The 57,671-nt window shown below is 64.6% G+C and carries 41 protein-coding genes and 2 pseudogenes (2 of these 43 cut by a window edge); 18 read left to right on the top strand and 25 right to left on the bottom strand.

The annotated features are described in order from the left end of the window. The 3 genes from LJ760_RS11940 to LJ760_RS11930 form a co-directional block, all read right to left on the bottom strand. A protein-coding gene (locus LJ760_RS11940; RefSeq protein WP_227923229.1) for a hypothetical protein crosses the window boundary here: on the bottom strand, positions 1 to 1,106 show its 5' portion. The gene continues 1,327 nt to the left of window position 1, outside the view; only the first 1,106 of its 2,433 coding nucleotides appear in the window; it begins with the start codon at positions 1,104 to 1,106; its stop codon lies off the left edge, out of view. Between the two features lie 8 nt (positions 1,107 to 1,114). Next, positions 1,115 to 2,470 carry a DNA cytosine methyltransferase gene (locus LJ760_RS11935; RefSeq protein ID WP_227923293.1) on the bottom strand — a complete coding sequence of 452 codons (1,356 nt, stop codon included), beginning with the start codon at positions 2,468 to 2,470 and terminating at the stop codon, positions 1,115 to 1,117. Between the two features lie 73 nt (positions 2,471 to 2,543). Beyond that, on the bottom strand, positions 2,544 to 2,981 hold the full coding sequence (locus tag LJ760_RS11930) for a very short patch repair endonuclease (protein ID WP_227923227.1): 438 nt from the start codon (positions 2,979 to 2,981) through the stop codon (positions 2,544 to 2,546). A gap of 72 nt (positions 2,982 to 3,053) precedes the next feature. Between LJ760_RS11930 and LJ760_RS11925 the strand changes: the two are divergent. Beyond that, positions 3,054 to 4,307, top strand: a pseudogene (locus LJ760_RS11925) (DEAD/DEAH box helicase); the annotation flags it as partial. 351 nt (positions 4,308 to 4,658) lie between these two features. Then, positions 4,659 to 5,564: pseudogene (locus LJ760_RS11920) on the top strand (RNA polymerase sigma factor); the annotation flags it as partial. A gap of 324 nt (positions 5,565 to 5,888) precedes the next feature. On the opposite strand, the gene LJ760_RS11915 reads toward LJ760_RS11920, so the two are convergent. Further along, positions 5,889 to 12,734, bottom strand: a complete 6,846-nt coding sequence (locus LJ760_RS11915; RefSeq protein WP_227923226.1) for a DUF4011 domain-containing protein — start codon at positions 12,732 to 12,734, stop codon at positions 5,889 to 5,891. A 507-nt stretch (positions 12,735 to 13,241) separates the two neighbouring features. Between LJ760_RS11915 and LJ760_RS11910 the strand changes: the two genes are divergently transcribed. From LJ760_RS11910 to LJ760_RS17585, 7 genes are all read left to right on the top strand, one after another. Continuing rightward, positions 13,242 to 13,952, top strand: coding sequence for a ribonuclease HI (locus tag LJ760_RS11910; RefSeq protein ID WP_227923225.1), 711 nt, complete (start codon positions 13,242 to 13,244; stop codon positions 13,950 to 13,952). A gap of 37 nt (positions 13,953 to 13,989) precedes the next feature. Then, positions 13,990 to 15,285 (top strand): sigma factor-like helix-turn-helix DNA-binding protein, encoded by a 1,296-nt coding sequence (locus LJ760_RS11905; RefSeq protein ID WP_227923223.1) that lies wholly within the window; start codon positions 13,990 to 13,992, stop codon positions 15,283 to 15,285. A gap of 81 nt (positions 15,286 to 15,366) precedes the next feature. Beyond that, a complete protein-coding gene (locus LJ760_RS11900; protein ID WP_227923221.1) occupies positions 15,367 to 18,231 on the top strand; it encodes a PD-(D/E)XK nuclease family protein in 2,865 nt (954 codons plus the stop codon). After that, positions 18,228 to 21,542, top strand: coding sequence for a UvrD-helicase domain-containing protein (locus LJ760_RS11895; RefSeq protein WP_227923219.1), 3,315 nt, complete (start codon positions 18,228 to 18,230; stop codon positions 21,540 to 21,542). Before LJ760_RS11900 ends, LJ760_RS11895 begins: the two co-directional genes overlap by 4 nt. After that, on the top strand, positions 21,535 to 22,035 hold the full coding sequence (locus tag LJ760_RS11890) for a hypothetical protein (protein ID WP_227923217.1): 501 nt from the start codon (positions 21,535 to 21,537) through the stop codon (positions 22,033 to 22,035). The genes LJ760_RS11895 and LJ760_RS11890 overlap by 8 nt, the downstream gene beginning before the upstream one ends. A 57-nt stretch (positions 22,036 to 22,092) precedes the next feature. Further along, positions 22,093 to 22,743: a hypothetical protein gene (locus LJ760_RS11885; RefSeq protein ID WP_227923216.1), complete on the top strand. Its 651-nt coding sequence runs from the start codon at positions 22,093 to 22,095 to the stop codon at positions 22,741 to 22,743. Further along, entirely contained in the window at positions 22,740 to 23,186 is a 447-nt protein-coding gene (locus tag LJ760_RS17585; RefSeq protein WP_442860662.1) for a TY-Chap domain-containing protein, read from the top strand. Before LJ760_RS11885 ends, LJ760_RS17585 begins: the two co-directional genes overlap by 4 nt. On the opposite strand, the gene LJ760_RS17580 is transcribed toward LJ760_RS17585, so the two are convergent. Further along, positions 23,175 to 23,519: a TY-Chap2 family putative peptide chaperone gene (locus tag LJ760_RS17580; RefSeq protein WP_442860661.1), complete on the bottom strand. Its 345-nt coding sequence runs from the start codon at positions 23,517 to 23,519 to the stop codon at positions 23,175 to 23,177. The genes LJ760_RS17585 and LJ760_RS17580 overlap by 12 nt on opposite strands. A 240-nt stretch (positions 23,520 to 23,759) precedes the next feature. Further along, the gene (locus LJ760_RS11880) at positions 23,760 to 24,428 is read right to left on the bottom strand and encodes an NUDIX hydrolase (protein ID WP_227923215.1); all 669 of its coding nucleotides are present in this window, start codon (positions 24,426 to 24,428) and stop codon (positions 23,760 to 23,762) included. Positions 24,429 to 24,538: 110 nt separating this feature from the next. Between LJ760_RS11880 and LJ760_RS11875 the strand changes: the two genes are divergently transcribed. Together LJ760_RS11875 and LJ760_RS11870 are read left to right on the top strand one after the other, a co-directional pair. Continuing rightward, on the top strand, positions 24,539 to 26,023 hold the full coding sequence (locus LJ760_RS11875; RefSeq protein ID WP_227923214.1) for an ADP-ribosylglycohydrolase family protein: 1,485 nt from the start codon (positions 24,539 to 24,541) through the stop codon (positions 26,021 to 26,023). Positions 26,024 to 26,091: 68 nt separating this feature from the next. Continuing rightward, positions 26,092 to 27,651: an SIR2 family NAD-dependent protein deacylase gene (locus LJ760_RS11870; protein ID WP_227923213.1), complete on the top strand. Its 1,560-nt coding sequence runs from the start codon at positions 26,092 to 26,094 to the stop codon at positions 27,649 to 27,651. 30 nt (positions 27,652 to 27,681) lie between these two features. Here LJ760_RS11870 and LJ760_RS11865 read toward each other — a convergent pair whose 3' ends face one another. The 9 genes from LJ760_RS11865 to LJ760_RS11825 form a co-directional block, all read right to left on the bottom strand. Beyond that, complete coding sequence (locus LJ760_RS11865; RefSeq protein ID WP_227923210.1) at positions 27,682 to 28,020, bottom strand: hypothetical protein; 339 nt, start codon at positions 28,018 to 28,020, stop codon at positions 27,682 to 27,684. Next, positions 28,017 to 29,165 (bottom strand): ATP/GTP-binding protein, encoded by a 1,149-nt coding sequence (locus tag LJ760_RS11860; protein ID WP_227923208.1) that lies wholly within the window; start codon positions 29,163 to 29,165, stop codon positions 28,017 to 28,019. The genes LJ760_RS11865 and LJ760_RS11860 overlap by 4 nt, the downstream gene beginning before the upstream one ends. Before the next feature lie 159 nt (positions 29,166 to 29,324). Then, positions 29,325 to 29,696, bottom strand: a complete 372-nt coding sequence (locus LJ760_RS11855) for a hypothetical protein (protein WP_227923205.1) — start codon at positions 29,694 to 29,696, stop codon at positions 29,325 to 29,327. A gap of 169 nt (positions 29,697 to 29,865) precedes the next feature. Continuing rightward, complete coding sequence (locus LJ760_RS11850) at positions 29,866 to 31,035, bottom strand: SGNH/GDSL hydrolase family protein (RefSeq protein ID WP_227923203.1); 1,170 nt, start codon at positions 31,033 to 31,035, stop codon at positions 29,866 to 29,868. A gap of 115 nt (positions 31,036 to 31,150) precedes the next feature. Next, positions 31,151 to 32,167, bottom strand: a complete 1,017-nt coding sequence (locus LJ760_RS11845) for an ABC transporter substrate-binding protein (protein ID WP_227923201.1) — start codon at positions 32,165 to 32,167, stop codon at positions 31,151 to 31,153. Then, a complete protein-coding gene (locus tag LJ760_RS11840; RefSeq protein WP_227923193.1) occupies positions 32,164 to 33,030 on the bottom strand; it encodes an ABC transporter permease in 867 nt (288 codons plus the stop codon). The genes LJ760_RS11845 and LJ760_RS11840 overlap by 4 nt, the downstream gene beginning before the upstream one ends. Then, on the bottom strand, positions 33,030 to 33,824 hold the full coding sequence (locus tag LJ760_RS11835) for an ABC transporter ATP-binding protein (protein ID WP_227923191.1): 795 nt from the start codon (positions 33,822 to 33,824) through the stop codon (positions 33,030 to 33,032). Before LJ760_RS11835 ends, LJ760_RS11840 begins: the two co-directional genes overlap by 1 nt. 14 nt (positions 33,825 to 33,838) lie before the next feature. Continuing rightward, entirely contained in the window at positions 33,839 to 34,687 is an 849-nt protein-coding gene (locus tag LJ760_RS11830; protein WP_227923189.1) for an NAD-dependent epimerase/dehydratase family protein, read from the bottom strand. Continuing rightward, positions 34,684 to 35,943 (bottom strand): FAD-dependent oxidoreductase, encoded by a 1,260-nt coding sequence (locus LJ760_RS11825; RefSeq protein WP_227923186.1) that lies wholly within the window; start codon positions 35,941 to 35,943, stop codon positions 34,684 to 34,686. Before LJ760_RS11825 ends, LJ760_RS11830 begins: the two co-directional genes overlap by 4 nt. 149 nt (positions 35,944 to 36,092) lie before the next feature. Between LJ760_RS11825 and LJ760_RS11820 the strand changes: the two genes are divergently transcribed. Continuing rightward, positions 36,093 to 37,004, top strand: a complete 912-nt coding sequence (locus LJ760_RS11820) for a LysR family transcriptional regulator (RefSeq protein ID WP_227923181.1) — start codon at positions 36,093 to 36,095, stop codon at positions 37,002 to 37,004. Here the strand turns inward: LJ760_RS11820 and LJ760_RS11815 are convergent. The 3 genes from LJ760_RS11815 to LJ760_RS11805 all read right to left on the bottom strand — a co-directional run bounded on the left by LJ760_RS11815 (position 37,001) and on the right by LJ760_RS11805 (position 40,792). After that, a complete protein-coding gene (locus LJ760_RS11815; RefSeq protein WP_227923289.1) occupies positions 37,001 to 38,185 on the bottom strand; it encodes an ROK family transcriptional regulator in 1,185 nt (394 codons plus the stop codon). The two genes, LJ760_RS11820 and LJ760_RS11815, sit on opposite strands and share 4 nt — an antisense overlap. Before the next feature lie 79 nt (positions 38,186 to 38,264). Continuing rightward, positions 38,265 to 39,320, bottom strand: coding sequence for an ABC transporter permease (locus LJ760_RS11810; protein ID WP_442860660.1), 1,056 nt, complete (start codon positions 39,318 to 39,320; stop codon positions 38,265 to 38,267). Then, positions 39,317 to 40,792, bottom strand: a complete 1,476-nt coding sequence (locus tag LJ760_RS11805) for a sugar ABC transporter ATP-binding protein (RefSeq protein WP_227923285.1) — start codon at positions 40,790 to 40,792, stop codon at positions 39,317 to 39,319. The genes LJ760_RS11810 and LJ760_RS11805 overlap by 4 nt, the downstream gene beginning before the upstream one ends. A gap of 230 nt (positions 40,793 to 41,022) precedes the next feature. On the opposite strand from LJ760_RS11805, the gene LJ760_RS11800 reads away from it, so the two are divergent. From LJ760_RS11800 to LJ760_RS11790, 3 genes are all read left to right on the top strand, one after another. Further along, positions 41,023 to 42,063 carry a substrate-binding domain-containing protein gene (locus LJ760_RS11800; protein WP_227923180.1) on the top strand — a complete coding sequence of 347 codons (1,041 nt, stop codon included), beginning with the start codon at positions 41,023 to 41,025 and terminating at the stop codon, positions 42,061 to 42,063. 79 nt (positions 42,064 to 42,142) lie between these two features. Further along, positions 42,143 to 43,336, top strand: a complete 1,194-nt coding sequence (locus tag LJ760_RS11795; RefSeq protein ID WP_227923179.1) for a Gfo/Idh/MocA family protein — start codon at positions 42,143 to 42,145, stop codon at positions 43,334 to 43,336. 52 nt (positions 43,337 to 43,388) lie between these two features. Further along, positions 43,389 to 44,390, top strand: coding sequence for a sugar phosphate isomerase/epimerase family protein (locus LJ760_RS11790; protein ID WP_227923178.1), 1,002 nt, complete (start codon positions 43,389 to 43,391; stop codon positions 44,388 to 44,390). 75 nt (positions 44,391 to 44,465) lie between these two features. On the opposite strand, the gene mmsB is transcribed toward LJ760_RS11790, so the two are convergent. From mmsB to chvE, 3 genes are all read right to left on the bottom strand, one after another. Beyond that, on the bottom strand, positions 44,466 to 45,668 hold the full coding sequence (mmsB, locus tag LJ760_RS11785; RefSeq protein WP_442860659.1) for a multiple monosaccharide ABC transporter permease: 1,203 nt from the start codon (positions 45,666 to 45,668) through the stop codon (positions 44,466 to 44,468). Further along, positions 45,665 to 47,212, bottom strand: coding sequence for a multiple monosaccharide ABC transporter ATP-binding protein (mmsA, locus tag LJ760_RS11780; RefSeq protein WP_227923176.1), 1,548 nt, complete (start codon positions 47,210 to 47,212; stop codon positions 45,665 to 45,667). Before mmsA ends, mmsB begins: the two co-directional genes overlap by 4 nt. A gap of 102 nt (positions 47,213 to 47,314) precedes the next feature. Further along, the gene (gene chvE / locus LJ760_RS11775) at positions 47,315 to 48,430 is read right to left on the bottom strand and encodes a multiple monosaccharide ABC transporter substrate-binding protein (RefSeq protein WP_227923174.1); all 1,116 of its coding nucleotides are present in this window, start codon (positions 48,428 to 48,430) and stop codon (positions 47,315 to 47,317) included. 487 nt (positions 48,431 to 48,917) lie between these two features. Here chvE and LJ760_RS11770 point away from each other — a divergent pair, with 487 nt between their 5' ends. Then, complete coding sequence (locus LJ760_RS11770) at positions 48,918 to 51,572, top strand: M14 family metallopeptidase (RefSeq protein WP_227923173.1); 2,655 nt, start codon at positions 48,918 to 48,920, stop codon at positions 51,570 to 51,572. Between the two features lie 66 nt (positions 51,573 to 51,638). On the opposite strand, the gene LJ760_RS11765 is transcribed toward LJ760_RS11770, so the two are convergent. After that, on the bottom strand, positions 51,639 to 52,451 hold the full coding sequence (locus tag LJ760_RS11765) for a helix-turn-helix domain-containing protein (RefSeq protein ID WP_227923172.1): 813 nt from the start codon (positions 52,449 to 52,451) through the stop codon (positions 51,639 to 51,641). Between the two features lie 79 nt (positions 52,452 to 52,530). On the opposite strand from LJ760_RS11765, the gene LJ760_RS11760 reads away from it, so the two are divergent. Further along, positions 52,531 to 53,064 (top strand): VOC family protein, encoded by a 534-nt coding sequence (locus LJ760_RS11760; protein WP_227923170.1) that lies wholly within the window; start codon positions 52,531 to 52,533, stop codon positions 53,062 to 53,064. Positions 53,065 to 53,122: 58 nt separating this feature from the next. On the opposite strand, the gene LJ760_RS11755 is transcribed toward LJ760_RS11760, so the two are convergent. The 3 genes from LJ760_RS11755 to LJ760_RS11745 form a co-directional block, all read right to left on the bottom strand. Beyond that, positions 53,123 to 53,545: a VOC family protein gene (locus tag LJ760_RS11755; protein WP_227923168.1), complete on the bottom strand. Its 423-nt coding sequence runs from the start codon at positions 53,543 to 53,545 to the stop codon at positions 53,123 to 53,125. Between the two features lie 118 nt (positions 53,546 to 53,663). Then, positions 53,664 to 54,053, bottom strand: a complete 390-nt coding sequence (locus LJ760_RS11750) for a hypothetical protein (RefSeq protein ID WP_227923166.1) — start codon at positions 54,051 to 54,053, stop codon at positions 53,664 to 53,666. Between the two features lie 307 nt (positions 54,054 to 54,360). After that, entirely contained in the window at positions 54,361 to 57,024 is a 2,664-nt protein-coding gene (locus LJ760_RS11745; RefSeq protein ID WP_227923164.1) for a beta-glucosidase, read from the bottom strand. Between the two features lie 492 nt (positions 57,025 to 57,516). Between LJ760_RS11745 and LJ760_RS11740 the strand changes: the two genes are divergently transcribed. Beyond that, on the top strand, positions 57,517 to 57,671 hold the 5' portion of the coding sequence (locus tag LJ760_RS11740) for an FAD-binding oxidoreductase (RefSeq protein WP_227923161.1). It continues 1,240 nt past the right edge of the window; the window shows 155 of its 1,395 coding nt (coding positions 1-155); the start codon lies at positions 57,517 to 57,519; the stop codon falls past the right edge of the window.

The raw sequence follows: 57,671 nt of genomic DNA, 5'->3' as shown, positions 1-57,671 counted from the left end.
ATCGAGCAGGTATCCAGATAGACGGCAAGGATCTCCGCTCGAGGGGTGCCGCCTTCCGTTAGGGTGCCGGACTTTAAATAGTCCTTTGTGGCGTGGGCGGATATTCCCCATAGTCCGTCCTGGCTTTTTCCTCCGTGCAGCCACGCCACGAGGCATGCCCCTGCTTCGGCATCCGTGGAACCAGACAGCGGGTTCCCCGATTCTTCGACAAGGATTCCACGGTTTACGCACGCGAGAAGGTACTCCCCACCACGCGCAGCATTCGAGGCGTCCAAGACTAGCGAGCCCTGTTCCTGTCCGTGGTTCCGGATGGTTGCATCATTGATGACGACCAGCCGGTCGTCACCGGACGGACCGACTGCATATTCGTAGGTGCGATGGGCGAGACCGTCGTTGTGTGCGTTTACCTCACGCCATTCCGATACCACTGCTGCGGCCGCATGGGACTTCCCTGCGCCGGGTCCTCCGATGAGGAAGAGCATCCGGGGGAGACCACCGTTTCGGAGACCGTCGCTGAACCACTCTGTTGCCTCATCGACCCCTGCCGCCCGGGGTGCGGTAGGCCAGAAAGAATCAACGGAATCCGAAGGCCGCGCAGCGACGTCGGATCCTCCTGTCGACCTACTCCAAAGTTCTCGGAGCGCACCCCAGTAATCCACTGAATCCTGCATATTTCCCCCACTTTTTGCTGCATCTGTGGCAGTCTCGATTTCCAAAGAACCACGCGACACGTTTATCAGGACTAAACGGCCGGCATCCACGATGCTCGCAATGACCTCCCCACCTTCGCAATGCTCTCCAAGTCCGGTGACCCACAGGCGAGTATCGCCCCTCGTGGCAGACCGGTAGAAGTTTGCCTTGGTCTCGATCAGCTCGCCAGCAGGGTCGAGAAGCGTTGCTGTCACCGATACTTTGTGTTCAGGACCGTTTAGCTGCTTGCCGTAATTGTGGATGCCGTGTCGATGTAGGAATCCACGGTACTCCCACGTGGCATCGAGGATGGACTTTTCAAGGCCCGTCTTCGTTGGAGACAAGAGTGCATATTCGAGACCTAGTTCATCGAGACTGGCGAGGTTGGCACGCTCCACCTCGGTAAAATCCCCCATTGGTGCCATTAAGCAATAACCTCCGCTATTTTTCGTCCGACCGCATTAGACAACCACGGCGAGACGGCATTTCCAACCTGCGAATACTGGGGCACTTCAACCTTGCGACGCTGCGCACCGGTCGTTTCCTTACCGAGGAACTCAAAGGTATCGGGGAACCCCTGGAAACGGGCAAGCTCGCGTACCGTGAAGATCCGAGGCTTCTCGGGGTGGACGTAGTCGTCCGGGAGGGTAACCACCGTCCTGGCCGGCATGTCCCATCCCAGTACCTTCTGCGAGTGTTTCCTCGTGCCAAGCTCCATAACGAGGTCCACGAGTTCCTCAAGGTTATTCGCGAGCCGGGTGCCGTCCGGGGACTGGGCCGGCATTGTCGCTCCCGCTAGCTGGGTCTTCGCGTACAGCTGTGCATCTGAGAACGGGAGTGACGTCACCTTGGAGACAACCTTTTGGTCCAGGCCCTCTGCGCTCAGGTACTGGTAGAGGCGGAAACGCTGCATTGTCTTGGGCGCGTGCTTCCGAGTGACGTGGTTCAAGACCCGCCCCCGCCGTGGCAACCTGCAGATGTCCTCTTTGTGCTTGAGGTCGGCCAGGTATTCGCTGTTTCCATGATCGGGCTTGCCGTCCTGGAGATCGGCGACAGCATGGCGGACAGTGCGCAGGGACGTACGGGTGATTGTCGGTTGCGGAGCGAGGGGAGGCACCGTCCCTACCTCATCGGCGAACCCGGACCGCCAAAGGGTGCCCTCAGTTTCGATTCCCTTTGCTGCTGCGATGTCCGCACGAAGGCCGATAATCATGAGCCGGGGCCTGTGCTGGGGTGCGCCGTAGTGCATTGCGTTGACATGCACTCCCTGGACTTCGTATCCGGGTGCTGTTTCCCGGAGGGCCTGCTGCAACTGCACGAATGACGATTCGAGGTCTTCAGAGAATCGCTGGTTCATACCAACGACGTTCTCGATGACGACGGCTTTTGGCTGGACCTTTTCGACGAATTGGAGGTATTCCCAGGGCAGCTTGTTCCTTGCGTCTTCCGGGTTACGACGACCAGCGAGCGAGAAACCCTGGCAGGGAGGCCCGCCCACCACCAGATCGATCCCCTCAGCTGCAATTTCACTCATGACCTCTTCGTCGCTGAGGAGGGCAGAAAGCTCACGCACTACTACACGTGCTGAGGCTTGCTCCTTGACCGGTGAGTTGACATGGCGCATCCAGCCCGAAATATCCGAGGCGTCGCCCACCAGATTGTGGTAGAAGGTCCGGGCAGCCATATCGGATTTTTCGACGGCCAGTACCAGCTCGCCGCCCGCCTGTTCGATACCGAGGGACAGGCCGCCGCAGCCGGCAAAAAGGTCAATATATTTCATCACCGTCCCATTCTGCCGTACGGCACGGACAGAAGTCCAGGACGGGCCCACCGCGCTGTGGGCGGCGTGCTCCTTACCCGGCGCTCCGGTGTGCTTTGGCTGGTCCACCGAGATACTCCGTCACCGCGGCTGGAACTCCCTGCGACGCCTTGATGTCGCACTCCCACACCACGAGGCTTTCCCATCCCAAAAGGTCCAGTTGGGCTAGCTGCTGCTCGTCCCTGGCCTGGTTTTTCGCCCGCTTATCCCGCCAGAATTCGGTGTTGGTCTTGGGCAGGCGCGATCCCACTGGACAGTCATGGCCATGCCAGAAGCACCCATTTACGAAGACGACTTTCTTGCGGCTGGGAAACACGAGATCTGGTTTTCCCGGCAACTTCCGGTCGTGTAGCCGGTACCGGTGTCCCAGGGCGTGAAGGCCTTTGCGCAGGAGCAGCTCGGGTTTGGTGTTCTTTGACTTGATTTTGGCCATGTGGGCGCTGCGTTGCCCCGGGTCCATGAAGTCTGCCACAACCCCATTCTAGGAAGCAGGCGCTTTCGGCAGAACGAAAATGTCCGTGGTGAAGATTACAGTTGGGCTCAGATGTTTCTAGGGGGAATCATGTTTAACGGTCAGGCGCGGGGTGGGGAAGACACTCGCGGTCCAGCGACAAGTGGTTTGGTACGGTCATTACCGGGCAACGTACACGGCGTGCCTTATCGGCACGAGCTTCCTGCCTCAGTCGACTACCCGGGCCTGTATGCCTGGCAGCAGGAGGCGGTCGATGCCTGGAGAAGCCAGGCGCGCCGAGGCATAGTCGAAGCGGTAACGGGCGCGGGCAAGACCCGAGTGGGTGTCGCAGCTGCCTCTGATGCCCTGCGGAAGGGCTTCAAGGTGCTTGTGCTCGTGCCCACGACTGAACTCCAGAACCAATGGGTCCGAACCTTGAAAAAGACCCTTCCGGGCGTCAAGCAAGGCACCCTCGGGCACGGGCGGCAGGACTCCCTGGCAACAGTTGACGTTCTGGTGGCCATTGTCCATTCAGCTGCGACAAGGGAGCTCCTCGCCGGACACAAGGCGGGGCTCCTCATCGCCGACGAGTGCCATCGCTACGCGTCGCCGATGTTCGAGAATGCGCTGCAGGACGGGTTCGACTGGCGCCTGGGACTCACCGCTACGCACGGACGCACGGACGGCGCCCAGCTCGACCGGCTTGATCCGTTCTTTGGCGATGTGGTCTATTCCCTCTGGTATGACCGTGCCTTGCGTGATGAGGTGATTTCTCCCTTCATAGTGGCTCTGGTGGGCGTAGACCTTGCGCCCGCAGAAATGGCTGAGTACCAAAAGCACACGGAAGTGATGAATGACGCCGGCCGGTGGCTGGAACGGTATGAACGCATTATGCCTAGTCCTTTCGCGAAGTTCATAGCCGCGGTGGGCCGGCTCACCGAGACAAAGGAGGTGGGACTGGCTCCCACTCTGGCCCGCAAGTACATGACGGCGATGTCGACCAGGCTCGCACTCCTCGCGGAAACCGAAGCCAAGAACGCAGCGATGTCCCATCTGCGGGAGACCGCCGCAGCTTCAAGGGGAACCCTTATCTTCACCCAGAGCCAGGCGTCCGCCCGCGCAGCACAATCCATCTTCGATGGAACCGATTGCCGTGCATCCGCCCTGTATAGCGGAGTGGACGAGGCGGAGCGGGCTTTGAACATGGAGGAATCCGGCACCGGCATTTCCCAGGTGCTTGCAGCTCCTCGAATACTGGATGAAGGTATCGACGTCCCCGAAGCCGATCTGGGGATAATCGTCGCTGCCAACCGCAGCCAGCGACAGATGGTCCAGCGTCTGGGACACATCATTCGAAAAAAGGCCGACGGCCGCCATGCTCGTCTTGTCGTCTTGTACGCTAACAACACCGTCGAGGACCCCACCATCCGCGGGGACGAGCACCTTGGCCGCATCCTTCCCCACGCAAAGGAGCTCGAGTACTTCGACATCTCGCGCGACCTGGATCGGCTCATTGCATTCCTCGCATATCCCCTTTCCGAATCGCCTGCCGCCGAGTCGGGTCCCGAGGGGGCAGTTCCCGTCGGTCCGACAGTCGGTCAGGGTTTTCAGGGTGCCCCGGGAGATTCAGGGGTCCAGCCGGAAGTGCCGGAACCGGCCGTCGTCGTCGACCTGGATGAAGAATCCCCAGACGTCAATGTCGATCCGGTTCGCGACTATGTGCGGCAAATCGGGAAAACTCCCCTCCTGACGGAAAGCCAAGAGGTCGACCTCGCCCTGCGGATCGAAGCCGGTCTGTACGCCGAAGAGAAGCTCGCAGCCGATCCGAACATGGCCCCCAGGCTCAAGCGCGAGCTGCAGTGGGTTTCGCACGACGGCAGGCGCGCCAAGAACCACCTCATCGAGGCCAACCTGCGCCTCGTGGTGTCCTTGGCCAGACGCTACACAGGACGTGGTCTAGCGTTCTTGGACCTTATCCAAGAAGGAAATATTGGCCTTATACGAGCGGCTCACCGCTATGACTACGCTAAAGGCTTCAGGTTCTCGACATACGCCACGTGGTGGATCCGCCAGGCCATCACCCGCGCCATGGCGGACCAGGCGCGTACCATCCGCATCCCGGTTCACATGGTGGAAGCCATGAGCAAGCTAAGGGGAATCCGGCGCCAACTGGCACTGGACCTCGGGCGTGAACCTTTACCCGAGGAAACGGCCCTACGGGCAGATATGAGTGTTGAGAAGGTCGAGGAGCTGCAGTCTTACGGGCACGCTCCCCTTTCCCTGAATCTTCAGGTTCCGGGCCTCACTGAGGGCGATGACTCGCTCGCCGACATTATCTACGACCCCAGCGATCAGACTCCGCCAGAAGTCGTAAGTTTCACGTTGCTCCAGGAACAGCTTCATTCGGTGCTAGATACGCTGTCGGAGCGTGAAGCCGGTGTTGTTGCCATGAGGGTCGGCCTAACGGACGGCGAACCGAAGACACTCGATGCGATCGGCAAAGTTTACGGCGTTACACGAGAACGTATCCGCCAGATTGAGAAGAAAACGATGGCAAAACTTGCACATCCCTCCCGTTCGCAGGTTCTTCGGGACTACTACGACGGTCATGTGCCGTTGCCATCATCCAGGTTCATGCCCGAGTCCGGTCCCCTGACCCCACAGTTACTGGAGGACCCCCAGTTGGAGTTCGAAGTTGGTGAGCACGTTACGGTCATCGAGGGTCCCTTCGAGACCCTTCGCGGCGTGATCGCTCAAATCGAGCCCGACTCCGACCAGCTACTGGTCATGGTGACCATCTTCGAGCGAGAAACTCCTGTCACGCTTGGCTTCCAGCAGGTCTCGAAGATCGACGAGCCCCTTGGAGTTTTGTTCTAGTCCCAGCTAAGGCGCTGGGACTGAAATAGAGGTGGATACCTGATACTCGCCCTACCTTCGACTGGGATAACCCTTGTTTAGAAGCTTTTTGCCAACCGAGAGCTCGGTGCGCTGGACCTCCCCTGCTATGTCCAGCAGGGATCGTCCTTGAGTGTGCATAAGCGTAATACGCGCCATTTCTTCATCCGTATAAGGCTGGCCTTGCCGGTGGGCGCCGCGGCGGCTGGATAGATCGCCTGAGGGGGACAAGAGCTGCTCAACTAGGTATCTAGCCACCTCATCCGGGTCCTTGCCAGCGCGGTCCGCTATTCGTCCCACCGTCATGCCGTCCCTGCAGAGCGCGAGGATATTTTGCGCATCCGCCTGTATCCAGCCCTTGGGCAGCCGGTGATCCACCTCAGTCGGACTGCCTCCAAGCTGGTGCGCCTGAGGTGCTACAGGTGCCACACCGCTGCGACTGCCCGGCAGGAGTAAGCCGTTGCCCGTAATTCCCAGTTTCCTAGAATCCAGGGCGGCAACGAGCGCCTCATCCAATCGTTGCCCAATACCAGCTGTAACCCGCTTGCCTCCAAAAACCCGGACGGCCTGCCTCTTTAGCTCCTCCGGTGCGAGTCCGGCGGCATCCCGGCAGAGCTCAGCCATCGCATTGCCGATTTCCACCAGGCTGACGTGCTCTATCTTCCGCGGCTCAAATTCGTCGGCTTCCCGGTACGCTACCCACGTTGTCGGATCCAGCGACGTAGGCCAGACGAACTCGTCCCGGTCCACATGGAACTTCTTACGGTCGATCAGCTTCAAGACGGACGCTGCCCGCTGCCCGTTCACCTTGTTCAGGTCAAACTCGGCGCAGACCAGCTTCGCCAGCCGTGCCGTATGAACGGGCCCCTCGGCTTCGACAATCGCCTCGAGCACGGCACGTACGGTTTCGCGGGCGCGGGGAGATGAGCCGAGGTTGTCCAGGTATTCGATGCCGCCGGTTCCCCGGCAGGACCACGGGACGTACGGCTGAGCGTTCGACACCGGAGCAGCCGGAGGAATCGGGACAGCCTTGACCACAGCGGGCTCGGGCCGTGCCACGGGAACCGGCGCAACGACCGGCTCCCGCACCTCAACCTCGGGCTCCGCCAGCAGGTCTTCGCGACGGATTTCCTTCTCCAACCGGTCCAGCACCGCTGCCGTATCAGACAGCCACTCCGGCAGCCACACCCGCTGGACCGACGGCCACCGCAGCATCCGTGAAAGCACATCGGTGGGCAGCCCGTCCCGGTCCCCCACCGTGCCGCGGGCAGCCCAGACCGGCGAATCCAACAGCACCGCCATCAACGGGCGCTCCGGTTCCTCGGGCAGCGCCACGCTGATATCGACCTTGAAGTCGGACAGCCCGACGTCGGTGGAGACCACCAGCCCGCGCTCACGCAGGGCATCGGCGATCTGTTCCCGGTGACGGTCCACGGCGGGCTTCCGCCGGCCGTCGGACGGCAGGGCGTCGGTTCCACTGGCCGCGAGATCCAGGTAGCTGCGCAGGTGCTTGATGCCCAGCGACGAGGTCTCCTCCGCCCGCAGGTCGGACGGATCGAAGCTGGAGAACACGATGACCTGCCGCCGGGCACGCGTGACCGCTACGTTGAGCCGGCGTTCGCCGCCGCTGCGGTTCAGCGGACCGAAGTTCAGCGGCAGGTAGCCCCTCTCGTTTTTCGAGAAGCCGGTGGAGAACAGGATGGTGTCCCGCTCGTCGCCCTGTACGTTTTCCAGGTTCTTCACGAAGAGCCCGTCCGGCGCGTCCAGTGCTTCGGCAATCCGGGGGTCGTCGGCATCGCGCAGCAGCGACTCGATGTAGGCGCGTTGCTGCAGGTTGAAGGTCACCACGCCCACCGAGGGATACACCTGCGGCGAGGCGAGGAAGCGGCGGCGGATCTCCGCCACGACTGCCTCTGCCTCCACCGGGTTGGTCCTAAGCAGTTTGCCTTTGCCGGTCCGGTTGAAGTGCCCGCCGGTAACGCGGATGAAGTTCACGCCGTAGCCGTTCACGTCGGCGCTGGCGCTGCCGTGCACAGGTGCCGGGAAGGACGAGAGCTTGCTGTCGTAGTACTGCTGGTTGCTGAAGGCGATCAGTGATTCATCCTGGCTGCGGTAGTGCCAGGTCAGCCACTGCCGGGGAACCCGCGCCGATACGCATTCGGAGAGGATCGATTCCTCATCCGTCACCGTGTCCGCTGCGTCATCCTCTTCGTCGTCCCCGTCCAGGCTGGTTTCGGCGAAGGAGGTGGGCGGCATCTGCTTGCTGTCGCCGACGACGACGACGGAACGTCCGCGGCCCATCGCACCAACGGCGTCGGCCACCCGGATTTGGGACGCCTCGTCGAAGACCACCAGGTCGAACAGGTCTGACCGTGCAGGGAAGAAACGCGCCACGGAGTCGGGGCTGACCAGGACGCACGGCGTGATGCGGGTAATCAGCTCACCGAAATTCTCCAGCAGTGGACGGACCTTCATCCCGCGCTTGGAGCCCAGCTGGCGGTGCAGCTTGCCCATCTGTCCTGCTTCGGACTGCGGATTGAAGCTGCGCTGCGCTAACACTTCCGCGGGCACGGCGGCCTTCAGCTGTTGGCGGATGGCGGCGGAACGCGCGATGAAACGGTCAATCATCTTTTCGTGGCTGCGTGCCTCGAAGCGGTCCAACCCGGTCGCCGCCGAACGCTCGCTTTGGGCAGCGAGGGCAAGGCCGCGTTCGAACGCGCCGACGGCGTCGTCGGCAGGAATTGTCCCGGACTTGAGCTGCTCACGGGCAGCGCCCAGACCCGCAACGTTCAACGGCTCGAGTGCCTTGACGAAGTCCAGCCAGCGGGCCAGCGACGGCAGTCCGGGACGTTCGACGTCGCGGCCGCGGCTGGTCTGGTTCCAGCGGTCCACCAGAGTGGAACCGCCCAGCCACGCTTCGAGGTCCTCGTGCTCCACCCCCGCAGCTCTGAAAAGGTCAGCTGCAGCCTGCGAAAGATCGGTGGCAGTCTTCCCCACACTGTCGGGCACCTGCCCTGTCTTACGTAGGTAGGTGCGCAACACCTGCAGGAACGTCTGCTCCCCCGGCCTGCCGGTGACCTTGACAAGGTCAGACGCCCAACGGAGCCAATCCACCGAGTGATTCAGCATCTGCAGGCCTGCGTCGGTCAGCGGGTTCCAGGACTCTGGCAACCCAACACCCGGCACCGAAGCCGCCTCACCGGCCAGACCGCGCGTTGCGCTCTGGACGGTGAGCAGCGCTTCGGTGAGTGCAGGGATTTCCTTGGGTTTCACCACGATGCCGGGGCGGATGTAATCGGCCAATTGGTCGCGGACGGCGATCAGGCGTTTCTTCCGCCCGAAGAAACCGGATTCCGCCGCAGCAACTGCTTGGGCATGAAGATCTGCCATGGGAAGGTCCATGGCTTCGGGCACCACCTTGTCCAGCCCGGGATGGGCGGCACCTATAAAGGCCGAGACCTGGCTGCCCAGGCCCTCGATGGCGTTGTTCCACCGCCGGGAGGCCACTTCATCCAGCAGGTCCAGGTCTAGGGTGCCGGCGGACAGCACCTCCCGGAGCTTGGCGAGGTCGGCCACGGTGCGTGCCGATTCCACCACCCGGGCAAATTCGGGATCCGCCGTGGTCCGGTCAAGGGCGGCTTGGAACCGGCGGGCTGCGCCGTTCACGACCTCCGCCTTGGCTTTCGTAAGCGGGCGGGTGATAAACCCCCACGGCGTGCGGTCACCCGGAGCAGCTGGGTCGGCAACATCTGGAAGTTCGGCCAGCAGGCTTCGCAGCTGCTGCAACTGGTCAATGCTGGTCTTTTCGACAAAGGATTCCGGGACGGAGAGCGGCTCAGCTTCGTCCCCGACGGCGAGTTCCTTGGTCCGGGCACTGTAGAGCGAGAGCTCGGCGTTGTTTTCGTCGTGGAGGCGTGCGGCGTAGCGGACGAGTCCCCGCCGTGCCTTGTTCAGCTCGCTCACCGCGGCGTCCAGGCCTTGGCGGTCCGGATCGGCGTGGTGGTCCAGGGCGCGCCGGATCTGTTCCCGGACCGCGGCCGGTTTGCTCCCTTTGTCATGGAGGTCCAGCGCGAAGACACCCATGCCGACGTCGTCGAGCCGCTTCTGCACGACCTCCAGCGCTGCGCGCTTTTCGGCCACGAAGAGGACCCGTTTCCCGTCGGCCACGGCGCGGGTCAAAAGGTTGGTGATGGTCTGGGACTTGCCGGTGCCGGGAGGTCCTTCCAGGACGAAGGTCTTTCCTGCGACCGCTTCGGAGATGGCCTGCAGCTGGGATGAGTCTGCCGGGATGGGCACCCGTGCCGCGAGTTCGTCGAGGTCTTCGCCCGTTTCCGTGGTGGCCGGATCGGTGAACGGGTCAGTGGGCGTGCTGACCAGGTGGCGGACCAAGGGGTTCTTGGATAGTTCTTCCCAATGCTCGTCCAAATCCTTCCAGAGCCGGAATTTGGCGAACTGCAGGATGGACAGGTCCACGGTCGGTTCCACCCGGAACGGCAGTCCCTTGGCCTGGACGGCGGACCGCACTGCGCCGAGCGCAGCGTCCAGGTCGATGCCTGAGTGGTCCTCCTCCGGATCCGCGAGCCCGGGGATTTCCATCCCGTGTTCCATGCGGAGCTTTTCGAGCAGGCAGTAGTTCGGCGTCGAGCCGCCCGTTTCGTCCAGGACAACCTCGTAGGGACCCTGTTTCGACGTCGGGCGCAGTTGAACCGGCACCAGGACCAGCGGGGAACGGAGTTCCTTCCCGTCGAGGCTCCATACCAGCGACCCCAACGCCAGATACAGGTTGTTGGCACCGGTTTCCTCAATCAGGGTTCGGGCTTTATAGGCCAGGCTGCGCATCCGCGACTGGTAGCCGGCCTCGGTGACGTCGGCGAACACGGCGTGGCGCTTGACCAGCATGTCTGCCAGCTGTTCCTGCGGCAGGTCGCGGCCGTAGCGGACGCCTCGTTCGCGGTGCATGGCGGCGACGTCGTCGGAGGCGGCCAGCGTGATCGGGGTTCCGGCACTGATCAGGTCCTCGAACTGCCCGATCCAGCTGTCCGGTACCGCCAGCGGGAAGCGTGCGGTCTTGGTGAAATTGATCAGCCGGTTCCGCAGGCTGAGGTCAAGCAGCGCGTTCTTCCATTGGCTGATACGTGGGGGGAGCTGCTTGGCGTCGGCCCGGCTCTTGGATCCCCGTCCGCTGCCCTGGGGTACTGACGGCATTTCCGGACGCGGGGGCGTGTACTCGTAGACCTCAACTTTTCCGCCCGCGTTGGTGAGCCGGGCCGGGATGGGCCGGATGCCGGCGCTGCGGGCGCCGAAGATATCCACGACACCACGGACCTCGTCCATCTCTCCGGTCAGGTAGCGCTTGTACGCGGCGTCGTGCACCTCCTGCGGTCGGAAGGTTTCGCCGCCGTCCGTGACCATCGTGGATTCCAAGAGGCGGATGTTGCCCAGGTCCACTTCGTTGACCAGATAGGCCGCTTCTTCCAGTGCAGGAGTTTGGAAGTTGCGTTCATTTCGCCAGTAGCCAGCGAAAATGTGACCGTCCATCAACCACAGGTTTGCCTGCAACCCGGCGAACTCCAACGCCGCAGCCAGGATCACCGTGGTATCCATGCACGTGCCGAACTGGCCGTTGAGAACCTGCTCCGGGGTCCGGATCCTCTGGGCGTGCTGGCCCCACGACGGAGCAGGCTCGCTGTACCGGATGCCGCGGTTCTGGACCGCCCGGAAGATGGCCCAGGCAATCGCATCGGCGCGTTCGGAACCTGATTGGTAGCCGTTCAACGCACTGTTGCCGGTCTCTGCCTTCAGGAAGTCGGACGCTTCTGAGCACAGCTTCGCGATTTCCGGATGGTTGGGCTGGACGAAGGCCGCGAGGGATTCCAGCGCCAGCAGTCCGCGCCGCAGCTTCCAGTGCTGCGCTCCGAGCAGTTCAATATCCCGGCTGGCGGACGCCACGACGTCGTTATCCACCTTGAGCTCGGCACGGACGGTGCCCTGCTGGCGGTCTTCCAGCTGCAGCATGGCTGCGGGATCGCCCTGCAGATTGGGGCTGGACAGAGTAATGGAACCGCCTGCGGGGATATCCAGGTAATGTTCGCTGGTCCGGGATACAACGCCTATTTCGGCGGTGAGGCTGAGCTGCAGTACTGCCCCACGGATTTCGGGGCCGGGGTTCGCCACAACGAGACGGTTTATGACCTGCCCGCCGTTGTAGGACATGGCATAGCTAACCTCCGAGGCGGTCTCGAGGGTGATGGTGGTTCCCTGCGGAGCATGGACCGTTGGGGCCGGCCGCAGGGGCACTTCTTCTTTGTCCAAGGACAAGGGGACGAGGGTTGGCGCAGGCAGATCCTCTTTATCAAGGGACAAGGGGACCTGGACTGGGGTAGGAGCCACTGCACGGGGGCGCGGTGCGGCGGGGACCGGGGCGGGGCCAGCGGGGACCGGAGCCGCTGTGCTGGTGTCCCGGAAGTCTTTCAACAGCTGCTGGGCTTCCGCAGCCTGTTTGTCCAGCCGCATCCACCGCATCAATCGCAGGGACGTATCGATGGCCCGGGCCACATCGTCGTCGGAAAACGGCTCGTTGTGGGCCCAATTGTTTCGGACCTGCCGCAGTTCCTTGGCGTAGGCGCCGGCTTCCTGCGGGAGGGCAAACGGATAGCCCAGCGTCCCGAGGCGTTCAGTGAGTATGCGGAGCTGTGCCTGGACGTCATTGGCTTTATACGTCTTGAGTCCGCGGCCCGCCTGTTCATCCTTTCGGGACAGCAGCGACGGCCAGTCGACTCCGGGTGAAACTTCGGCCATCGCCCGTTCGATGTAGGGTTCCAGCCCCTTGGACAAGATTTCCAGGATTCGCCCGATGAACTCCCGGTTGGATAACGCCATGCCACTTCCCTACGCTTCGAGCGGCCCCTCCCCTGGCGCCGCTTTGCCAGAATATACCGCGGCTGGCTCGCTCCCGGGTTCATTCATACGCATATAAGACCGGTTGCTGTGCGCTCGAGGCGTTTCCGGTTCCTTTACACATTCAACGGGCTTCCCATGCCGCTAATGGAGTTACAAAAAGTTAGCTTCGCAAGTTACAAAAAATGTTCAGCTACCTCCGCTCAGAAAATGTCAGCGCCGGAACCTACTGTGATCCCTGTCGCAGCAATTCCGTCCCAGCATCAGGAGGCAGTTATGAGTTTTCCCGTACCTGTAGCACCGGCTCGGCCCTTCATTTCCGCCGCCGATACCGTTGCGGCCCGAAGCGGTATCTCTGTGCGTGTATCACCGAAGCACGGGTTGCAGGTCTGGGCTGTTGTCAGAACCCAAGGCAGCCAGGTCGCGGCAGTTCAGTCCGGGATTTGGAATCCTTCGTGTCCCGACGGACAGCGGAGTCTTTACGGCGCTGTGCGCCAGGCAGTGAACTACCAGCTCGAAGCGGGCACCCAGGAGATCTACTGCGACGACGAAAACGCTGCGACCAGCCTCCAGGCCCTGGGGGTGTCCGCCAGCTTCCAGTACCCTCCAGCCGTCGCCATCACTGCCCTGGACGAGGCAGTTGCCGTGGAAATCAACGGCCGGTTCGCACAACTGACCATCACCACCGATTCGTCGCGTGGAAAGTGCTTTCCCTGGCTCGGGCACGGCTGGGTACTGGACTTCGGCGGGGAAGCACGTGTGAAGCCGGGGCAGAAGGTCTCCGAAGGAGACAGCATCCTCGAAGGCGAGCTACGGTCAATCAGATTCGGCTTGCAGGCTGCCCGGGGTGTCTATTCATCGGCTTTGCAGGGCGGCACCGCCATCACTGTTCGGTCGGACAGCCAGCTGGCCCTCCGCATGCTCACGGAACCAGGTTTCGCACCGCCGTCGGCAAGCCGCTTTTGCCGCGAGGAAGTAGCTCGCATCCTTGGATACACCCGCGACGCCCAGGTGTGCTTCCTGTGGGTCAAAGGCCACAGCGGCGACCCGCACAACATGGCAGCCGACCGGTTGGCCGTGCTTGCCCGAAGGTCCCGCGAGGCCGATCTCAGCTTCGAAGCGGTACAGCGCCTCACAGCGTTGGCGCACCAAGATGTATTGAACGACATCCGGCGCTCCCGCATGGCACTGGCAGCCTGACCACATTTCTGATCAACGTCAAGCATTAGGGGATCCCATGACCCAGACATCACAGACATCTTCACCCAGTCCCTCGCGCCCTACCGCGCAGAAACGAGACGCGGCCATGGTGCAGAGGTACATCGAGGGGGAAACCCTCGAAGCCATCGGCGCCGACTATGGGGTTACGCGGGAGCGGGTCCGGCAAATCGTCAGCAAGGTGGGTGGCAGCATGGCGGCCGAGTCTCGCAAACGCCGGCTGGACAAACGGGAAGCGGAAATCAACGCCGCCGCCCAAGCCTTCATGGCATCGTACGGAGCCGTGGCGCGGACGGCCGCCGCGAGCGGATCGACCCGCACGGAGACCATCCTGAGACTGGCAATCCTTTTCCCGGAGATGGACAAGGACTTGGCAGAGTCGACCCTTCGGGATTCCAGTATCCGGTTTGATTCCCGGGCCCAGGACATATTCTCCAAAGCCGTTGTTGAAGCCGGTCTGTACTACCTTGTGGGCGCCGAGCTGGGTCTTGCTCCGGACCCGCATTTTGCAGCGGCTAACCTGGACCTCGACATGATGACGGAACTGGTCGCCGTCCTCCAGCAAGGAACAGCAGCAGAAGAAGACATCGCAACTATCCTCGGAATCATCGGCGCTGCCAAGCGCCACATCGCCAAGCATCCAGAAACGACGCTTACCGGATCGCGCTATGACGAACTACGCGACGAACTTGTCCCCGCCCTCGGTTGGGAATCCCGCCAGGGTGCGTCCCCCTGGCCGCCGACCCGGCAAACCGTCATGGGGAAGTACACGTATTGGAACGCCGCTTTGGAATCCATCGGGCTGGCAGCGAATCAGCGCGGCCGGACGCCAGGCTTGGTGAAGTTCACCGAAAAGCTTTACCAAAAGGCTATCCGTGACTTCGTGACGGACATGCAGTCGCGCAACCTGCACCCCAGCCATGGGCGCTATGCGGAATGGTGTGCAGACATGAATGCTGCAAACCACGAGTACCCCTCGCCCGCTGCCCTGCGCAATTTCTTCGGTTCCTGGACAGCAGCTCTCCGCTATATCCAAGAACATCCCGCAGCACCGGCAGAGAGCGCAGTCGCTGAAGATAAAGACAATGGCGCTACTCGAGACCCCGTGGCCAGCGGCAAGAAGGAAACGACTGTCGAAGCAGGGGTTGCAACGTGTCCGATTTGTTCACACGAGGCCTGGCCCATCGTCCGCGGCCTGTGGTGTCCGCCAAGTGATGGATCGAAGCCCAAGGTCTGGCCTGCGGGATGCGTGATCACTGACGGACCCCAGCCGCAATGGCGGTGCATGGACAGTTCCTGCGGCTGGGATTGGTAGTTGCAATAGCGGGGCCTGCCGGCAAGGACCCGTCAGCACCTGCTGGTAGGTTGAGTGCACTTAATAACAAGGGGGAGTTCATTGAGTACAGATTCATCCGGTGCTGATTCAGCACCGGGCCCAGGCGTTCGGACGCAGTCGTACACCCGCACGCCCGAAGCACTGCAGGCCCTAGCTGACGCCGTCGCAGGTGCCCAGGGCCGGCCGCTGCAGCCGGTCACGGTGATCGCACCCAGCCGCGCCTCCGCCCTGGACCTGTCCCACTATCTGGGCCGGGTCCTCAACGACGGCCGCGGCAGCGCAGCCGTCCGCACCACCACACTGGATGATCTAGCCGAGGAACTCGCGGCCGCAGCTGGTCGCCTGTCCAGCCGCGCGCCGCTTCCAGCTATGGTCCGTGAAGGCGCCGTCACCGCAGTGCTGGCCGAAGCGCCCGGGCTGTTTGCCGAAGTCGCCGACCAGCCGGCCACCGCGCGCGCGATCGCCTCGACCTCCGCAGCATTGGACGCAGCCTGCCCCGACGACGTGACCAGCCTGTCGCCGCTGGTGCGTGAGGTTGCCCGCGTGCACCGTGCCGCCGCTCGGATCCTGGGGAACAGCTGGTACACCAGCCATGACCTCTACTCCGCTGCCGCCGCCGCACTGCAGACACCGCAGATCCGCAAGCGCCTCGGTCCGGTGATCGGTTTCCAACTCGCCGAAGAGCAGGACCCGTCCGCCGCAGTCTTCCGTGCCGCGCTGGAACAGTACGCAGGCACCGTCTACCTCACTGCAGCATCCACCTCTGCCCCGGGTGAACAGATCCTGAGTGCCTCCGACGCCGACGACGAAGCACGCGCCGTCGTCCGCCTGGTCATCGAAAAGCTGGCAGCAGGCACTCCCGGCCACCGCATCGGCGTCTTCTATTCCGCCGCCGAGCCGTACCGCACCCTGCTGGCCCAACGCCTCGCCGAAGCAGGCATCACCTTCGTCGGCCCGTCAGCACACGGCCTGGCCGACACCGGTCTGGCCCGCGGGCTGATAAACCTCCTCAGCCTCAACCCGGCGAACCCCGATGTCCGGGTCCTCCTGGATGTCATGGCGCAAGGCGTCCTGCATTGGCAGGAGGAAAGCCTACCCAGCAGCGCCGTCTGCGAGCGCCTGCACGCCTCTCCCCCGGCTGAACAGGAGGACGCGGACGAGGACCACGAACCAACGGAAGCGGAACAGAAGCGGCAGCAGGACTACGCCCAGTTCACCGCGTTCATCGCGGTCCTGGGCGAACGCCTGTCTGGAGTTTTCGCTGCCCGGACCTGGACGGAGGTTGCGGACACTCTGGCGGACTTCGTCTCGGAATTCCTCGGGCCCCGGGCCGAGACGGAACGCCCCGAGCTCGGCAAGGCCCGCGAATCAGTCCGCGACGTGATCCGCGACCTCGAACTGCTGCACGGGATCGCCCCGGCGCCCACCGCCGCTGCGGTACGCGCCGCCGTCGCCCGCGGTATCGAGGCCCGTCGATTCTGGACCGGCAACAGCGGCACCGGAGTGGCCCTGGGATCGTACGACGACGGCGTAGGCCGCGACCTCGACGTCGTCTTCCTCACCGGGGCGGCGGACGGGCTCGCCCCCGCCCGTATCCGGGAAAACCCGCTGCTTCCCGACAGCACTGGCCATCTGCTCGCGGTGAAGCTGCCGACCGTCCACGAGCGGGCCGCCGCACGGAAGGACCAGTTCCTACGGCTGCTGGCCACCGGCGTCGAACGCACCATCCTGTTTCCCCGCGGCAACCTGCGCGCCGGCGGAACCCTGCAGCCCTCGCGCTGGCTCGCAGGGACAAAGGTCCGGCATCTGCCCTCCTTCGCGCACGGCCTGATGCACGGCTCCCCCACGGGCGTTGCCGCCACAGGGCAGGAATGGCGCGTCCGCCACCTCCTAGGCAGCGGCCCCCTGACAAGCGACCCGGTACTGGCCGCCGTGTCCGAAATTCGAGCCGACCGCCGGAACGGCACCTTCTCCCGCTTCAACGGCAACCTCACCGGAGTGTCCGGTTCCATCATCGATCCCCAGAAACCCATCTCCCCCACCAACCTCGAGGACTGGGTCATCAGCCCGCTGGCCTACTTCCTGCGCCGCGTCCTGAAGGCCGAATTGTTTGAGGACGTGACCCTCGAGGTCCAGATCAGCAACCTGCAGCGCGGCAACCTGATGCACCAGGTGCTCGAGGACTACGTCCGCGGCCTGACCGACGGCAGCCAGACGGTCTCCTCAGAGCGGCTGCTGGAAATCGCCGAAGCCGCGTTCGAGGCCACCACCAATCCGGCCTGGCTGCTGCACACCTGGGACCGGGACAAATCCCGGATCCGCACCGACCTGCAGAAGGTCCATGATTCGGATCAGCAGGCACGCGACGCCGGCTGGCAGCATCTGGCGGTGGAAGCCGAATTCGGCGCCGAGTCCGGTGAACCGCCGATGGAACTGGACCTGCCCAACGGCAACACCGTCCGGTTCCGGGGCAAGGTGGACCGCGTGGACCGGCATTCCAGCGGCCAGGTGCTCGTCATTGACTACAAGACCGGCAAGGCGGACAAGTATAAGAAGCTGACCCGCGAAGATCCCACCGCCGGTGGAACCCGGTTCCAGCTGCCCGTCTACGGCCTGTTCGCCCGGCGCTTCTCCGCGGACCCCGGGGCGGAGGTCCGGGCCGAATACCGGTTCATCACCGCCGACGGGAAGTACGAACGGGTCGGCTACGACGTGGGCCCCGACGTCGAAAGCCGGCTCCGCGAGGACGCCGGGCTGGTCATGGCGGCGCTGCAGGCCGGGGTTTTCCCGCCGCGGCCCGAATCGGACCGGTACACCAACCACACCACCCTGATGGGCGCCGCGGGTGTGCGGCACATCTGGGAGCGGCTCAAGGATGACCCCGCCCTCAGCGACTATTCCCGCTTCTTCCAGGAGGAAAAATGAGCCAGCCGAAGACCTCCCCCGCCAAACCGGCACTTAAGGACGACGACGATCGGCACCTCATCGGCACCGCCTTGGACACCACCGTTTTCGTCGAGGCAGGTGCCGGCAGCGGCAAGACCCACGCCCTGGTCGGACGCATCGCCGCCCTAGTGGACGGCGGCGTCGACATCGGCGGGATTGCAGCCATCACCTTCACCGAGAAGGCCGCCGGCGAACTCCGGGACCGGCTGCGCCGAGAACTGGCCAAGACCTACGGACTGGACGAGGTCCGGACCGAACGGCGGAACACGGCACTGGACCGACTGGACGCGGCACCCATCGGCACCATCCACTCCTTCGCCGCCCGGCTGATCAGCGAATATCCCATCGAGGCCGGAGTGCCGCCTCTGATCACCGTGGTGGACGAGCTCCGCTCCCAGATCGCCTTCGAACGCCGGTGGGAAGACGCCCAGCAGGCGCTGTTCACCGACCCGGAGGCCGACACCGCACTGCGCGTGCTGCTCGCCGTCGGCGTGACCCTGGACCAGCTGCGGAAGGTCGCCGCTGCCCTGGACGGCAACTGGGACCGGCTGCGGACCCACCCGCCGCAGCGGCAGAGCGTTCCGGTGCTCGACGTCGGGCCGCTGCTGCGCGCCGCCGAGCTCGTCCTCGAACGGAAGACGGACTGCACCGACCCCGCTGACAAGCTCATGAATCAGTTTCCTAAAGTGGAGTCTTGGCGGGCCCGGCTGCAGGAGGTCCGCGGGTCCGGGGATCTCGGCCGCATCATCGACGTGCTGAAGAGCCTGCCCGCAAAAGGCTATTCCGTTGGCAAACAGGGCAACTGGGGCGGCGATGTCAAAGGCGTCCAGCAGCAGTTCCTTGCCTTGGTTGAAGAACGGGATGCGCTTATCGCCGGACAGGTGTCCCCGGCCGTCAACACGGTCAGTGCGGTCTTGGCCGACGTCCTCCTCGCTGCGGCGAAGGTGCGGCAACGCAGTGGCGAGCTCGAGTACCACGACCTGCTCGTCCACGCCCGCGATCTGCTGGTGGGCGAGACGGAAGCCGATGCCCCCGCGCGCCTGCCCCTGCACGGGCGCTACACCCACCTCATGCTCGACGAATTCCAGGACACCGACCCTGTCCAGGCCGAGATCGCGGTCCGGTTGGCCGCGGACACCAGCTGCGGCACCGACGGCTGGGAAGACCTTCAAGTGGCACTGGGGCGCCTGTTTATGGTCGGTGATCCGAAGCAGTCCATCTACCGCTTCCGGCGGGCCGATATCGCCACGTTCCTCTCCGCCCGGGGTCGCGCCGTCACGGATCCAGGGTCCGAGGTGGCTACCCTGCAGACAAACTTCCGTTCGGGAACTGCGCTGCTTGACTGGATCAACACTGTCTTCGGCGAACTGATCGAAGGCAACGGGACAGTCCAGCCGGAATACGCCGACTTGGTGCCGGACCCTGCCCGGCCGGTATGGAACGACGACGACGGACCCGCCGTCGTCGTGCTCGGCCGCGACGGCGGTACTCCCGGCGGGAACGGAAAGGTGAGTGCGGCGGACCGGAACCGGCAGGAAGCGGCCGACGTCGCCGCCGCGGTCCGGCTGGCCACCGGCACCGGCGGAGTGCCGGCGTGGCAGCATCAACCCGGCAACAAGGAAGCGTTTGCCCGACGGCCGCTCGAGCTGCAGGACGTCTGCATCCTCCTGCCCACCCGCACTGCACTGCCCTATCTGGAGGACGCCCTCGACGCCGCCGGTATCGAATACCGGGCCGAAGCCTCCTCACTGGTCTACGCCACACAGGAAGTGACCGATCTGCTGCTGGCGCTGCGGACGCTGGCGAACACCGCCGATCAGGCGGCTTTGGTGCTGGCGCTGCGCTCGGCGCTGTTCGCCTGCGGCGACGACGACCTCTTCCGGTGGAAGCAGGCCGGTGGGGCATGGAACCTGTACGCACCGGCTCCCGAGGGACAGGAGGACTCCCCTGTCTGGAAAGCCCTGTGCTATCTGGCCACCCTGCACCGGGAACTGCCGCTGCTCTCCCCTGCGGAGCTGATCGAGCGGATCTCTGCGGACCGGCGGGTGCTGGAGGCGGCAACCGATACGCCGCGCTACCGCGACGTGTGGCGGCGGATCCGGTTCGTCATTGATCAGGCGCGTGCCTGGTCCGAGGCGACCCACGGCGGGCTGCGGGACTATCTGGTGTGGGCCGCGTCCCAGCAGGAAGAGAACGCCCGCGTCAAGGAGGCCATGGTCCCCGAGACTGATATGCAGGCCGTGCGGATCATGACCATCCATGCCTCCAAAGGCCTGGAATTCCCAATGGTGGTTCTGGCCGGCGCCGGATCCGCTCCGAAGGCCTCGTCTGCGCCCGCCCTGTGGGACGACGCCGGCAACGTTTTTGTCCGTTTCCTCAAGGGCATAGAGACGCACGGTTATGCCGACGCTGACGCGGTGGAGAAGGAGTTTGCGGAGGCCGAGCGCCGCCGACTGCTCTACGTTGCCTGCACCCGGGCCGAAAGCCATCTGGTGGTGTCTCATTACAACGGGTCCTCGAGCAGCCTCAGCGGTCTTTTGGAAGGGGTCAACGACGTCGAGCGAGCACCGAGTCTGGAGCTGCCGGAGGAACTCCTGCCTCTACCCAAAGCCCGGACCTCAGCGGATCCGGTGCAAGATTTTGGGGCTTGGCTGTCGTCGAGCACCGGCTGGGCCGCGGAATCGGCGCGGGTGTCCCGGACCTCGGTCACCGCACTCGCGAAGGGCAAAGGCACGGGGGTAACGACGGATTATGGGGTCGCCGAGGCCTTCTACGCTCCGGCGGGGGTTGAGGAAGTGCTTCCCAGGTACTCCGGTATCCCGGAGGAACACGGGCCGGTGTTCGGTACCGCGCTGCACCGTCTGCTGGAACTCACTGATCTGGAGCTGTCGCCGTCACTTCCCGGGCTGGCGGCCGACGTCGCCGCGGGTGCGGGGCTGCGCAACGCAACCGATCTGGAGGCGTCCGCCCGGTCAGCCCTGGAGAGTGCGCCTGTCCGGCGGGCTGCCGAACGCGAGCACTGGCTGGAGCTGCCGATCATGGTGCCGGAGACCGGACACACCGTGGAGGGCATCATCGACCTGATGTACCGGGAGGAGGACGGCAGCCTCGTGGTCGCCGACTTCAAGACCGATATCAGCGTCAGCGAGGACCAGCTGGCTGCCTATTGGCGACAGCTGGGCACCTACGCCAAGATGATCGGCCGGATCACCGGGGAAGAAGTCAGCGAACTCGTGTTGATTTTCTGCCGCGCCAGCGGTGCCGAGGTCCTGAGGAGGACGCGTGGCTAATGTGACTGCATTCAATGAATCGGATCTAAGAAGTCGGGGCTTCACCGGCTTCAAGGCGTTCGGCGACCTTGATCTGGGCGACGTGCCCCGAGAGCCCGGCGTCTACGCAGTGCTGCGGAGCGCGAACAGTGCGCATGAAGTGCTCGACACCAGCGTGGGCGGATGGTTCAAGGGCGCGGACCCGACGGATGATCCTGCCAAGCTGAAGGGCCGGTTGTGGGATGCACCGACGCTTTATATCGGCAAAGCCGATGCGGGTACGAGCAGCACCCGCGGCCTGCGGAAGCGGATCAGCGAGTTCGCTAAGTTCGGTCAGGGTCTACCGGTCGGCCATTGGGGCGGGCGGTACATATGGCAGCTCTCAAACTCTCGGGACCTCCGTATCGCTTGGCTTCCGGTTACTAATCGGTCCGCCAAGGTCGTCGAGGACGAGCTACTGGAGGAGTTCTTCGTGGCCTACGGCCAGCTACCCTTTGCGAATCTTCGGCGGTAAGTCCAAACTCCAGGCCGATCCCGGCCTCTTCGAACACCCCTATGAAAAGGAAATACCTTGTCTAAATCTGACATCTCCACACTGGTTGATTTCGTCCAGGCTGAGCTTCCACGCGACACCTGGAAACCTTGGCCCGGCGGCTGGCCGGAGCAGGTCGAAGCTGCCCTTATCGATGCTGTACTGAGTATCGCCGCTAAGTACGGAACACCGGAGAATGGTGTGCGCGGCGCGGTCTCCCGATACCGAAAGGCAGTAGGCACAGACCGACCGAATGATCTGGTGCGACTGGCCGGCCGTGATCCCGAGGAGCTGCAGGCTGTCCTCAATGACCAGAAGGTCAGCGGACGCACTAAGGCCTCTGCGATCGTTGAGGCCGCGAACAACCTGCTGGCAGCAGGCGTGAATTCGGCAGCCGATCTGGATCCTCGGAACCCGGCCCATAAAAAGGCCTACACCGATGTTCATGGGCTGGGGTGGGTGACCTGGGAGTATTTCGGAATGCTGCTGGGCAAGCCGGGCATCAAGGCGGACCGTTGGATTATTCGTTTCGTCAACCGGGCACTGTGCCGTGAAGCGCCAGCCGCGGAGGCCCGGTCACTTCTCATCGAGGCGGCCAGGGAACTCAACGCGACACCCACAGAACTCGATCACGCCATCTGGGCATACGAACGTGACTACCAGGAACCTGAACGAGGAGCGACCGCGTGAATGGGCTAACTTGGGACTCGGTGCACGAGACCATCCACCGGGATATTAAGTGCCTCGAAGACGGCGGTTTTGTTGCCATTGAATACAAGCAAGAGGTTGTGGATGCCGTCTTCCCCTATGCGCAGGTTGCGCGCGTGGGTAACCACTATTGGTGCGAGATATCCTCGAACACCTTTTTGCCCGGAGACAGGTGGCCCCTGCACGGAGACATTCTGCGTGCGGCGGGCTGGAACCCTCCGGATGATGACTGCCCAAATTGGTCCAGCGACTGGACCAATCCCAATGCCGCAACGGCTGCCGTCATTCATGGACTACGTTACGGGCGGGCTTGTACCAACCCTGGCGTAATGGAGTGGCACACGGCGACCTCTACACGGCAGGTGGGATTAGTGCACCGGTTTAGGGCATTATTCCGCCGAAAACCTCGGCTGTCAGCGTGGTGATTCGCCGTCCCAGCTCGTAGGGCTTCCTATCAGGCACGTGGGATCCAAGGGACCTTCTTTGCCCGGCGTAGCCGTCCAGGATTGGTCGTCTCCCAACGTCATTTCAATGATCGATGCCAGAACCCGGTAGCTCAGAGCTCGTCTGATTGTTTTCGGAGCTCTGTCAGGAAGGTCTATGCCAACGGATGTTTCGAGGGCAAGGGTAATTTGCCGCGCAATGGCCATTTCAAATGCCCTGTCCCATTTGATTTTATTGTGCCGACCCTCCTTGAAGGCGGCAAAGCCAAGTCCCCTGCGCCTGGTATTCCAGCCCCCCCGCCGATCAACGAGCATCAAAGCATCCGCGTGCGCGCTGTTGCCGCCGACCTCCGGGAGTCCTACAAGGAGCGAGGAGTTCCTTCAGATCGCTTGCGACCGCCACGAAAGCGCATCAATTTTTGCATAGCCGATGGTTCCATGTTCTGGGTATTGGACTACTGCCCCATTTATTCATTTTCGATTGCACCCCAGTTATGCGGCCACATAGGGACCCCGGCGCCGCATTGCTCAGCGTGAAACCGTTTGGCCGGAAAGCTAGGGTTCCCCCCGCCGCCACAACCGCGACGGCCGCCCGCGAGTGCCGTCGGACATCAGCCCGGTACCAATCAGTTTTGGTTCCATTTGCCGGCGGAAGGTGTCACGCATCAGCGGCTCCCCCGCCACCGTCTCGTGCACGGCGCGCAGCTCCTTCAGCGTAAAGGGCTCTTCCAGCAGCCCCCCGGGATCCGGCGTATTCAGGTACGCCGTGCGAAGCCACTGTACGGCCTTATCCACCATCTCCGCGTGCCCGTACGGAAGCTCGGCGAGCAGCTCCCGTTCCTCGGTGATCGAAGCTAGCCGGACGCCGCCGGACTCCAAAGCCGGCTCCAGCGCACGGAGTGGAACGGCGTCGACGTGCGCCACGGACAGGACCCAGCCCCGGTCATCACGCTGGGGATTGTCAAAGACGTGAAGTTGCTGAGGCACCCGCCCCTCCACTCCGGCCTTCTCCCGCAGGCTCCGCAGGACGGCCTGGGCCAGGGTCTCGCGTTCGTGAAGGAACGTCCCCGGCAAAGCCCACCCGGGCGAACCCTGGACCTGCCGGCTCACCAGGAGTACGCAGATACTCCCCCCGGCCACGGTCAGGACAGCGGTATCCACCGCCACCGAGGGCCGCGGATAGTTAAGCAGGGACGACGACGATTCAGATTGGTCTTTTGGCACAGCACTATTTATCTCAGTCTTGCGCAAAAGATGCAAGGCGTGCATACTGGAACCAGTTAGCGCAGAAATGCGCAAAAGAACGTTCACCCACTCGCCCTTATGGAGGCCCTATGAACCTGAACTCACAGCAGAACCACCGCGCCGCCGGTGTCCTCGTCGCCCTCGCCGTCGGAGATGCCCTCGGCGCCGGCTACGAATTCGGCGCACCCCTGCCCGACGGCACCGAGGTCACCATGAAGGGCGGCGGCCCCTTCGGGTTCGACCCGGCCGAATGGACCGACGACACCTCCATGGCCATCCCCATCGCCGAAGCATTCATCGACGTCGGAACCACACCGGAAGCGCTCACGTCCGTGGTCCGCGCATGGACCGCTTGGGCCCGTAACGCAAAGGACGTCGGCGCGCAGACCGGCAACGTCATCGCCCGCGCCCGCCGCATCGCCAGCGACGACGGCCGGACCGACGCGACCGCTGACGACTTCGCCCGCGCAGCCCAGGAGTTCCACACCCGCGCAGGCCGCAGCGCCGGCAACGGCTCCCTGATGCGCACCGCTCCCCTGGCCCTGGCTTATCTGGACCGGGAGCCGGCCGAACTCATGAAGGCGGCCGGGGTGCTCAGCGCGCTGACCCATGTCGAAGACGACGCCCAGGAAGCCTGCGGGCTGTGGTGCGTCGCCATCCGCGACGCCGTCCTGACCGGAAAACTGGAAATCCGCACCGGTCTGCCCCTGCTGCCGGTGGACCGCGCCGCAGTGTGGCGGGAGCGGATCGAAACCGCCGAACGCTCCCGGCCGCGCGACTTCACGAAGAACGGCTGGGTCGTGGAAGCACTCCAGGGCGCGTGGAGCGCCATCGCCACCACACGCACTACTTCCGGCCCCGACCATCTCCGGGCCGGACTGGAAGAGGCGGTCCGCGGCGGCCGGGACACCGACACGGTGGCCGCCATCGCCGGCTCCCTGCTAGGCGCTGCCTACGGCTACTCTGCCGTTCCGTTTGAATGGCGCCGCAACCTGCACGGCTGGCCGGGCCTGCGGGCGCACGATCTGATGACGCTCGGCGTCGAACTCGCCTCCGGTGCGGGGCATCGTACGCAGGAGTGGCCGCGGGCCGAGCACCACGATTACAGCTCGTGGAGCAGGACCGATGTCCTGGTCCAGCACCCAGACGACGACGGCGTCTGGCTCGGCGGCGTGGGAGCAGTAGCCAGAACTGCCGAACTGGGCATTGATGCAGTGGTTTCCTTGTGCCGGCTGGGAACGGCCGATGTGCCCGGCATCGCACAGGAGAACCACGCGACGTTCTGGCTCGTGGATTCGGCTGCCGCGGATTCCAATGCCTACGCCGGGTATGTACTGCAGGAGGCTGCCGCCGCCGTCGAACGTTTCCGCGCCGAGGGCAAGAAGGTGCTGCTGCATTGCGTGCGCGCCGAGTCCCGGACACCGACGGTTGCCGCACTCTACGGCGCCCGGGCCACCGGGGTGACTCCGCTCGAAGCGCTCGAACGCGTACGCCGCGTCCTCCCCAACGCCCACCCGAATCCGGCGTTCCGGGACCTGCTGGCCGCCGAGGCAGCGGGTCGACCCTCCGCATAATTCGAGCCGAACCGGTCCCTGGACCCACCAATACGTGGACCAGGGGCCGGGCATGGTAGGAATTCCTTATGGGGGAATCACACGTCTTCGTGACCAGAGGCAGCCTGACCAACTTCGCCTGCGATGCATGGCTGCTTCCGACCGATCGCACCTACAGCATTGCTGGGCACTGGCGGGAGGCACTCCCCGGACTGGAGGCAGTGATAGCCAGCAGCAGGGACGTCGGCTTCTCCCGCGGGGCTAAGCTCGCGCAGCCTCTCGATTCCTGGCCCTCCGACGAACCCATGCCGGTCCTCACTGCCGTGCCGTATTACGGCATTTCCTCGGTCGAGGATCTGGTTCCACCGTTGCGTGAATTCATTCGGGTCGCAGCGGAGCAGGTCGAACGACGACGGCGAGCTGCGGGCGACGATCCGTCCCGTCCCGTTCCCTTGCTGGCCATGCCACTGTTCGGCACCGGCGGCGGCGGAGCAGGACTGGTGCGAGGCGACGTGATTCAGCGGCTTCTCCAGGAGGCACGCCGTGCGGCGGCCGAGTCCGGCGTCGACGTCGCTCTTATCCTCACGAACGAAAAGGACTTCGCCTTCGCCCAGGAGCTGCGGAAGCGTCAGCCGGACTGGTGGAAACCCCTCGATCGGGAGCTGAAGGATCATGCTGCACGACTAGGTGCGCATGCCCGGGACGGCAAGCTCGTTCCTTTTATGGGCGCGGGCGTCAGCATGAGCGCCGGTGCCCCGAGCTGGGACGATCTTCTGGCGGCTCTGGCCAAGGCCGCACAGCTCTCACCCCCTGAGAGTATGTCGCTCAAAAAGCGCGGGCATCTGGACCAAGCCGGCATTTTGCGCTCTATCTATGAGGAACGCTCCGAAGCGGGCGGGCGGAGTTTCAATCAGGCCATTGCCGACCTGGTGGAGCTGAAACGCTACGGTTTGGCACCGGCCCTCCTTGCCAGTCTGGGCAGCCGGGAGGCGATCACCCTGAACTACGACGAACTCTTTGAATTCGCTTCGGCCGACGCCGGCGTCCCCCGGTCGGTCATTCCTGACGGCGGTGGGGAGAACGACGACTGGCTGCTGAAGCTTCATGGTTCGGTGACGAACCCTGACTCGATCGTCCTCACCCGCGACGATTATCTCGGTTTCAACGCATCACGCAACGCGCTCTCGGCTCTGGTGAAAGCCACCCTCATGACGCAGCACATCCTGTTCGTCGGCTTCGGCCTTGCCGATGACCACTTCCACGAGATCCTGCATGATGTGAAGCGTGCCCTTCCTCCGGAGCCCCGGGGCAAGGATGGATCCGCGACGGCGCTGATGCTGTCCGCGGATCCCCTGGACCGGCGGATGGTTTCCCAGCTGAACCTGGTGCCGATGAATGAGGAATCCGGTACCGCGGCAGGACGGACCCTCGAAATCTTCCTGGATCTTCTCGTAGCCCTGTCGACGGACAGCCATTCGTATCTTTTGGCCGAGGGCTACGAAGGAGCTTTGACCGAATCCGAGCGGTCCCTGCGGGAAACCCTGTTGGATCTCACTAAGCGGCTCACCGAGGACGAAGCTCAAAGCAGCGGAGGCCTCCGCCTGCAGGAGATGCTGGCGGAGCTGGGAGCTCCGACTCCCAGCTCATAGTCCGGTCAAGCCTCTTGCACCAACCTGCTTTCAGGCTCTAGGAAACGGCGTCTTGGACCAGTCCCGTGCGTATTCGTCGGAAACTTCCGGCCAAACGAGCCTGCGCCCATCAGTGACTGACTGGATTTCTTCCACCAACGCCCCGGATACGACGAAATCGTGTGGAATAGGCCTTCCAGCTCTGTCTGTCCGTCCTTCCGGATCCAGAAATCGCAGCACCACTTTATCGCCGACACGGCGGCAGACCTCAGGTTCATCTTCCAGACCGGCGAACGCCTCCTGATATGCGGGGAGCGGGTCCATAAGACCGCCGTCACGGAGGAATGTGAAGCCCCAGCCCTGACCGCGGGTCGCCCAGATCAGGCTCATCTACGGCTCCTCAGAAGAACGCCGTCCTCTTCGGCCTGATCCAGATCCATTCTGAAACGGGTCAACGTCGCGGAAAGGTACTCCTGTTTGGCCATCGCGTCAGCGTTCATTTCTCGAACCTTGTCCCCCGCTAGACTCACCGCACCACTCAGCACGCTCGGCCCAACAAGATTCACCAGTTGGCCGATCCTGCCCGGGATCTCAAATTTGCGTCCATTTAGTGCTGCAGCCAGAGCACCTACCCCACCCAATAGATTCTCAACCACTTTTCCGGGAAGTTTCTTAGCCTGAACCCACTTTGCGTGCCGCTCGAATGGGAGCATCGCTGCCAACGGCTGGATCAAGTCGATGCCGATACGCTTGTTGACCTCAATTTCGCCTGGGCTAAATTTCGCGGATGAGAACAGTACGAAGTCCTCTCCCACCGAAAGTGCGTCGCTTCCTTCAACGAGCTCAGCCAGCACCTTGCGCAGCGCGTCCATATCGTCACAAGCCTTCTCGATGAGAAGATCCCGGAATTTAAAAACGTCCATGTCTGGCAGCAGGTCCGCCTTGGTTAGGGCCATTACCCAGATGCGCGGAAACTCCACGAGTGGCTTGCCATCGTCTAACAGGTCATCCTTGAGCGACAAAAGACCGTTTTTGAAGTTGCCCAGCAACGATTTTAGGTAGCGCTCTTCCTCGCCAGCGTTGTCCAACAATAGCTGGGCATCGACTAGCAAGAATGCGACGTCAGAACCGAGAAGAGACCTAAAGGCGTCAACTCTCCCCTGAGCCTCTGTGGGTCCAGATACGCCTTGCTCGAACCACTCGCCGGGATAGTCATGCCACACAAGGCGCAGGGCATCGAAGGGTTTGGTCTTCAGTCCCTTGACCTTTGCACCTTCCTTCAACTTCACCGAGAAGGCATAAGATGTCGAGGTTTTGGTCATCATAGGCACCTGAGACGACTTTTGCATTCCCAGGTAATTACGATGCAGTCTCGTGCCCTGGCCGATATCGTCTGCCACCACGTGGAACAAATTCTTTTGCATGTACGCGGGCTCCTGTGTTGCCCCGTAGAACGAGGAAAGCATGACAGTCTTGCCACTGCCACTCTCGCCAAACACTGCAATGTGTTGTTCTAACGCTCTGCTCAATTTCATATGAGAAGCGTACGCGGGCAGGGGCGGCACCAGACGCCGCACCGCCGGTCTTGTCTAAAGGAAAACTGGCAAGAGCCTTCGAAACAATACTTAGCCGCCGAAGTCTTCTTCGGATTGTTCGCCCTTGTGCAAGGAACCGCCAGGTCACTCACGTGGGAATCATTGGCTATTGAGGTACACCTCGTATTCGGCTGCTGCTGCCATGATGTCCTGATACGCGACGAAGTCGTATCCCTCAAGGAGATAAGGGCGGTGGGACTGGGCGCCGTTGGTGCAAATAACATCGTCGTGCCAGTCATAGTTGTACGTCTCATTGTAGTGACAAGCCCACCCCGAAGGCTCAGGGAAGTAACGAGGTATCTCTGATTCATCGGCTGCCCAGCCGGGCTGTTCTTCTGGACGGTATTCGTCGATCGGGGGTTCTTCGTTTCCGATCGTGTCTGAGTATTCCGGGCTGTGGGACGAGTCGCATCCACAAAGCAATGCGGCTGCGAGAAGCGACACGGCGATGGCACTGAGATGTCGTTTCATGCTGCAAAGATAGCAACCGAACTGCGAGGATAACGCGTTCTGCGTTGCGATTCTTAGTGCAGCCGGAAAACTGCGAACGCCAAGCCGGTCGGGACCCCACCCGCAAAACAGCCCTGCAGGAGTTGGGCGCGCAACATCAGGTGCAGCCGATACCTCGGTTCGGCTTCTCCTAGGCCATCCTTCCCATCTCAAACACCTGCCGGAACGGCCCGTCTACCTCGAACGCATACTCCGCAAACCGCTCCCCGATCATCCGATGCGTATCGGTGTCCGGGTGCAGCGCGTCAGGCAACGGATGCACCTCAGCGTCCGCGGCCCCGTAAAGACTCAGCCCGTCCAGGAAAAACAGGTTCGGATCGTCCGTCCGGCGCTCAACGAGCGACGACAACGCCTCACGGATCACCCGCAGCGTCAGCTGGCCCGCAGCCACACCTTCCGGCGAACCGGTAGCAACAAACCGAATCTGCTCCGTCCCGAACGACGCCGGGTCGAAAGCACCGGGGCCCGGAGTGTCCTCATGGATACCGCAGAATATGGGCGAAATGAGCACCAGAGGTGTCTCCGGGTGCCCCTCACGGATCGTGTCGAGGAAGCCGTGCACCGCAGGCACAAAGGCGCGCAGCCGCATGGAATCCATGTTCACCACATTGATGCCCAGCTTCACACTGATGAAATCGGCCGGGGTATCGCGCATCACCTGCGCCGTGAACGGATCCACGAGCGCGCTTCCACCGAAACCAAGACTGTGAAGTTCGACGCCGCCGAGGTGCGCCGCAATCACAGGCCAGATTTGAGACGGCGTAGCGGCATTTGAGCCGTGGCTAATGGAGCTGCCGTGGTGCAGCCAGACGGGCTTGCCCGAGGAATACGGTGCCACGGGAGCATCCGACCGCAGCTCCACGAGCTCGACAGACTCGTTGTGCGGAAGCCAGACCTCCACCACCTTTTCGCCCGCGGGCAGCCGGAACACGCTGGTGTGCGATGGTCCCTCAAACGGAGTCGCGGCCCCGGTCGACATATCCACCTCGACGTAGTCGCCGCCGGTGAGCTCGTCGCTCTCGAGCAGCTTTCCGTCGACCACCAAATCCACAGAACCCCGCGGCCGGTCCGCACCCCGGTAAACCACCCGGGACGGGTGCACCACAACCGCCAGAACCTCCGCCGTCGCCGAGAAAACCAGCCGAACCCCGGAGGGCTGGCTTTCCGCCATCAGCAACTGGGGATCGGGGAACCGGGTACGCACCGAAGCCGGCAACCGGTGCGGACGCAGACCGCGAGGAGTCGTTTCCAGTTCCGCCGCACCACGAACAAGGGAGGGCGTAATGGGGGTGGTGATCATACTCAGGGTCTTCTCTCGGTTGTCCACATAGGCACCCTCAGTTTATGCGGCGCCCAGACATGACAGCGGCACCCCGGTTTCCCGGGATGCCGCTGCGAATGCCAGACAGATGTAGTTAGGACGTCTTCTCGGAGAAGGATGAATCGATATAGGTGTCCTGCTTGATGGCTTCCTCGTACTCAATGGCACCGGACTCCATCCAGACAGCTTCCATGCCCTCCAGCTGCTCTGGCAGCGGCTCCAGATTCGGCATCCAGGTGTAGAGCGGAACGGATTTCAGTTCCTCGACCGTCTGTCCCGTCGCCTCGGCAATGATCTTCAGGTTCTCGTCCGAGTAGCGGTCCTCGCCCTGCAGGTCCTTAGCAGCACGGGCTACGGCATCGAAGAACTTCTGTGCGTTCTCGGTGTCGGCGAACTGGCCACCGTACAGCATGCCGGTGCCGGAAGTTCCGGCCGGCGGGACAGCCATGGAAACGCCGGTGCCGTCGTCGATGGCCAGCGTGGAGAACGGAGCCGAGATCAAGCCGGCGTCGAGGCTGCCGTTGGCCAGCGCCGTCGGCATGTCCGGGTTGCCGAGGTTCACAATCTCGACGTCATTGATGGTCAGGCCTTCCTCTTCGAGGGCCAGGCTGAGCAGGAAGGCACCCGTGCCGCCCGCACCGCCGGCAGCACCGATCTTCTTGCCCTTCAGGTCAGCGATGCTGGTGATATCACCGGAATCCACTTTTGCCTTGGAAACCACCAGGTCAGTCGGGCTCTTCTCAGTGTCGCCGTCGCTGACACCCATGGACGCCACAACCTTTATGTCCAACCCGGTTGCAATGGCACTGAACATGCCGGCGGAGAAGCCGGCGGCAACGACGTCGAGCTTTCCGCTGGAAGCCAGAGGCACCGCGTCCTGGCCGGACTTCACGGTTTCGAGCTGGACGTCCAGGCCCGCTTCGTCGAAGTAGCCCTTCGCTTCAGCAACGTAAATCGGCGCGAAAATCGGCAGCTGGACAATTCCGACCTTCACCGTTGCGGTTTCCGTGCTCCCCTCTTCGGAGGAAGAGGAGCCCGAGTCCGCGCCGCAGGCGGAGAGGGCAAGTCCGGCCAGCACCGTTGCTGCCAGGACCTTGAGGTGTTTTTTCATTTTTGATCTTTCTTCTTAGATCCGGATGAGTATTTCCAGGGCAGGGCAGCCCGTTCAAGAAGGATGATGAGCGCCGTCACCGCTGCGCCCACCAGGGACACCACAATGAGGCCGACGTACATTTTGCTGGGCTGGAACAGCTGCCAGGAGTTCCAGATGAGATAGCCCAGTCCGTTGTTGGAGGCGACAAACTCGACGGCGGTGATCACGATAACGGACATTCCCGCGGCCACGCGCAGGCCCGTCATGATCGCCGGAGTTGCGCCGGGAAGCAGTACGTAGCGGAAAAGCTTCAGTCCGCTGGCCTTGTAGGCCCGGGCCGCTTCCAGCACCCGGCTGTCGATCTGGACAATGCCGGCCAGGGTGTTGATCTGCATTACGAAGAACACGGAAATGGCAACGGAAAGCACCTTAGGTGTTTCCGTCAGCCCGAAGATCAGCAGCAGCAGCGGAACAATGGCGATTTTCGGCAGGGCATAAAGGGCAGTGAACGTCGGCCCCAACGCGGCGCGCACCGGCCGCCAGACTCCCATCAGCAGGCCGGCCAGGATGCCGGTGACGGCGCCCAGCACGAAGCCCAGCAGCAGTCGGCCCATGGTGGCCGAGGTGTGCTGCCACAGCTCGCCGCTCAGGGTCATCTTCCATGCCTGCTCGGCGATGAGGCTCGGCGGGGTGAAGAGCCGGGCGTCCAGGGCACCGTTCCGGGCGGCCACCTCCCACAGAGCCAGGAGCAGCACCGGGGTCAGGGTGGACAGCAGGATGTCGCGGTAGCGCAGCCGGACAACCTGCCGATACTCACGGCGGATGGCGCCGTCGAGCTCGGAGGAGTCCGTGGTCTTGGGGGCAGTTGCGGTGTTAGTCATTAGGAGAACCTCAAAGATGCTTGTACCTCGTCGCGGAGGGAATCCCAGATGTCCTGCTTCATGGAGCCGAATTCGCTGGTGCCCTCGATTTCCATGCTGCGGGGACGTCCGAAGGGCACGTCGATGATCTCCTTGACGCGGCCCGGGCGGGCGGACATCATCACGATCTGGTCGCCGAGCAGGAGGGCCTCGTCGATGGAGTGCGTCACCAGGACAACGGTTTTGCGTTCCAGTTCCCACAGCCGGACCAGTTGTTCCTGCATCAGCATGCGGGTCTGCGCGTCCAGGGCTCCGAGCGGCTCATCCATGAGCAATGCCGGGGACCCGGTGGCAAAGGCCCGGGCAATGGCGATGCGCTGCCGCATCCCGCCCGAGAGCTGGTGCGGATAGCTTTCCTCGAAACCGGTGAGGCCGGCTTCCGCAATCCAGTGCCGGGCGTGTTCGAGGCGTTCCCGCTTGCCGACGCCGGCCATGTGCTCGCCGAAGGCCACGTTCTGCAGGACGTTGAACCACGGGAATACCCCGTGTTCCTGGAAGACAAAGGCCGACGCCGGCACCTTCTCCGCGGAAACGTTCCGGGTGACCGTCCCGGTGGTAGCCGTTTCCAGTTCCCCCAGGATCCGGAGCAGGGTGGACTTCCCGCAGCCGGACGGGCCGACGATGCAGGTAAAGGAGCCCTCTTTCAGCTTGAGGTTGATGTCATCAAGGGCGTGCACGTTCTGCGATCCGGTGAAGACCTTGTGGACCGAGTCGACCTCGAACGCGTAGCGAACCTCGGGTGGAGCTTGTGTCATTTCGAAATTCCTCATCAGGTGGAGGGATGCATGCTGGGCTGGCGGGGAGGACGCGGTGAGCAGAAGACGCCGCCGATGAACTGACGGTCCCAGTCGGACTCTGCGGCCGAAGCCGGTGCCGCCGGACCGGTCAGGTCTCCGGCGTAACGTTCTGCATCATCCTTGGGAACGTAGCCGAGGGCGGCCCCGGCGTCCGGCGAGAGATAGCTTCGGGTGTTGGCTGAAACCCCCCAGACAATCCGGAATCCTTTCACTGAATCCGTCAGGGCTGCCGTAAAGAGGCGGGCGGCGTCGTCGGGCGAGAGCCAGGTGCTCAACATCCGGACGTCCCGCGGCCGGTCGAACCGCGACGCGATGCGCAGGCAGACTACGTCCATCCCGAAACGGTCGGAATAGTAGCTGCCCAGCGCTTCCACCGCCGCCTTCGAGACGCCGTACAGAGTGTTCGGCCGCACCGGAGTGTTGTCCGGAATGAAGTCCCCGGCCGGAGGTACCGGGGTGAACCCGGCGGCATGGATGGAGCTGGCAAGGATCACCCGCGGCACCCCGGCCATGTGGGCGGCTTCCAGAACGGAATGGGTGCCGTCGATATTCGCGGACAGGATCCGGTCCCAGTCATCTTCCAGCGGAATCCCGGCCAGGTGGATGACGGCGCCGCATCCGCGGAACGCCTCCACGAGCGTCCCGGTGTCGGCCACCTCGGTCAGCACCCAGTCCTGCCCGAAGGATTCGGCCGGCGGTGTCCGGTCCACGCAGACCATGGAGTAGCCCGCATCGGCCAGCCGGGGAATGATGTCCCGGGCCAGGCTGCCGGCGGCACCGGTGACGGCGATCCGTTTGGTGTCCGGATGGTTGATACTCACAGCAGGGCCCCCTGGTCTTGAAGCAGTCCGCGCAGCTTGGAAACGTCCACACTGCCGGTGGAACTATGGAGTGATGCGGCCAGGCCGGCCGCATGCCCGGTGGCGAACGAGGTGCCCATCACCCGCAGCGAGGCAAACGAGCGGCTGTCACTGCTGGTGAGCCGGCCTGCGCCCCAGAGGTTGGGGATATTGGCGCTGGTCACGGCCCCGTAAGGGATGTCATACCACTTGCGGTCCTTGATGCCGCTGTAGGTGGTGGCGCCGGGGGTCGCATGGTCCTCCATCGGCCAGCCGCACCGGGCAATCCCGTCGGCCGGACGACGCCGGGCGGTCAGGACGTCGTCGGCGGTTACGCTTTCGCGGCCCTGCATCCGGCGGGCTTCCCGGATGCCGATCTGCGGACCGGTGGATGCCAGGTACGCGCCGGACCAACCGCGCATGCCCGCCTTCAGCGCCTCAAGGTAATGCCGGGCCTTGGCTCGGCCGTCCTGTTCGGCGCGGGAAAGTTCGTGCACGTCCAGGACGTCCACGTATTCGTCCGCAAGCAGGAGCATCAGCTCGCGTGAACGGGGCATCCGTACGCAGGTGCCGTTGCTCCGGGTGAGGATTTCTCCGGTGGTTTTGCCGTAGGCGGCGAAGGCGTCATCCATGGCGGAGGTGGACAGGTCCGCATCTTCGCCGACGCCGCCGACCCGCATCACCAGGGTGCTGGCCTGGCGACGTTCGGTCGGTGAAAGCTGATACTCGGCGCCAGCGGCCTGCAGCAGCGCGCCATCGCCGCTGCAGTCCACGAACGCGGTGCCGGAAAGATGCAGGTTGCCGCCGCGGTGCACCACCTGCACGGCGCTGATTCCGCCGGCGTCGGTATCCGCGGCAACGAGGGTGCTGTGGAACAGGACGTCGACGCCGGCCGAGCGGACCAGCTGGTCCAGCACCGACTTAGTGGTTTCCAGATCGAGGACCACGATGGTGTTTCCCGTAGCGGGCGAGGTCTCGAAGTGCAGGAGTTCCTGGCGTTCCAGCTCGTCCAGGAAGTCCTGCCCAATGCCGCGCACCACCTGTTCCCTGGTCTGGTCAAAGAAGCCGCAGTAGGCCAGGACCGAGCTGTTGGTTGCCGCTCCCCCGAGGAATCCGTATTGCTCAATGAGGCAGACGCTGGCTCCGGCGCGGGCAGCGCTGACAGCTGCTGCCACGCCGGCAGCGCCGCCACCCACAACGACGACGTCGTAGGTTGCGGTGGTGGAAAGGGAAGTCATCAAAATCCTTAGATTGCAGGTGAATCACGGAGTGAGCTGAGTCACACCAAGCACATAAGAACCATGGTCCACTTGTATGCATAAATCAAATGCCTAAAAGTGCCTGTCGGTATGCCTTTTAGGTATCTCAGGTCGCAGGGGGCAGGAACATGGAAATCCGGCAGTTGAAGTACTTTGTCCGCACGGCGGAGACCGGCAGCATCAGCGGCGCCGCCGTTGAACTGCATATGACGCAGCCGGCGCTGAGCCGGCAACTCGCCGAGCTCGAGAAGGAACTCGGGGGTGCCCTGCTGCAGCGGAACCCGCGCGGCGTGACGCTGACTGCTCTGGGACACGTCATCAAAACCCACGCGGACACCATCCTCGCCCAGGTGGACCGCACCCCGGAGTTGGTCCGGTTGGCCGCGGGCAGCCGCTCACTGATCCGGCTCGGCGCGCCTCCTGGATTGCCGCATGACTGGTTCCGCGCTGCCGTCCAGACGGTGGAGTCCGCAGGGTTGGCGGTGCGCTTTTCGCTCTATGAGGCCAGCAGCGATGAGCAAAGCCGCTTGCTGCGGGCCGGCCAGATCGACCTGGCCCTCCTGCACACGGAACCCGCGGAAGGCATCAACGGGCAGCACCTGCTCACCCAGCCGCTGGGGGCAGCCGTCCGGCCGACGTCGCCGCTCAGCACCCGGGATGTCCTGGGCCTCTTTGATCTGGACGGCCTCACCGTGATGGCACACGCTGCCGGGGAAATCCGCGTCCAGGAGGTCAAGCTGCGCAGCGCCGCCGAGGCCGCGGGCGTGCGTACGCACTGGGTCTTCCGGCGGTTCAGCCACCACAGCCTGCTGATTGCCGACCTGGCCGACGCCGATGCGGCGCTCACCACCGAGGCGTCGGCAGGGCTCAACTTTCCCGGGTGGAAGTGGGTGCCGCTGACGGCACGGGATGCGGCCGGGCATTTACTGCAGGTTGAGACGTGGGCGGCATGGAACGCTGCGGCGTCGCCGGAGGTCCGGAAGGTCGCCGACCTGTTCCGGTCGACGCCGGTGCAGGTCTTGGACGGGCCGGAAAGCTAAACCCCCACCCGCCCCGCAAGCATCCGCTCCACACTCTCCGCGGACAACGCGTGCTGGATGGCAAGCTGGGACGCACCCAGCATCCCGGCGTCGAGCCCGGACGAGGACTGCACAATCCGCAGGTGCTGGGTGGCCAGCGGCATGGTGCGTGAATAGACCACTTCGCGCACCCCGGCAATGAAGTGCTCGCCGGTCATCGCCATTGAGCCGCCGAACACAATCACCTCGGGGTTCAGCATGCTCAGGCAAGCGGACAACACCTCGCCCACCTCGCGGCCGGCCTGCCGCACCGCATGCACCGCCTCGTGGTTGCCCGAGTGGACCAGAGCGACGACGTCGCGCCCGTCCTCCGCTTCCAGCCCCAGAGAACGCAGCCGGGCGGCCACCGCCGGCCCGGAAGCCAACGCCTCCAGGCAACCGCGGTTCCCGCACCGGCACAACAGATCCTCCCCGGAGGGCACACGGATGTGCCCGATGTCCCCGGCCACCCCGTCAGCGCCGCGCAGCAGGACACCGTTGCAGATGATCCCGGCGCCGATGCCGGTGGCGACCTTTACGAAGACCAGGTTCTCGACGTCGGGCCACGCGGCTTCGCGCTCCCCCATCGACATCACGTTGACGTCGTTATCCACCAGCACCGGCACATGGAAGGACTCCTGCAGGTAGCCGGGGACGTCGAAGCCGTGCCAGCCGGGCATGATCGGCGGGTTGATCGGACGGCCGGAGCGATGCTCCACGGGCCCGGGCAGCCCGACGCCGACGGCGAGCAGCTCGGCAGCGGACCGGCCGGTCTCGGCCAGCAGCGCATTGCCAAGCTCCACCACCGTGTCCAGCACGGCACCCGGACCGTCACTGACCAGCAGATCGCGGGAGGCGTCGGCCAGGGCAGTGCCGGCCAGGTCGGTGAGGCCCACGCGCAGGTGGCTTGCGCCGACGTCGACCCCCAAGACCACACGCGCCCCGGTCTGCAGCGCGAACCGGGAGGACGGCCGCCCGCCGGTCGACACCGCGTCTTCAATCGGCGCCACGAGCCCGAGGTCCATGAGCAGCTCCAGCCGCAGCGCAATGGTGGACCGGGCCACCCCCACCAGATCGGCCAGCTCGCTGCGGGTGCGGGGCTGTCCGTCCCGCAGGAGCTGAAACAGTTCGCTGGCCCCGGGAGCGGTGGGGTTATTCCTTATATCGACCACTGGGCAATTGAAGCATAGGGATCGACGCTACGGCGTCGGCCCGGCGACGCGGACCGCCCAACAGACATGCTCATAGCGCCCCCTTCCGCCTGCCGGTCCCCCGCACGGCGAACCGCTGCTGCAGCAGCACGGCCACCACAATGATCGCGCCGCGGGCCACGGCCTGCACCGAGGTATCCAGGTTGTTCTGTGTAAAGACGTTGATGAGGGTGCTGAACAGCAGCACGCCCAGCACGGTGCCCACAATGGTGCCGCGCCCGCCGATCAGCAGGGTTCCGCCCACGACGACGGCGGCTATCACTTCCAGTTCGTACAGCAGTCCGTGGGTGGAGGTGCCGGCGGTGGTGCGGCCCATCATCATGATTCCGGCGATGCCGGCGGTGAGGCCGGAGAGGACGTACAGCAGGACAATGTGCCGCTTCACCTTGATGCCCGCCAGCCGTGCGGCCTCCAGGTTCCCGCCGATCGCCACGGTCCGGCGCCCGAAGGTGGTGCGGTTGAGCAGGAACCAGCCGGCAACGGCCACCAGCAGGAAGATCCAAATCAGCAGCGGGACGCCCAGGAAGTTCGAGCGCATCACGGAGAGGAAGTCCCGGTTGGTGACAATCTGCGTGCTGCGGCCGGAGATCAGCTCCGCCACGCCGCGCGCGGCCACCAGCATCGCGAGGGTGGCAATAAACGCCACAACGTTCCCGTACGCGATGATCACCCCGTTGATCAGCCCGGCCCCTACACCGACCGCCAGCGCCACCAGCACCATCAGCAGCCAGCTGCTGTTTGTGGCGGCCAGCTGCACCGAGGTGAGGGTGGCCAGCACCGTGGTCAGGCCCATCACCGAACCCACCGAGAGGTCGATGCCGCCGGCGGTAATCACAAAGGTTGCCCCGATGGCGATCACCCCGAAGATCGACGCGTACCGCAGGATGGTCAACATGTTGTCCAGGTTCAGGAAGCGCTCGCCGCTGGTGACCGCCCCGACAATAAACAGCAGCGCCAGGGCAATGACCAGGCCGATGTTGCGGCCCGCGGATCCGCCCAGGAACTTTCCCAGCGGATTGCTGCGGGGCTCCGCAGCCGTGCCGCCGCTGGGAGGCGGCTGCAGCGCCGCCGTCGTTGATTCGCTCACTGCGCACTTCCTTTCAGCACCAGGTCAAGCACGGTGTGCTCGTCCATTTCGTCTGCGTTGCCGGTAGCGAGGACGCGTCCGGCGTCGAGCACCAGGATCCGGTCCGCCAGGCCGATCACTTCCTCGATCTCGCTGGACACCACCACAATCGCCACGCCTTGAGCCGCGAGGCTGCGGATCAGCGCGTAAATCTCGGTCTTGGCGCCGACGTCGACGCCGCGGGTCGGCTCATCCAGCAGCAGCACCCGGGTACCGTGGATCAGCCAGCGGGCCAGCAGCACCTTCTGCTGGTTGCCGCCGGAGAGGGTGCGGGCGGCCCGGTCCGGATCGGGCGGGCTCAGCTGCAGCGCGTCGGCCTGCTCTCGTGCGGCCTTCTTTTCGGCGCGTTCGTTCAGCCAGCCGTGCCGGGCGAACCGGGCAAAGGTGGACAGCGTGACATTGCGGTAGATGGGCTCCTCCAGCAGCAGCCCCTGGCTTTTGCGTTCCTCCGGGGACAGGCCGAGCCCGGCATTCACCGCAGCCCGCACCGATCCGGGCCGCAGCGTCCTGCCCTCCACAGTGACGGTGCCCGACGTCGCACGCCGGGCACCGTAAATAGTCTCCAGAATCTCCGAACGGCCGGATCCGACCAGCCCGGCCAGGCCGAAGATTTCCCCGGCCCGGACCGTGAAGCTCACGTCCCTGAAGGAGCCGGCCAGCCCGAGCCCCTCCACCTGCAGCGCCACCGGGGCGTCCGACGACGGCGGCCTCCGCGGCGGGAACACATTCGCCACATCCCGGCCGGTCATCAGCCGAACCAGTTCGGCGCGGGGAGTATCGACAACCGGAAGGGAGGACGCGGTGCTGTAGCCGTCCTTGATCACCGAGATCCGGTTGCCGATCTGCCGGATCTCCTCCAGCCGGTGCGAGATGTAGACAACCGCGATGCCCTGACCGGTGAGTTCCCGGATCACCCGGAACAGGTTGGCCACCTCGCCGGAGTCCAGGATGGCACTGGGCTCATCCATGATGATCAACCGGGCGTTGCGGGACAGGGCCCGGGCCAGGCTGACAATCTGCTTCCCGGCCGCGGACAGGCTGCCCACTTCCGCGGACGGCGACAGGTCCTCGTGCCCCAGCCGAGCCAGCAGCTCCCGGGTCCGACGGCGCGCGTCGCGGACGCGGAGCACTCCCCCGCGGGCGTCTTCGTGGCCCAGGAAGATGTTCTCGGTGACGCTCAGTCCGTCCACCACATCCAGTTCCTGGTACATGGTGGCAATGCCCAGTGCCAGGGCGTCGGCCGGACGCGCCAGTTGCACGGGTTCCCCGTTCCAGCGGATCTCCCCGCCGTCCGGTACGTACACCCCGGACAGGGCCTTGATCAGGGTGGATTTCCCGGCGCCGTTCTGGCCCAGGACGCAGTGCACTTCGCCGGGAAGGACGTCCAGGTCGACGCCGCGCAGCGCCCGGACGCCGGCGAAACTCTTGCTCAGGCTGCGCACCTCAAGCAGCGGCTGCTGTACCGGCTGAGGAGGGGCGGCAGATGCTCCCGATGCTGTCATGGCACGGAGCTTACACACTTATGTCGATCATCAGTAGTATGTTGGCGCTTTATCGTCGGACTTCTGTTACTGTGACGCATGTCACGACGATGTGCAGTGCGCTGGCTGGTTCCGATGGGGTGCGGACTCGCCTCAGCGCCCCACTTACAGAGGAGAGAACCATGCACGCACCACGCATGCGCGGGAAGATCATCACCGCTGCGGCCTTCTTCGCCGCCGGCGGGCTTGCCCTCACCGGCTGCACTGCAGGCGAGGACACTAATGCCGAACCGACCAACAACTCCGTGGAAGGCAACCAGTCCGAGGGCGAGACCGTCGTCATCGGGTTCTCCGGACCGGCCGCGGACCACGGCTGGCTGGGCGCCATCAACTCCGCCGCCACCGCCGAAGCCGAGAAATACCCGGACATCGACCTGCGGGTGGCCGAAGGAACCAATGACGCGAACCTGCAGATCAGCCAGGTGGAGCAGTTCATCAATGACCAGGTGGACGCCATTGTCCTGCTGCCCACCGACGGCGCTGCCCTCACCGACGTCGCCATCCGCGCCATGGAGGCGGGCATCCCCGTGATCAACGTGGACCGTGAGTTCTCCAGTCCCTTCGCCGCCCGTGCCACCGTCCTCGGCGACAACTACGGCATGGGCGTCAGCGCCGGTACCTTCATCTGCGAGCAGGTGGGCGACCAGCCCGACGCCGTGGTGGCCGAAATTGCCGGCATCGACGCCCTGCCGCTCACCCAGGACCGCAGCGAAGGCTTCAAGGACGCCCTCGCCGGCTGCGGGCTCGAGGTCAACAACCGGGTGTCCGCGGACTTCACCGTCCAGGGCGGCGAGGCCGCAGCGTCCCAGCTGCTCGCCGCCGCACCGGAAATCGACGCGCTGTGGAACCACGACGACGATCAGGGCATCGGCGTCCTGGCCGCCATCGACGCCGCCGGACGCGACGAGTTCATCATGGTGGGCGGCGCCGGCTCCGCAAATGCCATGCGGGAAATCGAGTCCGGGGACAGCGTCCTGCAGGCGACCATCATCTATCCGCATACCCAGGCCGCGGACGGCATCCGGCTGGCCCGGCTGCTGGCGCAGGACAAGGCCATGAGCGACCTGGTCGAGATCGAGGTGCCCAACCGCGTGGTGCTCAACGCCCCGGTGGTCACCAGCGAAAACGTCGAGGAATACCTGCCCACCGCCTTCGAGTCCTGACCGGGCTATCCGAACGAGAGCCGGGCGGCCCGGGCACCCGCGCAATCAGCACAGCACAGCACAGCACTAAGGAGAGAACATGCAGGACGATAAGCCGCTGAGGGTGGCGCTGGTGGGCCACGGCTTTATGGGTGCGGCCCACTCACAGGCCTGGCGGGTGGCCCCGCGGTTCTTCGACCTGCCCCTGCAGCCGCGGATGAACCTGCTGGTGGGCCGGAATGCGGACCGGACCTCAGCCGCCGCCCGGAAATGGGGTTGGGCCGAGTCCGCCACCGATTGGCGGGAGGCGGTCACCCGGGAGGATATCGACGTCGTCGATATCGTGACGCCCGGTGCTTCCCATGCCGAGATCGCCATCGCAGCGCTCGACGCCGGCAAGCACGTGCTCTGCGAAAAGCCGCTCGCCAACACGGTGGAAGAGGCGCAGGCGATGGCCGACGCCGCCGCCCGCGCCGAGGCGCGCGGCATCAAAGCGATGGTGGGCTTCACCTACCGGCGGCTGCCTGCCACCACGCACGCCCGGAACCTCGTGGCCGCCGGAGCGATCGGCACGGTCCGGCAGGTGCGGGCCGTGTACCTGCAGGACTGGCTGGTGGACGAGGACTCCCCGCTGACCTGGCGGCTGCAGCAGGACGAGGCGGGGTCCGGCGCCCTCGGCGACCTGGGCGCGCATGCCATTGACCTGGCCCAGTACATTACCGGGGTGCCGCTGGCCGAAGTCAGCGGCACCCTCGCCACCCTGGTCCCCACCCGTCCGGTGCCCGAAACGGACCAGCGCGGCACGGGTCTGGGCGGCGGCGGAGGACCCGCCGACGCCGGCACCCGCGGTCCGGTAACGGTCGACGACGTCGCGCTGTTCCTCGGGCGCTTCGAGGACGGCGTGCTCGGGTCCTTCGAAGCCAGCCGCATGGCGACCGGCCGCAAGAACGCGTTCCGGCTCGAAGTCTCCGGCAGCAAAGGTGCCATCAGCTTCGACCTGGAGGACCTGAACTTCCTGGGCTTTATGGATTACACCGTTCCGCCGGACCGGCAGGGCTTCACCCGCATCATGGTGACCGAACCGGACCACCCCTATATCTCCGCGTGGTGGCCCGCCGGCCACTCGCTCGGCTACGAACACGGCTTCGTGCACCAGGCGAAGGACTTCGTGGAGGCCATCGCCGCCGGAACCGCACCCGCGCCGTCGTTCGCTGACGGCCTGCAGGTCCAGGAAGTCCTCGACGCCGTGTCCCGCAGCGCCGCGAAATCCAGCGTCTGGCTGCCCGTGCGCTGACCGTCCCGTCCCATCGCACCATCCCCCGCCCACGCAGGCAAAGGAGCCCGCCATGTCCCGACCAGTCACTCTGTTTACCGGCCAGTGGGCCGATCTGCCCCTTGAAGAAGTGGCCCGGCTTGCCTCCGGCTGGGGGTACGACGGGTTGGAAATCGCCTGCTGGGGCGACCATCTGGACCCCTGGCGGTGGGATGACGAGGAGTACGTGCAGAGCCGCCGCGACATCCTGGAGAAGTACCGCCTGAAGGTGTTCGCCATTTCCAACCACCTCAAGGGGCAGGCGGTCTGCGACGATCCGATCGATCAGCGGCACCGCGACATGGTGTCCGACGCCGTCTGGGGCGACGGCGATCCGGAGGGGGTCCGGCGCCGGGCCGCCGAGGAAATGAAGCACACCGCCCGGCTCGCCGCGGCCCTCGGGGTGGACACCGTGATCGGTTTTACCGGCTCGTCCATCTGGAAATACGTGGCCATGTTTCCGCCGGTCTCGGCGGAGGCGATCGACGCCGGGTACCAGGACTTTGCCGACCGGTGGAATCCGATCCTCGACGTCTTTGACGAGGTGGGCGTGCGCTTTGCCCACGAGGTTCATCCCAGCGAAATTGCCTACGACTACTGGACGACGCAGCGGGCGATGGAGGCCATCGGGCACCGGCCCGCGTTCGGCCTGAACTGGGACCCCAGCCACTTTGTCTGGCAGGACCTGGACCCGGTGGCTTTCCTCTGGGATTTTCAGGACCGGATCTACCACGTCGACTGCAAGGACACGAAGAAGCGGATGACCAACGGCCGCAACGGCCGGCTCGGCTCGCACCTGCCCTGGGCCGATCCGCGGCGCGGCTGGGACTTCGTATCCACCGGCCACGGGGACGTGCCGTGGGAGGACGCCTTCCGGATGCTCAACAGCATCGGCTACGACGGCCCGATCTCGGTGGAATGGGAAGACGCCGGAATGGACCGGCTGGTCGGAGCACCGGAGGCACTGGCCTTCGTCCGTTCGCTGGCAATGGATCCGCCCGACGCAGCATTCGACGCGGCGTTTTCGTCGAGATAGGCCCGGGAAAACGACGACGGCGGCCCCTCCTTCGGGAGGCGGCCGCCGTCGTCGTCGTTCGAGCGAAGCAAAACCCTACCGCGCGTTGCGCTTCCGGCTGAGTCCGAAGACCACGGCCAGCAGCAGCACGAGGCCCTTGATGATCTGCTGCCATGCGGCGTCGACGGACAGGATGGACAGGCCCTGGTTCAGCACACCCATCACCAGGCCGCCGATCACGGCGCCCACCACGGTGCCCACGCCGCCTTGCACCGATGCGCCGCCGATGAACACCGCGGCAATGGCATCGAGTTCAAACCCTCCGCCGGCCGAAGCCACGGCTCCCCCGGCGCGGGCGGTGTTGACCACGGCGGCCAGTCCGGCGAGGAAGCCCATGTTCACAAACACCAGGAAGTTCACCCACTGGGTCTTCACTCCGGACATCATGGCGGCGTTCAGGTTCCCGCCCATGGCGTAGATGTGCCGGCCGAACACTGTGCGGCCCAGCAGGAATGAATACGCCAGCACCAACCCGGCCAGGAGGATCAGGATGATCGGCAGCCCGCGGCTGTAGGCCAGCAGGTAGCAGAGGTACATGATGGCGAAGACGGCCACGGCGTTCTTGAACACGAACGAGCCCATCCGTTCCCGCGGCAGGTCGAGCCGGCGCAGGTCCGCCCGGCCCTTCAGCTGCTGCAGCACCAGGGCAACCGACGCCAGCGCACCGATGCCCAGGGTCAGCAGGTCCGGGGTGCCGGTGGAGGGCAGGGTACCGGAGCTAATGGCATTGAACGGCCGGGGCAGGCCGCTGATCGTGCCACCGGTCAGCAGGACCAGGGCTACGCCGCGGAAGACGAGCATCCCGGCGAGGGTAACGATGAAGGCGGGTATCCCCACGAACGCCACCCAGAAGCCCTGCCAGGCTCCGATCAGCGCGCCGACCACCAATGAGAGCACTACGGCCGCCCACCAGGGCATCCCCCAGTCGTTCATGGCCAGGGCGGCAATGGCTCCCACCGCGGCCACCACGGAGCCGACGGACAGGTCAATATGTCCGGCAATGATCACCATGACCATGCCGATGGCCAGGATCAGCACATACGCGTTTTGCTGGATGAGGTTGCTGACGTTGCCCGGATAGAGCAGCCGGCCGCCGGTGAGCACCTGGAACAGCAGGATGATCACAACAAGTGCGGCCAGGATGCCGTATTGGCGCAGGTCTACCCGGCGGCGCTTCTTCGCAGCCGCGGCTTGCGGCGGCAGCGGTGCCTTCGCCTGTTCTGGGGTTGTGGTGGTCACTGGACTTGTACTCCTTGGGTCCTGGCAGCGGTCATGTGGCGCATCAGTTCTTCCTGGGTGGCGTCGGCACGGTCCACTTCGGCAGTGAGTCGGCCCTCGGCGATGGTGTAGATGCGGTCGCAGAGCCCGATCAGTTCGGGCAGTTCGCTGGAGATGACGATTACGGCTTTGCCCTGGGCCGCCATCTCGTTGATGATTCCGTAAATTTCGTACTTGGCGCCGACGTCGATCCCGCGGGTGGGTTCGTCAAGGATCAGCACGTCCGGGCCGGAGTAGATCCACTTGCTGAGGACTACTTTCTGCTGGTTTCCGCCCGAGAGGTTGCCGACGGTCGAGGTGACGCTGGGGGTGCGGATGTTCATCCGCTGCCGGTACTCGTCCGCCACGGCGTATTCCCGGTGCCGGTCAATCACGCCCAGCCGGGCCAGCTTCCCCAGCGCGGCGGCAGAGACGTTGACGGTCACGCTGCCGATGAGGTTCAGGCCGTAGCGCTTGCGGTCCTCGCTGACGTAGGCAAGGCCGTTGCGGATGGCCTCGCCCACGGTACGGGTGCCGATTTCGACGCCGTCCTTGTAGACCCGCCCGGAGATCCCGGTGCCGTACGAGCGGCCGAAGATGCTCATGGCCAGCTCCGTGCGGCCGGCACCCATCAGGCCAGCGAACCCGACAATCTCCCCGGCCCGGACGTGGAACGACGCATCCTTCACCACTACGCGGCCCGGATCCGCCGGGTGATGCACCGTCCAGCCCTCCACCCGGAACTTCTCCTCGCCGATGTCCGGTTCGCGGGGCGGGAACTGGTGGTCCAGCGGCCGGCCAACCATGGCACGGATGATCCGGGTTTCAATCTCGTCGGTGTCCTCCACCGGAAAATCAACAATTGTGCGCCCGTCGCGGATCACCGTGACCGTATCGGCAATCGAGCGGATTTCCTTGAGTTTGTGGGAAATGATGATCGAGGTGATCCCCTGGCCGCGCAGCTGGTCGATCAGGCCCAGCAGGTGGGCGGAGTCGTCGTCGTTCAGCGCTGCGGTGGGCTCGTCGAGGATCAGGATCTTCACTTCTTTGGACAGTGCCTTGGCAATCTCCACCAGCTGCTGTTTGCCCACGCCGAGTTCAAGGATCTTCGTGGCCGGGTTTTCATCCAGTCCCACGCGTTTCAGCAGTGCCGCGGCCTGCAGGTTGGTCTGGTTCCAGTCGATCACCCCGCCGCGGGCCACCTCGTTGCCGAGGAAAATGTTCTCGGCGATGGACAGGAACGGGCTCAGGGCCAGTTCCTGGTGGATGATCACGATGCCGTCGCGCTCGCTGTCGTTGATCGAGTTGTAGCTGACGGGCTTGCCGTCGAGGGTGATTGTCCCGGCAAAGCTGTTGTGCGGATAGACCCCGCTGAGCACCTTCATCAGGGTGGATTTGCCGGCGCCGTTTTCGCCGCAGATCGCGTGCACTTCGCCGCGTTCAACACTTACCGAGACCTCGTCGAGGGCGCGGATGCCGTTGAACTCCTTCACTATGCCGTCCATGGACAGGATGACGTCAGTCATGTGGTTCTCGCTTCAGTAGCTTCAATACAGGCGGCAGCGGCGTGCGGCGGTTTTCCGCCGTCGCACGCCGCTGTTTTTGCCCGTCGAAAGTAACGCCGGGGATCAGAGACCGACGTCGCCGGCTTCCATGAACCCGGAGTCCACCAGCGCGGACTGGACGGTGTCCTTGGTGACCACCTGCGGATCGAGGATGTAGGTGGGGACCACCTTGACCTCGTTGTTGTACGTCTCGGTGTCGTTAACCTCCACGTCCTCTCCGTCAACGAGGGCCATGATCATGGTCTCTACCTGGCTGCCGAGCTCGCGGGTGTCCTTCCAGACGGTCATGGACTGCTGGTCTGCCAGCATGGCCTTGACGTTCGCGACGTCGGCGTCCTGGCCGGTGATGAGCGGCCAGTCCGAGCCGGGCTCGTACCCGGCGGAATTCAGCGAGGCCTCGATACCCAGCGCCAGGCTGTCATTCGGGGAGAGCACAACGTCGACCTTCTCGCCTCCGGTGTAGAAGGACTGCAGGCGGTTGTCCATTTCCGCTTGTGCGTCGACGGACTGCCAGCCGAGGATGCCGATGGACGTCCACTCGTCGTTGCTCGCCGGGGACTTGCCGGAGGGAACCACCAGCTGGCCGCTTTCCACGTAGGGAAGCAGGACGTCCCATGCTCCGGAGAAGAAGAACGAGGCGTTGTTGTCGTCGGGGCTGCCGGCGAAGGGCTCGAGGTTGAACGGGCCCTTGCCCTCTGCCAGGCCGAGCTGCTCTTCGATGAACTCGCCCTGGAGCTGGCCCACCTTGTAGTTGTCGAACGTGGCGTAGTAATCCACGGCTTCGGTGCCGTTGATCAGGCGGTCATAGGCGATGACCTGAACGTCCTGGTCCTTCGCGTCTTCGAGCGCCGGGCCGAGGGTTTCGCCGTCGATGGCCGCGACCACAAGGATCTTCGCGCCGCCGGCGACCTGGTTCTGGATCTGGCTGATCTGCTGGTCGGTCTTGTCATCCGCGTACTGCAGGTCAACGGTGCAGTCCTGGGCTTCGAGTTTCTCTTTGAGCCCCTCACCGTCATTGATCCAGCGTTCGAGGCTGCGCGTGGGCATGGAGATCCCGACGTTGCAGGAGCTCGCCTCGCCGTCTCCGTCAGCGTTGGAGCCCGCGGGTGCACAGGCCGACATGCCTGCCGCCAGGCCGACGGCCAGGAAGACCGCCGAGACATTCTTGATTCTGGTCATGCTGCAAAACCTTCGAAAAGGATCCTGCCGGTGTGGAGCCGTTCCGCCCCGCTGTCGGCGGAAACGGCCACGGTCCGCCCGCGGGCTGGATCGAGCGGATACAACGCTGTAGCGCCCAGTCGACGCATGGCATCAACAATTTGTAGGCGAAGACAACATATCCTGATGTGGCGTACATCACAAGAGGAAATTAGAAAAGTTTCCACGTCGATTCCGAGGGATCGGGAACCCGACTCCGGCCGATGCGTTGCCCGCAGGCAGCACCCCGGCCACCACCCCGTATTGACGCCCGTGAGCCGCACCCATAGCGTCCCCCATACACTCGCGCCGCCGCACCGTCACTGGGTGCGGCACACCGCGGACCCGCCGGCCGGTCGATGGTGACCGGCCGGCGTCGTCCCGCACCGCCGCACGCTCCACGATGCGGACTCGAAGCAGTACCCGCTGCACCAGGGGGTGGGCGCAGCCTCTCTCTGAGGGATCCTTCATGCAACTTCGACATCGAACCGCCGCGGCGGTTGTCACTTCCCTTGCCCTGCTCGGGCTCACCATTTCCCCGGCCGCCGGAACGCGCGTCGAAACCGCCTCTGCCAGCAAACTTCCGGATCTGCCCACTCCTGCCGAGTACTTCGGTTTCGAAATGGGCGACGAGGGCCGGCTGGCGGCTTTCAGCGACATTTCCGAGTACTTCGAAACCATTGCCGACTCATCGCCCGAAGTGGAGTACGAGGTGGTGGACCGGACCACGGACAACAACGAATATCCGATCCTGCGCCTGAGCAGCGAGGAAAACCTGGGCCGGCTGGATTCGATCCTGGCCGTCAATGAACGGCTTGCCGATCCCGACGCCATGGCTGCCGAAGCCGCCGGCGCCGGGATGGAACCGGAAGAGTACGCCCGGCAGCTCGCCCAAACCACGGTCCCGGTCTACTACATCGAAGCGTCCATCCACGCGACGGAAGTCGGGAACACCCAGGCGCTGGTCGACGTCGTCCACCGCCTGGCCACCGAGGATTCCGAGGCGATGAACCGGATCCTGGACAATCTCGTGGTGCTGGTGGTGCCTTCCGCCAATCCGGACGGCCAGCAGATGGTGGTGGATTACTTCAACTCGACCGCCGGCACGGAGTACAACCGGGTCTATCCGGACCTCTATCACCGCTATGTGGGGCACGATAACAACCGCGACTGGTTCATGTTCACGCAGAAGGAATCCCGCACGCGGGTGGCGCTGGAGCAGAAATACCGGCCGGTGGTGCAGCACTACATGCACCAGGCCGGCACGGAAAGCCCGCGGATCTGGACCCCGCCCTATGACGAACCGCTTTCCCCCGATGTGGATCCGATTGCCATCTCGTCCTCCAACGCGCTGGGCCAGTTCACGCAGCGGGACCTCGTGGCCGAAGGGCTCAAGGGCGTGAAGTCCGACGACGCGTACGGCATCCTGTGGAACGCCGACGTCGCCGGGTACGGCACCTTCCTCGGCACCTCCACCTTCCTCACCGAGATCGCTTCCGTCCGGGACCTCGCCTACCCCTACACCGGCGAGGGCGTGCTGGAGCCGGTGGACAAAACCATGCGCTCTCCCCTGCCGTATGACTCGGACACTTGGACGCTGAAGCAGATTGTCCAGTACGCCACCTCGGCCGCGTTCTCCGGGCTGAACACCGTGGCCGGCGATCCGCAGTCCTGGCTGCTCAACAACCTCTACCGGGTCAACGCGAACAGCGAAACCTGGGACGGCGGCCCGTACGCGTACGTGGTGCCCGCCGACCAGCGGGATCCCTACGCGGTGTACGACATGATGCGGATCTTCGACTTCGGCGAGGTGGAGATTGAGGAGGCCACCGCACCGTTCACGGCCGAGGGCCGGGAGTTCGACGCCGGGTCCTACATCATGCGCACCCAGCAGCCGCTGGGCCGCTGGGTGGATCAGCTGCTGCGCATCGACGAGTATCCGGACAGCGCCCGCAAATGCGACGGCTGCCCACTGATCCTGCCGTACAGCGAAACCACCGACAACGTGGCCCTGTTTATGGGTGTGGATGTGGCGGCGGTGCAGGAAGAGTTCGACGCCGAGACCCGGCAGGTGCGCGCCATCACGCAGGAGCGCATCCGGATGCCCCGTGCACCCGGTGCCGACGGCGCCTACATCCTCAGTGCCGAGTCCTACGGGCTGGGCCGGATCATCGACGCACTGCAGGACGCCGGCGTGGACGCCTACCGGGCCGCCGGCGCGATCACTGTCGACGGACAGGAATTCGCGCCGGGTGCCCTGATGGTTCCCGCCGGAGAGGCCCGGGCACGGGAAACGCTGACCCGGGCCGTCCGGGAGACGGCGCTGCCGGTGTACGCCACCGCTGCAATGCCTGCCACCGGGGCGGTCCAGCTCGCCGAGAACACCCGGGTGGGCCTGGTCCGGGGTGCGAACAACATGCCCGGCGGTTGGCTGATGTGGATGATGGACCAGTTCGGCACCAACTACGAGGTGGTGGAGGCCGCGGACTACGCCACTCTGTCCGAGCAGTTCGACACCATTGTGCTGGCTCCGGGCATCACCACCGAGCGGCTGACCGTCGGGCTGGATGCTACGAAGTATCCGGAGGAGTTCGCCTGGGCCGCCGGTGTTCCGGACGCTCCGCAGCGGCTGGCCGAGTTCGCCAACCAAGGCGGGAACGTCCTGGCCCTGGGATCCTCGTCCCTGACCGCCGCGTCCGCGATGGGACTGCCGGTGGAGAACGTAACTCCGACGGACCGGGAAGTCTTTACCGTGCCCGGTGCGCTGCTGGCCCAGGAGTATGACACCTCCCAGCCGGCGGCGTGGGGCATGCCGGCGGCCTGGCCCACCTGGTTCAACAACGACGCCGCGTTCCGGCTCACCGGCGAGGGCACCTCGGTGTCGCGCTATCCGGCCGAGGGCAACCCGCTGGTCAGCGGCTACGCTCTTGGTGCCGAGGCGCTCAACGGAGCCACCAACATTGCGTCCTTCGATGTTGGTGAAGGGGAAGTGACCATTGCCGGCGGACACATCACCTTCCGCACCTGGCCGCGCGCTTCCTGGACGGTGGTCACCAACGCCATCTACAACGGTGCGGGCACCGAGCTGACAGCCGAGGAAATGGCTGCCCGGTTTGGGGGTTAGTCGTTCACCAGGCAGTTCCCGGGTTGGAGCGTTTTGCTCCGACCCGGGAATGTCCGGGGCGGACCCTCACTGCTGGGCCGCGGAGCGCCGGTAGCCGCTGGGTGTGAAGCCCAGGACTTCCCGAAACGCGTTGGCCAGGTGCGCATGGTCGGCGTAACCGAGATCGGCGGCAACACCGGCAATGGAGAGTTCGGTGTTGCCGCGCAGACGTTCCGCTGCCTCCTGCAGCCGGTAGCGGCGGATCATCGCCAGCGGCGGAAGGCCGACAAACCGGCGCGCCAGGCGCTGCAGGGTCCGGACGGAGACACCGAGCTGGTCGGCTGCCTGGTCAACCCGGGTCAGCTCGCGGTCGGATTGGATCAGGTCCTCCAACCGATTGGCCGCTTCGGCTTCGGCTGTTGGTACCGGGACGCGGGCCTCCAGCCACTCGGCGGCTGTCGATGCTGCACGGTCCCGGCGGCGAGCGCCGTCGTCGTCATCCCCCGCTCCACCGGCGCCGCAGCTCATGGCGGCCATCACCGCGGTATGCAGGTCCGGGGCGTGGAACGGGATTTCCGCGTCGCGGAGTCCGCCCGGGTCATCAGTGAAGACCGGTACGGCTGCCGGCCGCAGCAACATCCCGACGGCCCAGCCCCGCCCCGCCAGGTCGCGGAAGGAGCGCCGCGTGGCAGGACCGGAAAGACTGACACCTTCCTCCTGCACCACCAGGTTCAACGCCGGGAACGGCAGGACCTCCTGCCGGGAGACCTTGCCGGGTGCCAGGTCCCATTCCGGAATCCAGACCCAGCGAAAGCGGTCCCGAAGCGGGTCCGGCGGGAGCAGCCGGTGGAACGCAGGCAGCCGAGCGGGATAAAGCAACCCGCGCCACTGTTCCTCCATAGCCTGCTCATTTCTCGTGCTTCCTGGCCTGTCGCGAATCTTCAAGCGTCACCCTACTGCTGCTGCCTAGCCTTGCAGCATGACATTCACAGACAACACCACTCCAGACGAAACCATCACCGGCCTCACCGGAGAACACACCACGGGCGGGATTCCACACGGCGCCACTAGCCTGACCCCGTTCCTGGCCGTACCGGATGCCCGAAACGCCATCGCCTTTTACCGTGACGTGTTCGGGGCCCGGGTGGTGGACGTGACCGAGATGGACGGCATGGTGGTGCACGTCGATCTCGACTTCGGCATGGGCCGGCTGCAATTGGGCGAACCCAATCCCGCTTTCGGGCTGGTGCTCCCTCCGGAAGGGGACAACGACTGCTACTCGCTCGGGCTCTACTGCGCCGATGCGGACCAGACCGTCGCCCGGGCGACGGCGGCCGGCGCCGTTGTCCGCGAACCACTGACGACCTTTGTCTCGGGAGACCGCTTCGCCAGTATCCGTGACCCGTTCGGGGTCCGCTGGTCAGTGATGTCCCGGGTGGAGGACCTTTCCGAGGAGGAAAGCGCCCGCCGTGTCGCCGAGTGGGCGGCGGAGCAGTCCGGCGGAGACAGCTGAGCCGCCGCCATGAAGGCGGCGGCTCAAAGCGCCGGGCGCTTCAGCGGCTAGAGGCGCTTCAGCGGCTAGAGTCCTCAGTCTCAATGCTGATCATCCAGCTGGTTCCGAACCGGTCGGTCAGCATGCCGAACATGTCTCCCCACGGCGCTTTTTCCAGCGGCATGGTCATCTGGCCGCCGTCGAGCAGTTTGTCCCAGTACCCGCGGAGCTCCTCACCGTTATCACCGCTGAGGGAGATGGAGTAGCTGCTGCCCGAGTCCATATTCATGCTGTTCGGCGTGTCCGAAGCCATTAACACCAGGCCGTTGTCAGTGGTCAGGGAGGAGTGCATGATCTTGTTCGCCTCGGATGGATCCTCGGCCATGTTCATGTCGCCGAAGGTGGAACTTTCCAGCGTTCCTCCGAAAACGTCCTGGTAGAAAGCCATGGCTTCAGCAGCGTTGTCCCGGAAGCTGAGGTAAGGGTTCATCAGGGTGGACATGGTTGTCTCCTTACGGGTGACGGATCGGATGCTCCCGAGTATGCGCCGACCTCCATCCCTGCGGAACCCGCCGGACCAAATTCCGCCCTGCGCGGTCCGGTCCTGCGGCTTCCCTGCTTTACTTCCCCGCCGGCCGCCCGCGCACCGCAGACCACTCGCTGTTGATAACGGCGTCGCCCACGGGCTCCCAGTCATTCGTTTCCACGAGGGAAGCCACGGTGTCCCGGTTCAGGTCCGGGGCGCCGCCGTCGACGTCCGCCGTCGGATAGCAGACCCAGAGGGATCCGCCGGGTTCGACGGCGGCGGCAGCCTTGGCCAGGTCATGCGCCAGGTCGGCAGCGGAGGCTACGAACAGCAGCACGACGTCGGCCGGGAAGCGCCCGTCATCCTCGGCGAGGAACGCGGAGTCCGGCAGCAGCCCGGCCACCTCGGGAAAGTTCTTCGCACCGTAGACGGTGACGCGGTCCGTTTCGGAAATTTCAAACGGCTGGGCTGATTCGGGTGACACTTGGGGGGCTCCATTCCTGGGCACGAGACTCTGGTACGGGCGGCATCGAACAAGTAAGCCGCCTTTCCTATTGTTTCAGTTACGGCCCCCGGATTGCCCCGGTTTTGGCGATTCGGAAGCACCGAATCTGTAACGACAGCACCTTCTGAAACCATTGGCACTCGTCCTTTCCGTGACCCACAACACCTCAACTCCTGGAAGCCCTGCTAGAGGCGCACCGCATCAAAAAGTAAAGGGCCTCCCGGACGACGAATGGTCGTTCCGGGAGGCCCTTTAGGTTCCAGTTCGCGTTCAGCGGCAACCGATCCTAGCCGCGGCCTCCCCCGTGCCCTCCCCCGTGTCCTCCGCCGCCCCAGCCAGCGTGATGACCCGGATGACCGTGGTGTCCATGGTGGCCGTGATGACCGCCGTGCCTGTCACTGACGTAGAGACTTCCGGCCAGCCGGAGATCCTCCACCGAGCGGCCCACGTAGATGGGGACCTCTCCGGTGGGGGTCACCCACGCACCCTCGGTCTCGTCCCAGTACTGCAGGGAGCGCGGATCCAGCTCGATTTCCACCCGGTCCGACTCCCCCGGCGCCAGCGTCACACTGCCGTACCCGGCGAGCTGCAGGGCCGGCGTCGGAACATCGGTGGGCAGGTTGCCCACGTACACCTGCAGTGTTTCCTCGCCGGTGTAATGCCCCGTGTTCCATACCCGCACCGACACCGCGGCCTCCGGATCGGAGGCGTCCACCTTGTGCGTGGTCCGCAGTTTCCCGTAGTCGAACTTCGTGTAGGACAGGCCGTGGCCGAAGGGGAAGAGCGGAGTCAGACCCTGCTCGAGGTACCCCTTGTAGCCTACGAACACGCCCTCAACATAGGGCACCTCAGGATCCACGATCTCAATGAGCGAGAACGGTGCCGGCGGTGCCACCTGGACGGCCTGCTCGTCGCTGACCGGGAAGGTGACCGGCAGCTTGCCGGACGGGTTCGCGTCGCCGAACAGCAGCGCCGCCGTCGACGTTCCCTGTGCCTGGCCGGGGTACCAGATTTCCATCACCGACGGCACGTCCTCGATCCACGGCATGGTCACCGGACCGCTCGTCGCCAGTACGACAACGGTGTTCGGGTTCACTGCCGAGACAGCCGAAATGAGCCGATCCTGGTCCTGCGGAAGCACCAGCGAGCCGCGGTCAGCGGCCTCCCCGGTGTAGTCCCGCGCCACGATCACGGCCACTTCGGACTCGGCGGCGAGAGCCACCGCTTCGGCCATGGCCGGCGGCAGGACGTCCTCCGGCGGAGTCCAGCCGAAGCGCATCAGAGCTCCGGGCTGATCATTGAGTCCGCCGTTGAACTGGTTCGGCGCGTCCGTGGTGTAGTCGATCCGCACGGCCACATTCTGTCCGGCGGTCAGGTCCACGGTTGCTTCCTGGGTGCCGAACGGCGCAGCCGGTCCGGTGATGACTTCCTGCTCGTCCAGAAACAGCCGGGCGGTGCCCAGATGGGTCAGGGACAGCGTGTAGCTTCCCGTGGTCGGGGCCGCCAGGGTGCCGGTCCAGCGGACGGAAATCGGCTGCGACGCCAACTGCGCCCCGATGCCCGGTATCTGGGAGGTGTTGATGGTGTCGGCCGAGATACCGGTCCGCAGGTTGACCTGCAGCTCGTCCCGGGCCAGTGCGGGCTCACCTTCGAAGGTATTGATCCCGGTCCAGTAGCTCGCGGACACGTCCGTCAGCACTCCGCTGGGGACCGGCGGCGGGCCGGGAATCGTGTCGCCCAGGGACACCGGATCCGTACCGGGCGCCCACTCGACGGCTGATCCGGCAGCCCGGGCGGTGATCCCGTCCAGGATGGTGGTCAGCCGGGCAGGGTTGGGAATGGCACCGCTGCCGCCGCCGTCGATGTACCAATCGGCGTCGGAACCGATGACTGCCACGGAACCGGCGTCGTCGTCCAGCGGCAGGGTCCTGCCCTCGTTCTTCAAAAGCACCGCCGCTTCGAGGGCGGCCTGTTCCGCCACCTCCGCGTGCTCGTCGAGCATCTCCGCGGGCACCGGCGGGTCGGCCGGCTGCGGATTGATGAAGGAGCCGACCGGCGGGTTGTCCACGATGCCCTTGTCGAACATGGTGCGCGCCACCCGGCGGGCGGCGTCGGTCACCCGTTCCTCGGAGACCTGCCCGTTCTGCACCGCCGCCAGGAGCGCGGGCCCGGAGAATTCGAGGCCCGGCCCGGCGACGTCGAGCCCCGCCGCGTAGTCCTCGAAACTGTGCGCGGCGTTGAAGTCCGAGGAGACGAACCCAGGGAAGCCCAGCTGGCCCTTGAGGATCTGGTTGAGCAGCGTGTCATTGCCGCAGGCGAACGGCCCGTTCACCCGGTTGAAAGAGCACATAATGGCGCCGGGATCCCCCTCGCTCACCATGGTTTCCCAGGGGCGGGTGTAGGTCTCCTGCAGGGTCCGCTCGTCCACCAGGACGTTCACGTGCCCGCGGCGGGTCTCGAAATTGTTCAAGTTGTAGTGCTTGGGAAGCGCCGAGATGTCCGCGCTCTGCTCACCTTGCACCTGCCCCGCGGCAATGTCGCCGCTCAGCATTGGGTCCTCGCCGAGGTCTTCCCACATCCGCCCGTTGAAGGGCGTCCGGACCAGGTCCATGGTGGGGCCGGCGATGGCGTTGTAGCCGGTCGCTCGGGCTTCCTCACCGCCCACGGCGCCGTAGGCCTGGGCGAGTTCCGGACTGAAGGAGGACGCGAGGCCCACTCCGGCCGGCAGTGCCGTGGTGTCCTGGGTTTCCAGGGCGAGTCCGCAGCAGCCGTCCTTGCTGCGGATGGGTGGCAGGCCCAGTTCCGGCAACCCCGGCCCGCCGCTTTGGATCAGGTAGGTCACCTTCTGTTCCAGCGTCATCACGGCGACCACCAGGTCCGCCCGTTCATCCGGTGACAGTTCCGGGTCCATCCACGGCATGCCCGGCGGCGCCTGGGATGGGAGCGCCACCCCGGTTCCCGGTGTTAGGGGTGCCGCAGCGGCACCGGCTGGGTAAAGGCTTCCGGCAACCAGCATCGCTGCAAGCGACGCCAGCCCGAGTCGTACTGATTTTTTTCGTTGATGCATGGCTGTTCCCTCATACTGGGCCGCGTTCACCCCCAGGGGCGCAGCGGTGTCAGTTGCCGCATCCGGCGAAGATGCGAGAGTTCGCAGAACGGGTTGGCCCCTCCCCGACGGGCGCCCGCGCAGCTGACGTGCCGTTCCGGGTGACGGGACGGCGGTGCGAGTGCAGGAAGGACGCTATGGGGCCGGAAGGGAAGGGACAACCAAGGTTCGCGGTATCGGTTGCCCGGGAGGGGATTTAGCCCGCGGATCCTTAGGTTGCGGGCCGCCCTTGATTCGCCGGGGCGGCAGGCGAAGACTTTTTACAGCGGCAGGAAACGACTGGACCGGACACCATCCGGGCGTCCGGCGGCTGCCGCTCGAAGGCGGTGTAATCCCATGGAACCCCTCCTTTCCCCGGACGCCGTTGCGGACCTGCGGGCGTCCCTGACCGGTTCCGTCGTCCTGCCGCAGGACGAGACGTACGACGACGCCCGGCGCGTCTGGAACGGCATGATCGACGTCCTGCCCGCGATGGTGGTGCGTGTTGCATC

The sequence above is a fragment of the Arthrobacter sp. zg-Y895 genome (genome assembly GCF_020731025.1).
Classification (GTDB): Bacteria; Actinomycetota; Actinomycetes; order Actinomycetales; family Micrococcaceae; genus Arthrobacter_B.
This window is presented reverse-complemented; position numbering and strand designations above follow the sequence as displayed.

Coding starts and splice junctions, on each gene's coding strand:
- LJ760_RS11935 (WP_227923293.1), bottom strand. CDS start 2,470: ATGAAATATATTGACCTTTTTGCCGGCTGCGGCGGCCTGTCCCTCGGT.
- LJ760_RS11915 (WP_227923226.1), bottom strand. CDS start 12,734: ATGGCGTTATCCAACCGGGAGTTCATCGGGCGAATCCTGGAAATCTTG.
- LJ760_RS11905 (WP_227923223.1), top strand. CDS start 13,990: ATGACCCAGACATCACAGACATCTTCACCCAGTCCCTCGCGCCCTACC.
- LJ760_RS11895 (WP_227923219.1), top strand. CDS start 18,228: ATGAGCCAGCCGAAGACCTCCCCCGCCAAACCGGCACTTAAGGACGAC.
- LJ760_RS17580 (WP_442860661.1), bottom strand. CDS start 23,519: ATGCTCGTTGATCGGCGGGGGGGCTGGAATACCAGGCGCAGGGGACTT.
- LJ760_RS11875 (WP_227923214.1), top strand. CDS start 24,539: ATGAACCTGAACTCACAGCAGAACCACCGCGCCGCCGGTGTCCTCGTC.
- LJ760_RS11870 (WP_227923213.1), top strand. CDS start 26,092: ATGGGGGAATCACACGTCTTCGTGACCAGAGGCAGCCTGACCAACTTC.
- LJ760_RS11865 (WP_227923210.1), bottom strand. CDS start 28,020: ATGAGCCTGATCTGGGCGACCCGCGGTCAGGGCTGGGGCTTCACATTC.
- LJ760_RS11860 (WP_227923208.1), bottom strand. CDS start 29,165: ATGAAATTGAGCAGAGCGTTAGAACAACACATTGCAGTGTTTGGCGAG.
- LJ760_RS11855 (WP_227923205.1), bottom strand. CDS start 29,696: ATGAAACGACATCTCAGTGCCATCGCCGTGTCGCTTCTCGCAGCCGCA.
- LJ760_RS11850 (WP_227923203.1), bottom strand. CDS start 31,035: ATGATCACCACCCCCATTACGCCCTCCCTTGTTCGTGGTGCGGCGGAA.
- LJ760_RS11845 (WP_227923201.1), bottom strand. CDS start 32,167: ATGAAAAAACACCTCAAGGTCCTGGCAGCAACGGTGCTGGCCGGACTT.
- LJ760_RS11840 (WP_227923193.1), bottom strand. CDS start 33,030: ATGACTAACACCGCAACTGCCCCCAAGACCACGGACTCCTCCGAGCTC.
- LJ760_RS11835 (WP_227923191.1), bottom strand. CDS start 33,824: ATGACACAAGCTCCACCCGAGGTTCGCTACGCGTTCGAGGTCGACTCG.
- LJ760_RS11825 (WP_227923186.1), bottom strand. CDS start 35,943: ATGACTTCCCTTTCCACCACCGCAACCTACGACGTCGTCGTTGTGGGT.
- LJ760_RS11820 (WP_227923181.1), top strand. CDS start 36,093: ATGGAAATCCGGCAGTTGAAGTACTTTGTCCGCACGGCGGAGACCGGC.
- LJ760_RS11800 (WP_227923180.1), top strand. CDS start 41,023: ATGCACGCACCACGCATGCGCGGGAAGATCATCACCGCTGCGGCCTTC.
- LJ760_RS11795 (WP_227923179.1), top strand. CDS start 42,143: ATGCAGGACGATAAGCCGCTGAGGGTGGCGCTGGTGGGCCACGGCTTT.
- LJ760_RS11790 (WP_227923178.1), top strand. CDS start 43,389: ATGTCCCGACCAGTCACTCTGTTTACCGGCCAGTGGGCCGATCTGCCC.
- mmsA (WP_227923176.1), bottom strand. CDS start 47,212: ATGACTGACGTCATCCTGTCCATGGACGGCATAGTGAAGGAGTTCAAC.
- chvE (WP_227923174.1), bottom strand. CDS start 48,430: ATGACCAGAATCAAGAATGTCTCGGCGGTCTTCCTGGCCGTCGGCCTG.
- LJ760_RS11770 (WP_227923173.1), top strand. CDS start 48,918: ATGCAACTTCGACATCGAACCGCCGCGGCGGTTGTCACTTCCCTTGCC.
- LJ760_RS11765 (WP_227923172.1), bottom strand. CDS start 52,451: ATGGAGGAACAGTGGCGCGGGTTGCTTTATCCCGCTCGGCTGCCTGCG.
- LJ760_RS11760 (WP_227923170.1), top strand. CDS start 52,531: ATGACATTCACAGACAACACCACTCCAGACGAAACCATCACCGGCCTC.
- LJ760_RS11755 (WP_227923168.1), bottom strand. CDS start 53,545: ATGTCCACCCTGATGAACCCTTACCTCAGCTTCCGGGACAACGCTGCT.